Source organism: Hymenobacter cavernae (genome assembly GCF_014641455.1).
Lineage (GTDB): Bacteria > Bacteroidota > Bacteroidia > Cytophagales > Hymenobacteraceae > Hymenobacter > Hymenobacter cavernae.
This window is the reverse complement of record NZ_BMHT01000002.1, coordinates 283402-341072: the sequence shown is the minus strand read 5'-3', so window position 1 is coordinate 341072 and position 57671 is coordinate 283402. Positions and strand designations below refer to the sequence as shown.

The 57671-nt window shown below is 56.7% G+C and carries 49 protein-coding genes, 4 tRNA genes and 1 pseudogene (2 of these 54 only partly in view); 34 read left to right on the top strand and 20 right to left on the bottom strand.

Annotated features, from left to right (window positions below):
• Both glmS and IEX74_RS05910 read right to left on the bottom strand, forming a co-directional pair.
• Window positions 1-1656: the 5' portion of a glutamine--fructose-6-phosphate transaminase (isomerizing) gene (gene glmS, locus IEX74_RS05915; protein ID WP_188812060.1), read on the bottom strand. The gene continues 180 nt to the left of window position 1, outside the view; the window shows 1656 of its 1836 coding nt (coding positions 1-1656); its start codon is at window positions 1654-1656; its stop codon lies off the left edge, out of view.
• 377 nt (window positions 1657-2033) lie between these two features.
• Entirely contained in the window at window positions 2034-2846 is an 813-nt protein-coding gene (locus IEX74_RS05910) for a glycogen/starch synthase (protein ID WP_188812058.1), read from the bottom strand.
• A 118-nt stretch (window positions 2847-2964) separates the two neighbouring features.
• Here IEX74_RS05910 and panC point away from each other — a divergent pair, with 118 nt between their 5' ends.
• The 7 genes from panC to IEX74_RS05875 all read left to right on the top strand — a co-directional run bounded on the left by panC (window position 2965) and on the right by IEX74_RS05875 (window position 9101).
• Window positions 2965-3813, top strand: a complete 849-nt coding sequence (gene panC, locus IEX74_RS05905; protein ID WP_188812985.1) for a pantoate--beta-alanine ligase — start codon at window positions 2965-2967, stop codon at window positions 3811-3813.
• Window positions 3814-3909: 96 nt separating this feature from the next.
• The gene (gene panD / locus IEX74_RS05900) at window positions 3910-4257 is read left to right on the top strand and encodes an aspartate 1-decarboxylase (RefSeq protein WP_188812056.1); all 348 of its coding nucleotides are present in this window, start codon (window positions 3910-3912) and stop codon (window positions 4255-4257) included.
• A 160-nt stretch (window positions 4258-4417) separates the two neighbouring features.
• Entirely contained in the window at window positions 4418-5470 is a 1053-nt protein-coding gene (locus IEX74_RS05895; RefSeq protein WP_188812048.1) for a lysylphosphatidylglycerol synthase transmembrane domain-containing protein, read from the top strand.
• Window positions 5460-5939, top strand: a complete 480-nt coding sequence (gene rfaE2 / locus IEX74_RS05890) for a D-glycero-beta-D-manno-heptose 1-phosphate adenylyltransferase (protein ID WP_188812046.1) — start codon at window positions 5460-5462, stop codon at window positions 5937-5939. Before IEX74_RS05895 ends, rfaE2 begins: the two co-directional genes overlap by 11 nt.
• Window positions 5940-5951: 12 nt before the next feature.
• The gene (locus IEX74_RS05885; protein WP_188812044.1) at window positions 5952-6644 is read left to right on the top strand and encodes a zinc metallopeptidase; all 693 of its coding nucleotides are present in this window, start codon (window positions 5952-5954) and stop codon (window positions 6642-6644) included.
• Between the two features lie 236 nt (window positions 6645-6880).
• The gene (locus IEX74_RS05880) at window positions 6881-8020 is read left to right on the top strand and encodes an acyl-CoA dehydrogenase (protein ID WP_188812042.1); all 1140 of its coding nucleotides are present in this window, start codon (window positions 6881-6883) and stop codon (window positions 8018-8020) included.
• A 157-nt stretch (window positions 8021-8177) separates the two neighbouring features.
• Window positions 8178-9101, top strand: coding sequence for a helix-turn-helix domain-containing protein (locus tag IEX74_RS05875; RefSeq protein ID WP_188812040.1), 924 nt, complete (start codon window positions 8178-8180; stop codon window positions 9099-9101).
• A 213-nt stretch (window positions 9102-9314) separates the two neighbouring features.
• On the opposite strand, the gene IEX74_RS05870 is transcribed toward IEX74_RS05875, so the two are convergent.
• From IEX74_RS05870 to IEX74_RS05860, 3 genes are read right to left on the bottom strand one after another with little or no spacing between them, the layout of a single operon-like run.
• Window positions 9315-10082, bottom strand: a complete 768-nt coding sequence (locus IEX74_RS05870; RefSeq protein ID WP_188812038.1) for a geranylgeranylglyceryl/heptaprenylglyceryl phosphate synthase — start codon at window positions 10080-10082, stop codon at window positions 9315-9317.
• Window positions 10060-10809, bottom strand: a complete 750-nt coding sequence (locus IEX74_RS05865; RefSeq protein ID WP_188812036.1) for a hypothetical protein — start codon at window positions 10807-10809, stop codon at window positions 10060-10062. The genes IEX74_RS05870 and IEX74_RS05865 overlap by 23 nt, the downstream gene beginning before the upstream one ends.
• A gap of 8 nt (window positions 10810-10817) precedes the next feature.
• The gene (locus tag IEX74_RS05860; RefSeq protein ID WP_188812033.1) at window positions 10818-11192 is read right to left on the bottom strand and encodes a phage holin family protein; all 375 of its coding nucleotides are present in this window, start codon (window positions 11190-11192) and stop codon (window positions 10818-10820) included.
• Window positions 11193-11339: 147 nt separating this feature from the next.
• Between IEX74_RS05860 and IEX74_RS05855 the strand changes: the two genes are divergently transcribed.
• Both IEX74_RS05855 and IEX74_RS05850 read left to right on the top strand, forming a co-directional pair.
• Window positions 11340-12479 carry a J domain-containing protein gene (locus IEX74_RS05855; RefSeq protein ID WP_188812031.1) on the top strand — a complete coding sequence of 380 codons (1140 nt, stop codon included), beginning with the start codon at window positions 11340-11342 and terminating at the stop codon, window positions 12477-12479.
• Window positions 12480-12601: 122 nt separating this feature from the next.
• A complete protein-coding gene (locus tag IEX74_RS05850) occupies window positions 12602-13180 on the top strand; it encodes an HPP family protein (RefSeq protein WP_188812023.1) in 579 nt (192 codons plus the stop codon).
• 126 nt (window positions 13181-13306) lie between these two features.
• Here IEX74_RS05850 and IEX74_RS05845 read toward each other — a convergent pair.
• A tRNA-Phe gene (locus IEX74_RS05845) sits at window positions 13307-13379 on the bottom strand.
• Window positions 13380-13532: 153 nt separating this feature from the next.
• Here IEX74_RS05845 and IEX74_RS05840 point away from each other — a divergent pair.
• From IEX74_RS05840 to IEX74_RS05820, 5 genes are all read left to right on the top strand, one after another.
• Entirely contained in the window at window positions 13533-14930 is a 1398-nt protein-coding gene (locus tag IEX74_RS05840; protein WP_188812021.1) for a 4Fe-4S dicluster domain-containing protein, read from the top strand.
• Between the two features lie 126 nt (window positions 14931-15056).
• Window positions 15057-15917 (top strand): (Fe-S)-binding protein, encoded by an 861-nt coding sequence (locus IEX74_RS05835; protein WP_188812019.1) that lies wholly within the window; start codon window positions 15057-15059, stop codon window positions 15915-15917.
• Between the two features lie 145 nt (window positions 15918-16062).
• Window positions 16063-16554 carry a hypothetical protein gene (locus IEX74_RS05830; protein WP_188812018.1) on the top strand — a complete coding sequence of 164 codons (492 nt, stop codon included), beginning with the start codon at window positions 16063-16065 and terminating at the stop codon, window positions 16552-16554.
• A gap of 107 nt (window positions 16555-16661) precedes the next feature.
• Window positions 16662-18587 (top strand): CHU_0125 family OmpA-like outer membrane integrity protein, encoded by a 1926-nt coding sequence (locus IEX74_RS05825; protein ID WP_188812016.1) that lies wholly within the window; start codon window positions 16662-16664, stop codon window positions 18585-18587.
• A 342-nt stretch (window positions 18588-18929) separates the two neighbouring features.
• Window positions 18930-19790, top strand: coding sequence for a proline and serine-rich protein 1 family protein (locus tag IEX74_RS05820; RefSeq protein WP_188812015.1), 861 nt, complete (start codon window positions 18930-18932; stop codon window positions 19788-19790).
• Window positions 19791-19869: 79 nt separating this feature from the next.
• Here the strand turns inward: IEX74_RS05820 and IEX74_RS05815 are convergent, their stop codons facing one another.
• Complete coding sequence (locus IEX74_RS05815) at window positions 19870-20346, bottom strand: DUF4293 domain-containing protein (protein WP_188812013.1); 477 nt, start codon at window positions 20344-20346, stop codon at window positions 19870-19872.
• 92 nt (window positions 20347-20438) lie between these two features.
• Here IEX74_RS05815 and IEX74_RS05810 point away from each other — a divergent pair, with 92 nt between their 5' ends.
• From IEX74_RS05810 to IEX74_RS05790, 5 genes are all read left to right on the top strand, one after another.
• Window positions 20439-21641, top strand: a complete 1203-nt coding sequence (locus IEX74_RS05810) for a thiolase family protein (RefSeq protein ID WP_188812011.1) — start codon at window positions 20439-20441, stop codon at window positions 21639-21641.
• A 15-nt stretch (window positions 21642-21656) separates the two neighbouring features.
• Window positions 21657-22205 carry a GNAT family N-acetyltransferase gene (locus IEX74_RS05805; RefSeq protein WP_188812009.1) on the top strand — a complete coding sequence of 183 codons (549 nt, stop codon included), beginning with the start codon at window positions 21657-21659 and terminating at the stop codon, window positions 22203-22205.
• Between the two features lie 91 nt (window positions 22206-22296).
• Window positions 22297-23085 carry a tRNA pseudouridine(38-40) synthase TruA gene (gene truA / locus IEX74_RS05800; protein WP_188812007.1) on the top strand — a complete coding sequence of 263 codons (789 nt, stop codon included), beginning with the start codon at window positions 22297-22299 and terminating at the stop codon, window positions 23083-23085.
• 105 nt (window positions 23086-23190) lie between these two features.
• Window positions 23191-24975, top strand: a complete 1785-nt coding sequence (locus IEX74_RS05795) for an ABC transporter ATP-binding protein (protein ID WP_188812005.1) — start codon at window positions 23191-23193, stop codon at window positions 24973-24975.
• A gap of 145 nt (window positions 24976-25120) precedes the next feature.
• On the top strand, window positions 25121-25645 hold the full coding sequence (locus IEX74_RS05790; RefSeq protein WP_188812003.1) for a hypothetical protein: 525 nt from the start codon (window positions 25121-25123) through the stop codon (window positions 25643-25645).
• 83 nt (window positions 25646-25728) lie between these two features.
• On the opposite strand, the gene IEX74_RS05785 is transcribed toward IEX74_RS05790, so the two are convergent.
• The 3 genes from IEX74_RS05785 to IEX74_RS05775 form a co-directional block, all read right to left on the bottom strand.
• The gene (locus IEX74_RS05785) at window positions 25729-26454 is read right to left on the bottom strand and encodes an outer membrane beta-barrel protein (protein WP_188812001.1); all 726 of its coding nucleotides are present in this window, start codon (window positions 26452-26454) and stop codon (window positions 25729-25731) included.
• 190 nt (window positions 26455-26644) lie between these two features.
• Window positions 26645-26718: transfer RNA gene (locus IEX74_RS05780), tRNA-Pro, on the bottom strand.
• A 108-nt stretch (window positions 26719-26826) separates the two neighbouring features.
• Window positions 26827-26900 (bottom strand) — tRNA-Pro (locus IEX74_RS05775).
• A gap of 395 nt (window positions 26901-27295) precedes the next feature.
• Here IEX74_RS05775 and IEX74_RS05770 point away from each other — a divergent pair.
• Window positions 27296-27757 carry a T9SS type A sorting domain-containing protein gene (locus tag IEX74_RS05770; protein WP_229755129.1) on the top strand — a complete coding sequence of 154 codons (462 nt, stop codon included), beginning with the start codon at window positions 27296-27298 and terminating at the stop codon, window positions 27755-27757.
• An 85-nt stretch (window positions 27758-27842) separates the two neighbouring features.
• Here the strand turns inward: IEX74_RS05770 and IEX74_RS05765 are convergent, their stop codons facing one another.
• Window positions 27843-29630, bottom strand: a complete 1788-nt coding sequence (locus tag IEX74_RS05765; protein ID WP_188811998.1) for an ABC transporter ATP-binding protein — start codon at window positions 29628-29630, stop codon at window positions 27843-27845.
• Window positions 29631-29926: 296 nt separating this feature from the next.
• Here IEX74_RS05765 and IEX74_RS05760 point away from each other — a divergent pair, with 296 nt between their 5' ends.
• From IEX74_RS05760 to coaE, 8 genes are all read left to right on the top strand, one after another.
• A complete protein-coding gene (locus IEX74_RS05760; RefSeq protein WP_188811996.1) occupies window positions 29927-31018 on the top strand; it encodes a Glu/Leu/Phe/Val dehydrogenase dimerization domain-containing protein in 1092 nt (363 codons plus the stop codon).
• A gap of 113 nt (window positions 31019-31131) precedes the next feature.
• Window positions 31132-32331 (top strand): transcription antitermination factor NusB, encoded by a 1200-nt coding sequence (nusB, locus tag IEX74_RS05755; RefSeq protein WP_188811994.1) that lies wholly within the window; start codon window positions 31132-31134, stop codon window positions 32329-32331.
• 110 nt (window positions 32332-32441) lie between these two features.
• A complete protein-coding gene (locus tag IEX74_RS05750) occupies window positions 32442-32753 on the top strand; it encodes a YtxH domain-containing protein (protein ID WP_188811992.1) in 312 nt (103 codons plus the stop codon).
• Window positions 32754-32914: 161 nt separating this feature from the next.
• Window positions 32915-33916: an isocitrate/isopropylmalate dehydrogenase family protein gene (locus tag IEX74_RS05745; RefSeq protein ID WP_188811990.1), complete on the top strand. Its 1002-nt coding sequence runs from the start codon at window positions 32915-32917 to the stop codon at window positions 33914-33916.
• Window positions 33917-34100: 184 nt separating this feature from the next.
• On the top strand, window positions 34101-34622 hold the full coding sequence (locus tag IEX74_RS05740; protein WP_188811988.1) for a DUF1573 domain-containing protein: 522 nt from the start codon (window positions 34101-34103) through the stop codon (window positions 34620-34622).
• A gap of 134 nt (window positions 34623-34756) precedes the next feature.
• Window positions 34757-35083 (top strand): preprotein translocase subunit YajC, encoded by a 327-nt coding sequence (yajC, locus tag IEX74_RS05735; RefSeq protein WP_188811986.1) that lies wholly within the window; start codon window positions 34757-34759, stop codon window positions 35081-35083.
• 12 nt (window positions 35084-35095) lie between these two features.
• Entirely contained in the window at window positions 35096-36070 is a 975-nt protein-coding gene (locus IEX74_RS05730) for a YbbR-like domain-containing protein (protein WP_188811984.1), read from the top strand.
• A complete protein-coding gene (gene coaE, locus IEX74_RS05725; RefSeq protein WP_188811983.1) occupies window positions 36067-36660 on the top strand; it encodes a dephospho-CoA kinase in 594 nt (197 codons plus the stop codon). The genes IEX74_RS05730 and coaE overlap by 4 nt, the downstream gene beginning before the upstream one ends.
• Before the next feature lie 42 nt (window positions 36661-36702).
• On the opposite strand, the gene IEX74_RS05720 is transcribed toward coaE, so the two are convergent.
• The 3 genes from IEX74_RS05720 to IEX74_RS05710 form a co-directional block, all read right to left on the bottom strand.
• Complete coding sequence (locus IEX74_RS05720; protein WP_188811981.1) at window positions 36703-37872, bottom strand: hypothetical protein; 1170 nt, start codon at window positions 37870-37872, stop codon at window positions 36703-36705.
• An 82-nt stretch (window positions 37873-37954) separates the two neighbouring features.
• A complete protein-coding gene (locus IEX74_RS05715; protein ID WP_188811977.1) occupies window positions 37955-39577 on the bottom strand; it encodes a glycosyltransferase family 39 protein in 1623 nt (540 codons plus the stop codon).
• A gap of 247 nt (window positions 39578-39824) precedes the next feature.
• A complete protein-coding gene (locus IEX74_RS05710) occupies window positions 39825-41468 on the bottom strand; it encodes a hypothetical protein (protein ID WP_188811975.1) in 1644 nt (547 codons plus the stop codon).
• 120 nt (window positions 41469-41588) lie between these two features.
• Here IEX74_RS05710 and IEX74_RS05705 point away from each other — a divergent pair, with 120 nt between their 5' ends.
• Window positions 41589-42866 carry a TgpA N-terminal domain-containing protein gene (locus IEX74_RS05705; RefSeq protein WP_188811972.1) on the top strand — a complete coding sequence of 426 codons (1278 nt, stop codon included), beginning with the start codon at window positions 41589-41591 and terminating at the stop codon, window positions 42864-42866.
• 173 nt (window positions 42867-43039) lie between these two features.
• Here the strand turns inward: IEX74_RS05705 and IEX74_RS05700 are convergent, their stop codons facing one another.
• Window positions 43040-44470: an RtcB family protein gene (locus IEX74_RS05700; RefSeq protein ID WP_188811970.1), complete on the bottom strand. Its 1431-nt coding sequence runs from the start codon at window positions 44468-44470 to the stop codon at window positions 43040-43042.
• A 161-nt stretch (window positions 44471-44631) separates the two neighbouring features.
• Between IEX74_RS05700 and IEX74_RS05695 the strand changes: the two genes are divergently transcribed.
• Complete coding sequence (locus IEX74_RS05695; protein WP_188811968.1) at window positions 44632-45954, top strand: MFS transporter; 1323 nt, start codon at window positions 44632-44634, stop codon at window positions 45952-45954.
• Window positions 45955-46146: 192 nt separating this feature from the next.
• Window positions 46147-46335 (top strand): hypothetical protein, encoded by a 189-nt coding sequence (locus IEX74_RS05690; protein WP_188811966.1) that lies wholly within the window; start codon window positions 46147-46149, stop codon window positions 46333-46335.
• A gap of 267 nt (window positions 46336-46602) precedes the next feature.
• Here the strand turns inward: IEX74_RS05690 and IEX74_RS05685 are convergent.
• Together IEX74_RS05685 and IEX74_RS05680 are read right to left on the bottom strand one after the other, a co-directional pair.
• A pseudogene (locus IEX74_RS05685) lies at window positions 46603-47160 on the bottom strand (type I restriction endonuclease subunit R, EcoR124 family); the annotation flags it as partial.
• A gap of 206 nt (window positions 47161-47366) precedes the next feature.
• A tRNA-Val gene (locus IEX74_RS05680) sits at window positions 47367-47441 on the bottom strand.
• Window positions 47442-47624: 183 nt separating this feature from the next.
• Here IEX74_RS05680 and IEX74_RS05675 point away from each other — a divergent pair.
• Window positions 47625-50159 carry an AsmA family protein gene (locus tag IEX74_RS05675; RefSeq protein ID WP_188811962.1) on the top strand — a complete coding sequence of 845 codons (2535 nt, stop codon included), beginning with the start codon at window positions 47625-47627 and terminating at the stop codon, window positions 50157-50159.
• Window positions 50160-50519: 360 nt separating this feature from the next.
• Complete coding sequence (locus IEX74_RS23335) at window positions 50520-51404, top strand: TerB family tellurite resistance protein (RefSeq protein ID WP_188811960.1); 885 nt, start codon at window positions 50520-50522, stop codon at window positions 51402-51404.
• Window positions 51405-51479: 75 nt separating this feature from the next.
• Here IEX74_RS23335 and thrC read toward each other — a convergent pair whose 3' ends face one another.
• From thrC to thrA, 3 genes are all read right to left on the bottom strand, one after another.
• The gene (thrC, locus tag IEX74_RS05665; RefSeq protein WP_188811958.1) at window positions 51480-52778 is read right to left on the bottom strand and encodes a threonine synthase; all 1299 of its coding nucleotides are present in this window, start codon (window positions 52776-52778) and stop codon (window positions 51480-51482) included.
• A gap of 117 nt (window positions 52779-52895) precedes the next feature.
• Window positions 52896-53837: a homoserine kinase gene (locus IEX74_RS05660; protein WP_188811956.1), complete on the bottom strand. Its 942-nt coding sequence runs from the start codon at window positions 53835-53837 to the stop codon at window positions 52896-52898.
• A gap of 192 nt (window positions 53838-54029) precedes the next feature.
• Window positions 54030-56474: a bifunctional aspartate kinase/homoserine dehydrogenase I gene (thrA, locus tag IEX74_RS05655; RefSeq protein WP_188811954.1), complete on the bottom strand. Its 2445-nt coding sequence runs from the start codon at window positions 56472-56474 to the stop codon at window positions 54030-54032.
• Between the two features lie 217 nt (window positions 56475-56691).
• Here thrA and prfA point away from each other — a divergent pair, with 217 nt between their 5' ends.
• Window positions 56692-57671 carry the 5' portion of a peptide chain release factor 1 gene (gene prfA / locus IEX74_RS05650; protein WP_188811952.1) on the top strand. Its footprint extends 91 nt past the window's final position, so 980 of the gene's 1071 nt are visible here — the first part of the coding sequence; it begins with the start codon at window positions 56692-56694; its stop codon lies off the right edge, out of view.

Sequence of the window (57671 nt, the reverse complement as noted above, 5' to 3'; positions counted from 1 at the left end):
TTCCGTAATAACGGCGATAATGCGGCCCTTGCGGGCTTTCACCTCCTGAATGTTGGAAACGACCTTCTCGTAGGAACTGTCCTTGGTGGCGATAACCACAACCGGCATGTTCTCGTCGATCAGGGCGATAGGGCCATGCTTCATCTCGGCGGCCGGGTAGCCTTCCGCGTGGATATAGCTGATTTCCTTGAGCTTCAGCGCGCCCTCCAAAGCTACCGGGAAGTTGTAGCCGCGACCTAGGTACAGGAAATTCGGTACATCTTTGAAGATTTCGGCAATCTGCTCAATCTCCGTGTTTAGCGACAGCGCCTGCTCTACTTTCGCCGGAATGTTGCTCAGCTCCACCATCAGCTCGCGCAACTTGGTTTCGGAAAGCGTGCCGCGCTTGTGACCCACAATCATGGCCAGCAAGGTGAGCACCGTTACCTGGGCCGTGAAGGCTTTGGTAGAAGCCACCCCGATTTCCGGGCCAGCGTGGGTGTACGCACCGGCATCTGTAGCGCGGGCAATACTGGAACCCACCACGTTGCAGATACCAAAGATCGTAGCGCCTTTGCTCTTGGCTAGCTCGATAGCTGCCAGCGTATCAGCAGTTTCACCCGACTGCGAAATAGCAATAACGATGTCGCGCTCGGTGATGATGGGGTTGCGGTAACGGAATTCCGACGCATATTCCACTTCCACCGGAATACGGGCCAGGTCTTCCAGCAAGTATTCGGCTACTAGGCCCGCGTGCCACGAAGTGCCGCAAGCCACGATGATAATGCGCTGAGCATTGACGAACTTCTGTTCGTAGGCGCGAATGCCGCCCATGTTCAGGTGGCCGGCTTCCATCTCCAAACGGCCTCGCATTGAGTCCAGAATGGATTTGGGCTGCTCGAAGATCTCCTTCAACATGAAGTGCTCGTAGCCACCTTTCTCGATGCTGTCCAGCTCTAACTCCAGCTTCTGAATATACGGGGTCTGGTGGATGTCTTCCTTGGTGCGGATATCGAGCTTGCCGTCGCGGATAACCGCAATTTCGTGGTCGTTTACGTAAACAACCTCGTTGGTGTACTCGATGATCGGAGTGGCATCGGAAGCCAGGAAAAACTCATCCTGCCCGATACCAATCACCAGCGGCGAGCCTTTGCGGGCGGCAATCAGCTGGTTGGGCTCGTCGCGGCTAAGCACCACAATGGCGTAAGCACCAACTACTTCGTGCAAAGCTAGCCGCACGGCTTCTTCCAGCGAGCAGTGGTTTTGCTGCTGAATCTCCTCAATCAGATTCACGAACACTTCTGTGTCCGTATCCGAATGAAACTCGTGGCCTTGCTGCTGCAAGTGCGTTTTCAGGGCCGCGTAGTTTTCAATGATGCCGTTGTGAATAATGGCAATCCGCTCGGAGGTCGAGTAGTGCGGGTGGGCGTTCGTGTCGTTTGGCTCACCGTGTGTCGCCCAGCGGGTGTGGCCCATGCCCACCGTGGCGTGGGTGTTCTTTTCAGCAATAAATGCTTCCAGCTCCTTTACCTTGCCCTTCTTCTTATATACGCTCAGCGTGCCATTAAGCAGCGCAATACCGGCTGAGTCGTAGCCACGATATTCGAGGCGGTGTAATCCTTTGATAATAATAGGACAGGCTTCACGGTGCCCGATGTAAGCGACAATTCCGCACATGCTATGTCAGAAAAGAAGAGGTGATAAAAAGGGGGAAAGGACCTGCCGGTCTCAAAGGCCGTGCCGCAATAATACGGTGCCAATGCTCATCATAACGCAGACGAATATACGACAAATCTTCCGGCGCTAATGTTCCGGAGAAAGCGGGGAGCCGTGAAACTCAGGATAATACGTTGAGCTGCCTCTAATAGAGTTACATAACGAAGTTATATATAAAGCTGTGCTGTTGTAGCCTCACTCAATCACAAGACTGTGCTTACCGACTATTACCGCCCAAAAAGCTAGCTTGCTTTATACCCGCTGTAAATAAAAACTCCGTAGCCGACCGTTGGAACAGTACGACTACGGAGAATAGGTAATATCGGGGGTAAGCTAGGTTAGCTAGCTAGCTCGTTATAGAGGTCGTAGTAGGAAGTGAGCGGGTTTTGGTCGGCGCCAACCTGCGCGAACCGGCATTTCTGCGAGTACTCAGCGAACAGTGCGCTCAGATTGTCGCTGAAGTCTTCGTCCGACTTCTGCACCGAGTCGGCGTACTCCATGCCTACTTTGATGAAGCCATCGAAGTCAGCCGACTTCAAGGCGGCTAGCATTTCATCATCAATATCGAGCATTTTAGCCTTCTCGATGATGTCGCCGTCAAACTTATGCTTGAACTCGTTGTTGTAGACCGTGAAAACGGATTTGGCGTCCTTGAAGATGGGGTCCTTCTTGTAGGTCGTCTTCAGGTACATCGGAATCAGGCCGGTCATCCAGTCGTTGCAGTGAACGATGTCGGGTGCCCAACCTAACTTTTTCACGGTTTCCAGCACGCCTTTGCAGAAGAAGATAGCACGCTCGTCGTTGTCGGCGTGAAACTTATCGTTCTTGTCAACCAGCACCGACTTGCGGTGGAAATAATCTTCGTTATCGATAAAATACACCTGTAATTTCGCGTTCGGAATCGAGGCTACTTTAATGATGAGCGGCTTTTCTTCCTCTCCCACGGCGATATTGATGCCCGATAACCGTACTACTTCATGCAGGCGATTCTTGCGCTCGTTAATGATACCGAAACGGGGTACGAAAATGCGGATCTCCATCCCCATCTCCTGCATCCCCTGCGGCAACATCCGCAGAAACTCCGCTACCTTGGTGGTCTGCAAAAAAGGATTGATTTCCGTGGCAGCATAGAGTATTCGCAGCTTGGACATAATGGGTAGTTTCGTGTGGTTGAGAAAGGACAACACTTTGGGTGCACAAAATTAAACAAATTTGAGGGAAATTTCAACTAAACCCATTTGGCCTTCTGTGTCAACCACTACTTTACCCATGCAGATCCTGCAATCTGCCACTGCCTTGCAAGCCCAAACGGAAGCTTGGCGCCAGCAAGGTTTACGCATCGGACTGGTGCCCACGATGGGGGCGCTGCACGAAGGCCACTTGCAACTCGTGCGCGCCGCCGCGCAGGAAAACGATGTAGTCGTCACCAGTGTCTTCGTAAATCCAACGCAATTCAATAATGCTGAAGACTTTCGATTGTATCCGCGCTTGCCCGAGGCCGATGCCGCACTGCTAGGGCCGGCCGGTTGCACGGCCTTGTTTTTGCCGGGCGTCGAGCAGATGTACCCGGCGCCCACGCGGCTACGGTTCGACTTCGGCCCCCTGGAGCAGGTGATGGAGGGCGCTTTTCGGCCCGGCCACTTCAGCGGTGTGGCTACAGTCGTGAGTAAGTTGTTTCACTTGGCGCGGCCGCACCGGGCCTATTTCGGGCAAAAAGACTTGCAGCAGGTGACCATCGTTCGGCAGATGGTGGCCGATCTGTCGTTTGATCTGGAGGTAATTTCTTTCCCAACGGTGCGCGAGGCTGATGGCTTGGCCATGTCGTCGCGCAACCGCCGCCTCACGCCCACCGACCGGACCCATGCGCCGCGCCTTTATCAGGCCTTGCAGCTAGCCGCCGAGCAGCTGCGCGCGGGCCAGTCGCCCGCTGCTGCCCGGCAGGCCGCCATTGACTACCTAGGTCAGGAGCCGGCCATTAAGCTGGAGTACCTGGAAATATCGGATGCTCAAACCTTGCAGCCCGCCCCCGAGCAACCAGCACCGGGGCAGCCCTTGGCTATCTGTTTGGCTGCCAGCCTCGGTGATGTGCGCCTGATTGATAACGAAGTGGTGAGTTGATGACATAGTGATGTGGCGAGTGACTCACTATATCATCATGTCGCCAACTCACCACTTCGTATCTTTGTCAGCTTTATTTTCAGCTGCTTTTCAATCATGCATATTGAAGTTCTTAAGTCTAAGATTCACCGGGTTAAAGTCACGCAAGCCGAGCTGCACTACGTAGGCAGTATCACCATCGACGAAGACCTACTCGACGCAGCCAACATGGTTGAGAATGAGAAGGTAACGATTGTGAACGTGAACAACGGTGAGCGTTTCGAAACCTACACCATTCGCGGAGAGCGGGGCTCGGGCATGATCTGCCTGAACGGACCCGCTGCGCGCAAAGTAGCCGTCGGCGACATCGTCATTATCTTCTCCTATGGCTTCGTTGACTTCGCCGAGGCGCGGGCGCACAAGCCCACGCTCGTCTTCCCCGATCAGCACAACCGTCTGACCTAGAGAAGCATCCGTAAGCAAGGCGCTTATAAAGAGTAGTGCTTTCTTGCTTTCTTACTATCCTACCTTTCTTTATGTAATATTAAGCCGCAGAACCTAGCCTCACGGGCTAGGTTCTGCTGTTGGCTTTCTACCTGATTAGTAACCAAGCAACCTGCCGTTAATGAAACAGCTTGTTACCATTCTTAAATATGCGTTGCTGCTCTCCGTATCGGGGCTGCTCATGTGGTACGCGGTGCAGGGGCAAGACCTAGGTTTGATCGGGCAGAGCCTGCGGGAAGCCAACTATTCGTGGCTGATTGTTACGATGTTGCTATCGGCAATGGGTTACTTCAGCCGGGCCTACCGCTGGAAGATGCAGATCGATCCGACGGGCTACAAACCTTCTTATTGGGATGTGTACCACGCCATGATGGTGGGTTACCTAGCCAATATGGTGCTGCCGCGCATGGGAGAGGTTATCCGGTGCTCGGTGTTGCAGCGCACCAGCCAGGTGCCCGTGCAGGTGTCGTTGGGCACGGTTGTTACTGAGCGGGTTATCGACGTGATGGTGCTGCTTGGGTTGCTCGGTGCTACGTTGCTGCTCGACTTCAAAACCTTCTGGACCTTCGTGACCGATAAGATTCTAGGCGGGCGCTACGATGAGCTGGCGCGCAATCCGACGCCCTTGCTGGTGGCAGGCCTGATTACGCTGGTGCTGCTGGCTGGCCTGCTATACACGCTGTTCCGGAACCTGGAACGGCTGCGGCAAAACGCCTTGTTCAATAAAGGTGTCGTCTTTGTGAAAGGCCTGCTGGCGGGCGTATTCAGCGTGCTGAAGCTGGAAAACAAAGGCTTGTTCCTGTTCCATACATTCTTCACCTGGGCGGTGTACTACCTGATGGACTACCTGGCTTTTGCCTGCTTTCCAGCCACTTACAACCTAGGTATGCGGGCCGGCCTGGCGGTTCTCACCTTCGGGGCGTTCGGTATGGCTGCGCCGGTTGCGGGTGGCATTGGCCCGTTCCACGTCATGGTACAGGGCATTCTGCTGGCGTATGGCGTTAGCAAGGATGCCGGCATTGCCTACGCGCTGGTGGTGCACGGCTCCCAAACGCTGCTGGTCGTGCTGATGGGCGGTATCAGCTTCGCCGTGAGCATGATTAAATCGGGGCGCTCGGCGCGAGCCTTAGCTGCTGCTCCTCTCACCGTAGCTTCGCCCATCGATGTGGAGTAAAGACAAGATTTTCAGCCGCTCCGATATTGGTTCGGTCGCCGCTGAGTGGCGCGCTCAGGGACGCCGCGTGGTGTTCACCAATGGCTGCTTCGACCTGCTGCACCTAGGTCATGTGGACTACCTGGAAAAAGCCCGGCACCTGGGCGATGCGCTGGTAGTTGGGTTGAATACCGACGTTTCGGTAAGCTGCCTCAAGCCCGGCCGGCCGCTCCAGGATGAAACCGCCCGCGCCCGCATCCTAGCTTCGCTGCTGTTCGTGGATGCGGTGGTGCTGTTCGGGGAGCCCACGCCGCTGGAGCTGATTAGGCAGGTGCGGCCCGACATTCTGGTGAAGGGCGACGATTACGCAATCAGCGGAATTGTAGGCCACGAATTTGTGTTAGAGAACGGTGGACAGGTTCTGACCGTACCGTTGGTAGCGGGCTACAGTACCACCCGCATCGTGGAGCGCATCCGCGAACAACTCTAAACTCTCTCTTCCATGTCTGGCTTTCCGATTTTTCCTTTTCTGATTCTGATGATGGTCGTGAGCTGGTTGATCCAGTGGCGATTAAAGAGCAAAATGGCGCAGTACGCGCAGGTTGGTTTGCAAGCGGGCCTTTCCGGCCGCCAGATTGCCGAACTGATGCTGGCCGACCACGGCATCACCGACGTGCGGGTTATCTCCACGGAAGGTCGCCTGACCGACCACTACAACCCAGCCGATAAAACCGTGAACCTCAGCGAAGCCGTGTACGAAGAGCGGAGCGCCGCCGCCGCCGCTATTGCCGCCCACGAGTGCGGCCACGCCGTGCAGCACGCCACCGCCTACAGCATGTTGCAGTTCCGCTCGGCAATGGTGCCGGCCCTGAGTGCTGTATCGCGCTTTATGCCGTTCGTACTGATGGCTGGCGTACTGATGATTCGCACGACCGTGCTGCCCCTAGGTATTGGTATTGCGCTGTTTGCTCTCACCACGCTGTTCAGCTTTGTCACGCTTCCGGTTGAGTTTGATGCCAGCCGTCGAGCCCTGGCCTGGATTGATCGTCGGGGCATCGTAACCACGCAGGAGCACGCTATGGCGAAAGATGCGCTGTGGTGGGCCGCCATGACCTACGTAGTTGCTGCGCTGTCGTCGTTGGCTACGCTGCTCTACTACGTGAGCATCTTTATGGGCGGCCGCGACCGTCGCTAACCTAGGTTCTCTGCTCAAATGCTTCGGCCGCTTTGCTCAACGCGAAGCGGCCGTTGTTTTTGAATTCTTCAAGAATGTCTTAGGCCTAGCAGGACCTAGGTTTGGTTGGATAAAAGTATGCATGCCGAAGAAAAATACGGGCAATTGCTCTAACCTGCGGAATCTCCAATTATTTTTGATGGACAGCAGCACCACCACACAACAGGCTGTTGTTTTACCCACCCAACGTACCCGTTATGGATTTTCAACTCACAGAAGAGCAGCTCGCCGTGCAGGCTGCCGCCCGCGACTTTGCTCAGAGCGAGCTTTGGGCCGGTGTAATTGAGCGCGACGAGCACCAAAAATTCCCGACCGAGCAGATCAAGAAGATGGGCGAGCTAGGTTTCCTGGGCATGATGGTGAGCCCGGAATACGGCGGCAGCGGCCTCGATACGGTGTCGTACGTGCTGGCTATGGAGGAAATCTCCAAGGTTGATGCTTCCTGCTCCGTTATCATGTCGGTGAACAACTCGCTCGTTTGCTGGGGCTTGGAGAAATACGGCACCGAAGAACAGAAGCAGAAGTACCTGACGCGCCTGGCAACTGGCGAAATCATTGGCGCTTTCTGCCTCTCCGAGCCGGAAGCCGGCTCCGACGCCACCATGCAGCGGACCACCGCCGAAGACAAAGGCGACCATTATCTGCTGAACGGCACCAAGAACTGGATAACCAACGGCAGCTCGGCTTCCGTGTATCTGGTCATTGCCCAAACCAATCCGGAATTGAAATCTCGCGGCATCAATGCGCTGATCGTGGAGAAGGACACGCCGGGTTTTGCCATCGGGCCGAAGGAAAACAAGCTAGGTATTCGCGGCTCCGACACACACTCGCTCATGTTTACGGACGTGAAAGTGCCTAAGGAAAATCGTATTGGCGCCGATGGTTTCGGGTTCAAGTTTGCCATGCAGGTGCTGGCCGGCGGCCGCATTGGTATTGCGGCGCAGGCCCTAGGTATTGCCTCCGGCGCGCTGGAGCTTTCGCTGAAATATGCTCAGCAGCGGAAAGCTTTTGGGGTGGAAATAGCTAAACATCAGGCTATTCAGTTTAAGCTGGCGGATATGGCCACCAACATCGACGCCGCACGCCTTTTGTGCCTGAAAGCCGCCAACGATAAAGACCAGCACCTAGACTATGGCAAGTCGGGCGCGATGGCGAAGCTGTTTTCTTCGAAAGTTGCAATGGACACCGCTGTAGAAGCCGTGCAGATTCATGGTGGCTATGGTTTTGTCAAAGATTACCACGTCGAGCGCCTGATGCGCGACGCAAAAATTACCCAGATTTACGAAGGCACTTCTGAGATTCAGAAAATTGTAATCTCGCGGGAATTGCTGAAGTAGCGTTTAACCTGTTTCAAATTCAGAATATTTGCACTAAACCCAGCCGAAAAACGGCTGGGTTTTCGTTTTTGTGAATTTTTATATCTTATTTTGCATTGTCTAAACCAGACACCACCCCGAACCCGTTATATTCCATCATACCAGCCACACTCCGAATATGGAAGATTATAATAAAGTCATAGAGTCGCTCGGCGTGCGCTACATCAAGGCGAAGAACCTGGTGTTGCAGCAGCCCTTCACGGTGCGCAACTACTATGATGTTGGTAACAACCTCATTTTGTTGCACAAAGGCCGTGTTTCCTTTGGTGAAGAAGAGCAGGTAGTCGAAGAAGGAGAGATGCTGTTCATCCCCGGCGGTCGTGCTACGAAGGTAAGCTATGGCAACATTAGTAATAAGAGTATCACGAACGACGATCTGATTAGCAATAAGGATAAGTTCTTTCACTCCAACACTGACCTAGATCTGATCGGCGACGCCGAAGAAAGCCACAGCCACGTAAGCTTCGAGGCCAAGGTATTCGACTCCGTCAACTTCTTCGCCTCGCTCGACGTACCAGCGTTCCTAATTACCGGCAACTCGAAGCTAGCTAACCTGGTCATTAAAGTTGTGGAGGAAAGCCTCCAGGATCTACCAGGCCGCGAGCGTCTCATCACGATCTATACTGAGAACATCGTAGTAGAGATCGTGCGCTACATCTTGAAGAACAAGATGTTTGTGGAGCAACTGGCTACCAACAGCACGTACTTCAAAGACCCACGTCTCATCGACCTGTTCAACTACATCAAGGAGAACATCGGTGGCGACCTGTCCAACAAGGTGCTTTCGAGCGTTGCCAACGTATCGGAAGACTATGTAGGTCAGTACTTCAAGATGCTCACCGGTATCAACCCGCAGGACTACATTGAATACCAGCGGATGGAACGCGCCGTATTCCTGCTGCGCACGACCAAGAAGAGCATCCGCGACATCGGCAAAGAGGTAGGCTACAAAGACACCGCGTATTTCTGCCGTCGCTTCAAAATGATGTTCGGCATTCCGGCCGGCAAGATGCGCCGCCGCGAATCGGCCATGAACATCTAGGTAGCTGTTTCTGAACCACGGATTCGACGGATTGTTTGGATCCCACGGATTTCGTGGGCCTTGAATTTCGATAGAGAAGAGACAACATTTACTGTAAAAAGCAGAGAGGCCTCCCATCCGGGAGGCCTCTCTGCTTGTGTATGCCTGCGAAACCTAGGTTGTCAATCGTCCACAAAACCCACGGAATCCGAAAAACTCGCAGGAATCTGTGGTTCAGACGGCTTTCAGCACCGTATTAAAGGTGTGGACAACCTTGGATACCTCACCCAGGAATTCCGGTGCCTTCTCGATCTGATTGCCAATCACGATAACATCGGCGCCGGCCGCCAGGGCGGCTTGGGCTTTCTCGGTGGTGTTGATGCCGCCGCCAACCAGCAGCGGGACTTCTACGGCCTGGCGTACGGCCCGGATCATGGCCGGCGACACGGGGTACATGGCGCCGCTGCCGCCATCCAGGTACATCAGGCGCAGACCTAGCTGCTCGCCGGCCATGGCAGTGCAGGCCGCAATGCTAGGTTTGTCGTAGGGCAGCGGCGTCGTGTTGCTCATGTAGCTAGCCGTCGTCTGGCGGCCCGTATCGACGAGCATGTAGCCAGTGGGCAGAATCTCCAGGTTGCTGGCGCGTAGCAGCGGCGCGGTGATGACGTGCTGACCGATCAGAAAATCGGGGTTGCGACCCGAAATCAGCGACAAAAGCAGGATACCATCGGCCTGGGTATCGAGGTGCAGGCTGTGGCTTGGGAAAAGCAGCACTGGAATAGCGCTACGGCTTTTGATAAAACGAATGAGCGACGCCTGGTGCGAACTCGTCACCAGGCTGCCGCCCATCAGAAAGTAATCAACAGAATGTATTTCAGTTAGCTCCAACAAACGCTGGCAGCCCGCCTCGTCCAAGTGGTCGGGGTCGAGCAGTACCGCCAGAGATTTCTGGCCGCGTGTCCGGCGTTTGCTAAGGGCTTCATAGAGGCTGGTGAGGCGCATCCGCGTCGTCGTGGAAGGTAAATTCGATGTCTTTCGTCTCGGGTTCCGCAGTTGCGTGCGGCGCCGAAGACGCAAGGTCGGAATTTTTAACCACAGGCATATATTCTCCTACTTTCTTCGCCACGTACGCCATCAGCACGGCCGTCACCTGCGCCATCAGCAGCTTGCCGGTATCCGACTCCAGGAAGGAGTGGAACGTGGAGGTTAGGAAGGAAGGCGAATCATCCTCTTCGGGCGCAGGCCGACTCTTTTTATTGAACGAGGAAGAGGGCAGACGACGCGCATCGTCGTAGGGTAGCGGCGGAAATGGATCTAAGTCGGTGTGGTACACATCCGGGGCTAGGTGGGCGCGCTCGTGCGGCTGCGCGGAGTAGCCACGGTAAGCTGCACTGCCTGAGCCAAAGCCAAAATCGTCGGCCAGCGACGTGTCGGCTTCGGTGTAGTGGTGCAAGTTCCGGTTCTTCTTGGCTCGGGATTTTGCTTTCAGCCGATGAATGGTCGATTCCTCCTCTTCATCGTGCTTGGAAGACTTTCTGCTGCGGAAGATCTTGGAAATTAGCCAAACGCCACCCGCAATACCAGCCCCAATCAGTACTTTTTTGCCTACTTCCTGTGTTTTCTCCTTAATGTGGTCTACGTCGCCGAGTAAAGCACGCTCGTACTCCAGCTTCTGACGCTCCAAAAATTCCTTCTGGTCTTCAAACAAGGGGTTCGTTAGCTCTGCCATACGCTATATTATGCTTGACGCTTATCAGATTTGTAGATGGTGTTATTCAGCAGCTTATCGGCCAGGCTCTGGAAGATTTTCTTGTCTACGCCCACCAGGAAGATGATCAGCAGCACGAGGTAGAAGCCAGCCACCACGCCGAAGCCCCAGTAGGTGCTATCGAGGGCAGCATTGAGGGCCAGGCCGGCAAAGATGCTCAGAAAGATGAGGAACATCAGCCCGATCAGGCCCATCATGACGCCGTGTACGGTGCCTACAAAGGCAGTTTTGGCTTTTTCCTGGGCCTCAAGGCGCACCAAGTCGATGCGGGTGTCGAGGTAGCCCATCAGGTTCCCCATCAGGCTGTCATTGCGGGGCGTTTTGGAAGCGTCGTCGTTAGCCATACGGCGTAGAAAGAAAGGTCAGAAATAATGTTACGGATCGGGACCCGAAAAGAACGTTTTGTGGTTCTTTTCGGGTTGCCCCTTCCATACGGAAAAGGCGACATTATGTCTGAAAAATGAGTTATATTTACCCTATACCGCCGTATTTTGAGCCAGAATCATTATCAGGTGCTAGGGGTGGCAACCACCGCTACAGCACGCGAAATAAAATTAGCCTATAAACGTCTGGCCGTGCGGTATCACCCGGATAAGCACGGCGGGAGCACGCAGTTTGAGGAGGAGTTCAAGCGCGTAAGCGTCGCCTACCAGGTGCTGGGTGACCCCGGAAAGCGCGCCGTTTACGATTATCAACTGCAAGTAGCTGCTCGCCGGGCCGAAGAGGCGCGACGGCAGCAGCAATACCGCCCGCAGTCGCAGCACGTGTATGGCGTGCCGATGCCGCCACCTGCGCCGCTTCGCACCCGGCGCCCCGCCGGGTCGGCCGAACGGCACTACCGCACCATTCCGAAGCAGAAACCTAGGTTCACGCGGCGCGACTATGTGCTCACGTTCGGCATATTCGGCCTGTTGCTCTTGTTTATGCTGTCGGTGAAGGTGACCATGGACCATATCACCGCGGTGACCAACTATGAGGACGGCTTGCAGGCCTACGTGCACCGCAACTGGGGCACGGCGCACGGATTCTTCACGGAAGCGCTGCACTTCAAACCTAGCTATGCGGCTGCGTTACAGCGCCGGGGCGAAATCGAGCAGTTCGTTTACCAGAACTACCGCGCCGCCCGCACCGACTACCGCGCCGCTCTCGCCAGCACCGAAAGTCACATCAACGCGCAACTGTGGTTCCGGCTTGGCCAGTGCCACGGCAATCTAAACCAGCCTGATTCGGCGGTGCAGTGCCTAAGCCAGGCTCTCGCGCTGGATTCCTTGCTGAGCGGTGCCAGGCTGGCGCGGGGCGAAGCGCGGCTGTTTGGCCTCAACCAGTTTGAAGCGGGTATTCAGGACTTCTCGGCGGGTTTGCGGCAGCGCGCAAAGGCAAAGCAAGAGCTGTCGTTGAAGTATTTGACGTATCGAGGGCTAGCTTACTACAAGCTCGGCGACTACCCGGCGGCCCGCAATGATTATCAGCAAGTATTGCTTCAGGACCCGGATAATGGGCAGATTCATTTTCTGCTAGGTCGCTTGGCGCAGCAGGAGGGAAACGCCTCGGCGGCCTGTGCATTTTTTCGCCAAGCCGTGCAGCTAGGTTACAGCTACGCAGCCGAGGCTCAGAAAGGCGTGTGCCCGTAGGGGCGTTACCGATCAACGAGAAGTTTGGGTCGCCACGCTTTGGCCTGCTCGCAGCCGCGTGAAACGCTATTGGCTACTTTTGCTGTTCGACTTCAGAACAGCCGCTTCTTTTTCTTTTGACTATGCGAACCAGACTGCGTCGACACGCGCGGCGGATCAAGGTAGTTATCTACCAGGAAACCTTATTCAATTACAAAGAGCACTTCTGGACGTTTGTAGGCGCCTTCGTGGGCATTGGCCTGATTGGCTTACTGAACCGCTACCAGCTGCCCGACGTGGATGCGCCGCTGCTCATCGGCTCATTCGGGGCCTCATCAGTCCTGATTTATGGCGTCATCAACAGTCCGTTGGCGCAACCGCGCAATCTGGTGGGTGGGCACGTACTCAGTGCCTTTATCGGCGTGACTGTGTACCGGCTGCTCCCGCAGGAGCTATGGCTGACGGCCGCGCTGGCCGTATCCCTTGCCATTGTCGGGATGCAAATCACCAAAACGCTGCACCCACCCGGCGGGGCCACGGCGCTCATTGCCGTCATCGGCTCGCCCCAGCTGAAGGCCCTAGGTTATTGGTACGTGCTGGTGCCGGTGCTATCGGGCGTCCTGATTTTGCTGCTGATAGCACTGCTGTTCAACAATATTACCTCCACTCGCCACTATCCCGCCAATAAGAACTGGTATCGCTTCTGGCAGCGCAAGTATTAGCTGTGGGCGCGCTGTGGCCTTCTGCTGTGGCGTGATAATCAAGCGGCAAGTACCAGTAAACGCGTACGAAGATGCGCGCCGGTAAAAAGAAAAGCCCACTTTGTAGTTTACAAAGTGGGCTTTCTGTGGTAACGGTTGGAATCGAACCAACGACACCAGCATTTTCAGTGCTGTGCTCTACCAACTGAGCTACGTTACCATTTTCCCTGCCTAATTGGCTTTGGGAGTGGCAAAAGTAGTAAACCAAAACTAACCTGCAACATTTACGGTAAAAAAATCTTTCTGTCGAAACCTGTGAATTTGTTAGGCATAACGAGTATTTTTCGGCCATTCCCAACCTAGCTCCACTCCCGTGACGATCCAAAACCTTATTTTTCTGCTAGTTGCCATAGCAGGCATTGGCCTGTTCGTGTGGCAGGTTCGCAAGATTCGCGCGAATATTTTGGTCGGGCGCGACCGAGAAATGAGCGGCCACGTCGGCGAGCGACTCAATAAAATGCTGCTCGTGGCCTTCGGTCAGCAGAAAATGTTCAAGCGTATCACCCCGGCGCTGCTGCACTTGGTGGTGTACGTGGGCTTTCTGGTCATCAACGTTGAGGTCATCGAAATCATGATTGATGGCATCTTTGGCACGCACCGGGTGCTGCAATTCCTGGGACCGGTGTACAGCGCGCTGATGGCCACCAACGAAGTGCTGGGGGCCTTGGTGATTGTAGCGGTAATCGCCTTTTGGTGGCGCCGCAACCGCAGCCAGCCGGTGCGCCGCTTCACCGGCCCCGAGCTGCGGGCTTGGCCGAAGCTGGATGCGAACATCATCCTCTACATCGAAGTGGTGCTCATGCTGGCGTTGTTCACGATGAACACCGCCGACCTGAAGTTGCACCAGCTTCGCGGGGCCGACATGCCGGGCACGTTCCCGATTAGCTCGCTGCTGACAGGCTTGTTTCCGAGCAATATGCAGGCTTTAGAAGTGCTGGAGCGTATAGGCTGGTGGGCGCACATTGTGGGTATCCTATTGTTCCTAAATTACTTGCCTTCCTCGAAGCACTTCCACATTATCATCTCTTTCCCGAACGTGTATTACTCGCGGCTGGTACCGCAGGGGCAGTTTTCGAACGTGGACAGCATCACGCACGAGGTGAAGGCCATGCTGGACCCTAGCTATCAGGTGCCCGCGCCGCCCGTTGGGCCGGATGGTTCCGCGGCAGCGCCAACGCCATTCGGAGCGAAGGACGTGAACGACCTAGCCTGGACTAACCTGCTGAACGCCTACTCCTGTACCGAGTGCGGACGCTGTACGTCGGTGTGCCCGGCCAATATCACGGGCAAGCTACTGTCGCCGCGCAAGATCATCATGGACACGCGCGACCGGGTGGAGGAGAAGTACAACTCGCCGCTAATTTTTCAACCTAACCTCTACGGCGCCGAAGCCAAGCACGAAACCCAAGAGCACCTCGACAAAGAAAACCACACGCTGCTGCGCGGCTACGTGACGCCCGAAGAACTCTGGGCCTGCACCACCTGCAACGCCTGCGTGGAAGCTTGCCCGGTGAATATCAACCCCTTGGAAAGCATCATCGAGATGCGGCGCTTCCTGGTATTGGAAGAGTCGGCCGCGCCAAACTCGCTCAACGTGATGTTCTCCAACATCGAAAACAACGGCGCGCCGTGGGCTTTCTCACCTTCCGATCGGTTTAATTGGGCCGACGATCTGTACATGGCGGAAAAGGAGACAGCAGCTAAAAGCTAGGTGCTGAAAAGCGCTTTTTTCTGCTGTTGCTGGTCTTCTAAATGCTGCCTATTCCCACCTCTGACTTCTAGCTTCTAAAATATTATGGCTGAGCCAACTGCCAAACGTCAAGTTACCGTTCCTATTATGGCTGACCTCGCCACGCGCGGTGAGACGCCCGAAATCCTGTTTTGGGTAGGCTGCGCTGGTGCTTTCGATGACCGCTACAAGCGCGTAACGCGTGCTTTCGTGCGCATTCTGGAGCACGTTGGCGTCAATTACGCCGTGCTGGGCATGGAGGAAACCTGCACCGGTGACCCGGCCAAGCGCGCCGGCAACGAGTTCCTGTTTCAAATGCAGGCTATGCAGAACATCACGACGTTCGATGGCTACGGCATCAAGAAAATCGTGACGGCCTGCCCGCATTGCTTCAACACGATTAAGAATGAATACCCCGCCCTGGGTGGTAACTACGAAGTCATTCACCATAGCACCTTCTTGCAACAGCTTATCAATGAGGGCAAAGTAGGTGTTGCCGGCGGTGGCGAGTTCAAGGGCCGGCGCATTACCTTCCACGATTCCTGCTACCTAGGTCGGGCCAACAACATCTACGAGGCGCCCCGCGACGTGCTGGCTGTGCTGGATGCGGACCTGGTGGAAATGAAGCGCTGCAAAACCAACGGCTTGTGCTGCGGCGCCGGCGGCGCTCAGATGTGGAAAGAGCCGGAACCCGGCAAGAAGGACGTCAACGTTGAGCGCACCGAAGAAGCTCTGGCAACACTCGATGGCAACGCCGCCGCGCTCGACAGCCTCTACGGCGTAGAAAGCGGCAACGAAGGCGCCACGCCGGCGCCGAAAACCAACGCGCAGAACAGCATTATTGCCGTGAGCTGCCCCTTCTGCATGACCATGATGAGCGACGGGGTGAAGAACAAGGAGCGCGAAAACAACGTGCAGGTGTTTGACCTGGCGGAATTGATTGCTACGGCCGAGGGTCTGAATGCCTAAGCAGACCTAGGTATCAAACAAACAAAACAGCCCCGGCGGAACTTCCGTTGGGGCTGTTTATTTTGTAGAAAATAAGTTAGTTGGTTTTGAAGTTATAATTGAAACTAAGACCTCAGGCTCCCAAGTCCCCAAGACCCGATCATTCATGTTTGTTCCTTTCGACCAGCTGCCGGCCCACGCCCGCATCTGGATATACCAAGCTAATCGTCCGCTCACGAGCGAGGAGCTAGCTGCTGTAGCGCCCGCTCTCATGCAATTTGCCGAAGAGTGGACCAGCCACGGCCGTTCCTTGGCCGCATCGGCGGCTTTCCTGCACCACCAGTTTCTTGTGATTGGGCTGGATGAGGCCGTTGCTGATGCCAGCGGCTGCTCCATCGATGCTTCCGTGCGCTTTGTGCGGGCGCTGGAACAAGCCCTGAACGTGACGCTGCTGGAAAAGTCGCAGCTGGCTTTTCTGGTCGATGGCAAAGTGCAGCTGCTGGATCGTCGGCAGTTGAAGGCTGCGGTGGCAGAAGGCCGTTTGCGACCCGAAACTCCGTACTTCGACAACACCGTCGTGCAGCATCAGCAGCTAGGTGCCGAGTGGCCCGCGCCGGCGGCTTCTACCTGGCTGGCGCGATACTTTGCAGGCGTATAAATCGTTAGCTCTTCGGCCACAATCCTATTTAATCTTAGTATAATTGCTAGGCGTGGGGGTGGCAATGGCAGAGCGCTATTCCAACATCAATTCCACTTCATCTACGAATGAGGAATCTTCTAATCATCGGGTTCACAGCGGGTTCGGCGCTGCTGTTAGGCGGCTGCGCTACTTCAGGCGGCGTGAGCAAAGCCGACAAACGGTTTGCCCGCGGCGAATACGAAACAGCCATTGCACTGTATAAAGCGCAAGTGGCTCACGGCAAGAACGCCCCAATGGCAAATTACCGGATTGGCGAATCGTACCGGCTTTCCAACCGCGTCGAGCAGGCCGAGCCGTTCTACAAAGCTGCTCTGGATGGCAAGCTCAAGAGCGCCGACCTAGGTTTTCGCTACGCCGAGTCGCTGAAAGCGGGCGGTAAGTTTGAAGAAGCCGCCACCCAATTCGACACCTACGCTCATTCCGGCACCAACCGCACGCTGGCGGCCCGTGCCGAGCTGGAAGCCAAGAACGCTCGCCTGAGCCCCGCAGTGGTGGCGATGCGTACCAACAGCGAAGTGATGCCGCTCGATCAGGTGAACTCTGAATCCGCGGATTTCAGCGCTACGATGATGCCCGAAACGAAGGAGCTGGTGTTTGCTTCCGGCCGCGAAGGCAAGAAGTACCTCGGTAATGGCGACGGCTTCAATGATCTGTACGCCATCAAGTTCGACGATACGGATAAGATGACCGGCGGCACTGTGCGCAAGCTGGAGCCCATCTTCAACAGCACCGACAAGCACGAAGCCAGCGCCACCTACACGCCCGACGGCAAGATGATGGTGTTTGCGCGCTCGAATAATGGCTCGAAAAAAGGCTACCTGAGTGTCGATCTGTGGGCTTCGTACTACAAAAACAACGCGTGGAGCGAGCCCGAAATTCTGCGCGTGGTGAACAGCAGCACCGCCGATGAGTTCTCGCCGGTGTTCGCGCCGGATGGTCAGACACTGTATTTCGCTTCGTCGCGCAAAGGCGGGCAGGGCGGCACCGACATCTACAAAGCCACGATGGGCGCCAACGGCCGCTTCTCGCCGCCCGAAAACCTAGGTGAGGACATCAACACGCCCGGCAACGAGAACTTCCCGGCCGTGGCGCCGGATGGCACGCTGTACTTCTCCTCCGACGGCCACCCCGGTCTGGGCAAGCTCGACATCTTTATGGTGGACAAAGGCAAGGTGAAGAACTTAGGTGCTCCCATCAACAGCAACGGCGACGACTTCGCGGCTTATTTCACGGGCAAAGACACGGGCATATTTGCCTCCAACCGCGCCGGTGGCAAAGGTAGCGACGATCTGTATCGGTTCCACAAAAAGCAGCTCAAGCTGGTGACCTTCTACCTTGATGGCACCTTGGTAGAGCGCGACGACAAGACCGGCCAAACCGCGCCAGTGGCCAGCGAAACCGTGACCATCACCGGCCGCAACGGGCAAAAGCAGGATATCACGACCGGCCCCGACGGTAAGTTTACTGCCAAGCTAGACACCGCCTCTGCTTACTCGCTCATCGCCGACCGGCCCGGCTACTTCGCGGCGCGCAACTCGGTGACTACCGTGGGCCGCACGCCGAAGCAGGAGGAGCTGCCGAATGACCAGAATGACATTCGTCTGCCTGTGACCTTGACCCTGACCAAGATCGTGAAGAACAAGGCCATTGTGGTGGAAAACATCTTCTACGACTACGACAAGGCCAATATCCGTTCCGATGCGGCCGTGGAGCTGGATAAGCTGGTCGAAACGCTCAATGATAACCCTGGCATCACCATCGAGCTAAGCTCCCACACCGACTCGCGCGGTAAGGATGCTTACAACCAAACTCTGTCGCAGCGCCGTGCCCAATCGGCCGTGGATTACATCATCTCGAAAGGCATCGACAAGAGCCGCATCACGGCCAAAGGCTACGGCGAAAGTCAGCCCGTCGTGAAGAACGCCAAAACCGAGGCCGAGTACCAGCGTAACCGTCGCACCGAGTTCAAGGTGACGAAGATTACGGAATAGCTAGGTTTCTCTTATCTGCAAAAAGCCCCTGCCTGGATGAAACCTGGGTAGGGGCTTTTTGCTGCACGATGGTACAAGATTTTGTCACTCATATAGTGTTCAACTATCACCTTTTAGCATAGAACAGACATCCTAGGATGATCATAGGCAATAGCTGCTCCTGCTGTTCCGTTGCCTAAGTTGCCAGCGAGGTTTATCCCTTGCGAAGCCTACTAATTGAGTACTCAATAATTAATAGACATATAACCAAGAGGTTAGCCTAGGTGCGGAATATGGCACAATACTTGGTTTTATTGTAACTTGAGTAAGTAAAGCTCAGCTCCGCCCGTTTTTGCTACCGCTATGAAAAAGATTCTGCTCCTGTGCCTTAGCTCACTGATGCTGTTAAGCTTTCGCGGTATAGCAGCACCAGCCAATGTGAACTTCGCTTCTGAGCGAGGATTGCTGTTCCATCTGGTGTTCGACGGGCGGCCCTTGTTGCGTACGCAAGCTAGCCAGGTACATATTGATCGGCTCACGCCGGGCTTTCACTGGGCCGAATTTCGGATTCCGACGGCTTATGGAGGCGCCGTAAACTACCGGACGCGGCTATACCTGGACCCAGGCGTGGAAACAAGCTTCGTGCTGCTGGCGCGTAGCGGCTACCCACCCGTGCTGCGCAAAGTGGCGGCGGTGCCAATCCGGTCGCGGGGCGTTTATTCGCCGGGCACGCCGGGCTATCCGGGCGGCTACAATCCTGACTACGGCCCCGACCCAAATGGCAGCGGAAGCAACAATGGCGACTACAACGACGGCGGCTACAGCGGCCCTGCCAACCCGATTCCGGGTCCAAACGGTCCGGACCCCAACTACCCGACGTATCCCCCCGTACCCGAGCCAGCGCCTTACCCCAACGGGAATAGCAGCTACCGCGTGATGTCGGCGGCAGATGTGGATGGCTTAGTGCAGTTTTTAAAGAACAAGTCGTTTGATGACAACAAGTTGCCGGTTATCAAACAGGCGCTGGGCGAGTCGCTGATCCAATCGGCCAACCTAGCCCGCCTGATGCGTACGCTGAGCTTTGAAAGCAACCGCCTCGACCTGGCCAAGTACGGCTACGGCCGCGTGGTCGACCGCCAAAACTTCTACCGCGTATACGATGCCTTCGATTATTCCATGAGCAGCCGCGAATTGCAGGAGTATATCAGCCGGCAGCGCAATTAGTTGATTGAGTATTAGTTCTAAAAAATAAAAAAGGCTCCTGCACTAAACAGGAGCCTTTTCTGTTGAAGTGTGTTGGTGCTTACCGAAGCCGGTCCATAGAGCGCACGAGTTGCTCGTCGCGCCGAATGAAGCGATTGGCTAGTAGGTTCAGCATCAGAGCCAGCGTGGGCAGGTAAAAGCCTGCTTCGAAGGTTCCAATGAGCTTGATGTTAAGCATCTGTTCGCCAACGCCTGAGTAGTAGTAGCTTGCGCCGATGTTGGCCACGATCAATAACAAATTGACCATACCTAGCTTTAGCTGCGTGAAGCGGCTGCGATACTGGAAAATCTCGAACAGGGCCACGGCGGCCGAAAGCGCCGCCAGAGCAGCAATCGGCCAGGTGCTTACCGTGGCCGGAGCCTGGGAGCCAGGATTCACGAAAGCTAGCTTGGTAGCATGCAATACTAGCTCCTGACCGGTGAGCGGGTCGGTCTTCCCCCAGATCGGCACGAAAATTACGCTCGCCATGGCAAGCGCCAGCAACAGTAAAAAAACGCTTTGGATTCTTTGTATCATCTTTGTGCTTTGTCGGTTCAAACTGCTGGTCCTAGCTTAGCTAGGGCGGCAAAAGTAGCCAACAACGACCGGAAAAACCGCATTTCAACTCGATGTCAACTGCTTATATTGTAGACGCTGTCCGTACTCCCATCGGCAAATTTGGGGGTGCCCTTAGCAGCGTCCGCCCTGATGATTTAGCCGCGCACGTTTTGCGCGAGCTGCTACGCCGCAATCCTAGCCTGGAGAAGACGGCCATAGAAGATGTAATTATGGGTGCCGCCAACCAGGCCGGCGAAGACAACCGCAACGTAGCCCGCATGGCGGCGCTGCTGGCTGGCTTGCCTATCAGCGTGCCCGGCGTCACCATCAACCGCCTTTGCGGCTCTGGTTTGCAAAGCATTATGGATGCCGCCCGCGCCATCAAAAGCGGCGAAGGTGAGGCCTACCTCGCCGGCGGCTCCGAGAGCATGACCCGTGCCCCGTTCGTGATGGCGAAGTCGGCTACAGCGTTTGCCCGCGACTTCACCGCCCACGACACGACCCTAGGTTGGCGCTTCGTGAACCCGAAGCTGTCGAAGATGCACTACCCGTACGCAATGGGTGAAACCGCCGAAAACGTGGCTCGCAAGTACAACATCAGCCGCGAAGAACAGGATCAATTTGCTTTTGATTCGCAGCGTAAGTACCATAAGGCCAACGAAAAAGGACGTTTCCGCAAGGAGATTGTGCCCGTGTTTATTCCGGACCCGAAAGGCGACCGGCCCTTGTTCGACACCGACGAGCCACCGCGCTTGTCATCGCTGGAAAAGCTAGCTACCCTGAAGCCCGCCTTCGATCCGCAGAATGGCAGCGTGACGGCCGGCAACTCGGCGGGCATCAACGATGGTGCGGCGGCGGCTTTGGTGGTGAGCGAAGAAAGCCTACAGCGTTACGAGCTCAAGCCAATGGCGCGGGTAGTAGCCTCGGCCGTCGTAGGTGTCGATCCGGCCTATATGGGCCTAGGCCCGATTCCGGCGACGCAGAAGGTATTGCAGCGCGCAGGCCTGACCATCAACGACATGGACCTGATCGAGCTGAATGAAGCCTTTGCCGTGCAGTGCATCGTGTGCATGCGCGAGCTAGGTCTGGACCCCGAGAAGGTGAACGTGAACGGCGGCTCCATTGCCATCGGGCACCCGCTGGGCAGCTCCGGCGCCCGCATTTCGGCCACGCTGCTGCACGAGATGCAACGCCGTGAGAATGTGCGCTATGGCTTGGCTACGATGTGCGTCGGCGTGGGTCAGGGCGTAGCCGTGATTTACGAGAAAGTCTAACCTCATACCTAGCTTATGTCTGATTCGCGGCTGCGTCCTACGCTGGTGTTACCGATAGCAGGAGCGCGGCTGCGGCCCTGGCAGCTAACAGATGCGGCGGCCCTAACCGCTTGTGCCAACGACGAAGGTGTCGCGCAGAATCTGCGCGACACCTTTCCGTTTCCGTACCATATGGAGGATGCGCGCTGGTACCTGGAGTTTGTCGCCACGACCAACTCGCCCGACCTTCACTTGGCCATCGAGGTAGATGGTGCGGCGGGTGGCGGGATAAGTATCATTTTCAAAAACGACGTGGAGCGCCGCAGCGCCGAAATTGGCTACTGGCTAGGTCGGCGCTACTGGGGCCGCGGCATCATGACCGCTGCCGCGCAAGCCCTGACGGACTACACATTCGCCCACTTCGACGTGTGCCGACTGTTTGCGGGTGTTTTTGCCCACAACACCGCGTCGGCACGCGTACTGGAAAAATGCGGCTACGAGCTGGAAGGCCGGCTGCGCAAAAGCATCACCAAAAAAGGGCAGACCATTGATAGTCTGCTGTACGCAATTGTTAATGAACAGTGAGCAATGAACAATGAGCAATAGGCAAGGAAACTACCAGCCATTCGCTTTTTCATTGCTCACTGTTCATTGCTAATTGTTCATTGATAGTCTCATGCGTTATTTTTTACACCTAGCTTACGACGGCACCAACTACCACGGCTGGCAGGTACAACCCCAGGCCATTACGGTGCAGCAGGAGCTGAATCGTTGTTTGTCGCAGGTGTTGCGCCAGCCCATCAGCACCCTAGGTAGCGGCCGGACGGACACGGGCGTGCACGCCAGCCACCAGGTAGCGCACTTCACCGCCGACATACCCGAGACGCTGGACCTAGGTACGGTGCTCTACCGCCTGAATCGAGCCTTGCCCTCCGACATTGCCGCTCTGGCCTTGCACCCCGTTCACGACAAAGCCAACGCCCGCTTCGACGCCAACGCCCGCACCTACGAGTACCATGTGCGCCTCGTGCCCAATCCGTTTCGGGTGGCGCACAGCATCTACCTCGATCGGGCACCCGATGTAGCAGCCATGAACGAAGCGGCGGCGCTGCTGCTCGGCTCGCGCGACTTCACGAGCTTTTCGAAAGTGAAAGGCGCTGAAACGCACTATGTATGTGTCTGTTATGAAGCCGGTTGGCATCACACGCCCGGCGGCTTGGTATTTCGTATTCGGGCCAATCGGTTTGTGCGCGGCATGGTGCGGCTGGTGGTCGGCACGCTGCTGAGCGTGGGGCGCGGCAAGCTGACCGTGGCCGAGTTCGGCGAAATCCTGGCTTCGCAAAGCCGCATAGCAGCCAGCGGTGCCGCGCCGGCTACGGGGCTGTTTCTGAGTCGGGTAGAGTACCCCGCGGAGCTGGTGCCGGATGGCCTGTTGCCGCTCGGAATGCCGTATCTTGCAGGCTAGCTTTTCCAAGTATCCGCGCTTGCGCAGAATGGTAAAGGCCATTTGCAACCTTGTGTTAGCTAGGTTAGTTACTTCCTATAGTCTTTCCCCTTAGTACCTCGCCCTGTGGAGCAATCAACCACCGCTACCAAAACCGGTAACATTTTCGACTGGCAGGTGCTGAGCCGCCTGCTGAGTTACATAAAGCCTTACCGGCGCATCTTTTACTTCCTGATTTTCCTGACGGTCGCCACAGCCGTACTCGGCACCATCCGCCCGTTCCTGATTCAGCGCATGGTCGATGTGAGCATTGAGCAGGGCGACCTGGTGGGCCTGAACAAGATGTTTAGCCTGCTGATGATCTTGCTGGTGGCGCACACGCTGGTGAGCTATCTGCAAACCTATTACGGCGGGTGGCTAGGTCAGTACATCGTGCGCGACATTCGGGTGAATCTGTACAGACACATTCTGGATCTGCGGCTTAAGTTTTTCGACCGCACACCCATCGGCGTGCTCGTGACCCGTAACATCTCCGACGTCGAAACGCTTTCCGACGTGTTCAGCGAAGGTTTGGCCGCTATGATTGGCGACATTCTGCAGCTGGTGTTCATCATGGCCTTCATGTTCTACATCGATTGGCGCTTAACCTTGGTGAGCTTGTCGGTGATTCCGCCGCTGGTGTTCAGCACCTACGTGTTCAAGGAGAAGGTCAAGAAATCGTTTCAGGAAGTGCGCACGGCTGTTGCTAGCCTCAACGCCTTCGTGCAGGAGCACCTCACGGGCATGAACGTAGTGCAGATCTTCAACAACGAAGAGCGTGAGCACGCCAAATTCAAGGTAATCAACCAAGAGCATACCCGCGCCAACATCCGCTCGGTGCTTTACTATTCGGTTTATTATCCAGTAGCCGAAGTGCTAGGTGCCATCGGCATTGGCCTGCTGGTGTGGTACGCCGCGCAAGGGCAGATTGAGGGCACGATTTCGAAAGGCGCCCTGATTGCCTTTATCATGTACAACGGCTTGTTTTTCCGCCCGATCCGCCAGATTGCCGACCGTTTCAACACGCTACAGCTAGGTTTGGTCAGCACCGAGCGCCTGCTACGCCTGCTCGACAGCAAAGAGCTGATTGCCGACAACGGCACCTACGCCCCCGCCGACATTCGCGGCGACGTGAAGTTCGACCACGTCTGGTTTGCCTACAACGACGAGGAGTACGTGCTGAAAGACATCAGCTTCGAAGCTAACGCGGGCCAAACGGTGGCTTTTGTGGGCGCTACCGGCGCGGGCAAAACCAGCATCATCAACCTGCTCAGCCGCTTCTACGAAATCAACAAAGGCACCATCACCGTCGATGGCCACGACTTGCGCGAGTACGACCTGAAGGAGCTGCGCCGTCACATCGGCATTGTGTTGCAGGATGTGTTCCTGTTCGCGGGCAGTATTGCCGACAATATCACCCTAGGTAGCAAAGACATCACGGAGGAGCAGATCTGGGAAGCCGCCGAGCTAGTAGGCGCTAAGCGCTTTATCGAGCGGCTGCCCGGCGGCTTGCACTACCAGGTGATGGAGCGCGGCGCCACGCTTTCCGTCGGTCAGCGGCAGCTCATTTCATTCGTGCGGGCGATGGTGTACAAGCCCCGCATCATCATTCTGGATGAAGCCACATCGTCGGTCGACTCTGAGACGGAAGAGCTGATTCAGGAGGCCATTGAGAAGTTGATGGAAGGCCGCACGTCGCTGGTCATTGCCCACCGCCTGAGCACCATCCAGAAAGCCGACCGCATCATCGTCCTCGACCGCGGCGAAATCAAGGAAAGCGCCACCCACGACGAACTGCTGCGCCTGGGTGGTTTCTACGCCCAGCTTTACCAGATGCAGTACAAAGACGTGCTCAGCACGCCGATGGAGTAGGGTTTTAGTAGTGAGTACTGAGTATTGAGTAGGTAGACAAGGATGGAATGGATGGTACTCGCATTCGATGATGAAGAAACTGCTAGCATCATTGCAACAACCTAGGTACTCAATACGCACGTCTCAGTACTTAATACCCATAAAAATGACCCGCTGGATTTTCCTGATTATTCTGTTCTTAACCGCTGCCGGCGTAGCAGTTTATGGCTACCTAGGTGGCTTTCGTAAGCCTGAAATTGCGGTAGTCAATACCCCTAAGCCGATCTTTCTGCTAGGTCATTACTATAAAGGCTCGGTGCGTGATGAAGGCTTTGGGCCTTTGTTCCGGCAGGCACAGCAGCTCCGCGCCAGCGGCACCGTGCGCGGTGAGCTGGCCAACATCTATTACAACGACCCTTCCAAAACCCGCGACACGGTGGAAGCCTTCATTGGCCTCATCGTAGCGGATACGACAAGCCAGAAAGTGCCGGCTGATTACCGCTACCGCACGTTTGCGGCCGGGCAGCGCGTCATTCAGGCGCGCACTACGGCCAGCTACCTGATAGCGCCCAATATGCTTTACCCTGCTATAGAAGAAACCGCCAAACAGCAGAAGCTCAAGCTGCGGCAGGTGTACCTGGAGCAATTTGCGGAAGAAGGCCCGTCAGAAGTACTGGCCGTGATTGAGTAAAGACAGAATACTAACAAACAGGAAAGCCGCGCGGATACAGCTACCCGCGCGGCTTTCCTGTTTTATGCTACCGGTGTAAATGCCTAACTTTTTCCTAGGTAGAAAGAAGCACCTACTGTTAAATATTGAATACTAAGGTTAGTTGTAAAAGAGCTGTAACTCCTATTAATACTAATATAATCAGGTCTTGTACTACGTTCTTCGCTCTTACCCCTTTGGTATCCTAGGCTACCCAAAGTGAGTTCCAAACCAAGCTTGTTCGTTGGAAAGTATACAAATCCTGGATTGATTGAAATATAGCCACCGTTTGAGGTCGTTGTAGAAGGGTAGTAGTTAGGATAGTCACTGCTATATTTTTGTGTACCGCGCTGATACCCAGTATTCAATTGGCCATACAAGCCGAACTTTTCTCCGAGCATCTTGTAATAACGCACAAAAGGCCCAACGCTGAAACTTGTGTTCGTATTTTTATTAGTATAGGCGTAAGGACTTGGCGTAATGGCGCCGGTATAATCAACATAAGAGTTGTTCTGCTTTGTTGAAGCGATAGTTGCGCTTAGTCCTATTGCTAGATGATTTGCTACAAAGAACCCGGCTTGCGGAGTGAAGTTCAACTGATTGTATTTGTTCTTTGTGTTCATGTTTGGGTAAACTCCAGCAGGGTTGTTTAATGGAGATTCTTTGGAATCATTGCTTTGATAATTTACTTGCCCACTGAGTAATACCTTACCTGCTTCTGTTTGGGCCTGCGCCATACCTGCTGTTGCACCTAGCAGCAACGTACTCAAAACTAATTTTTGCGTGTTCATAAAAGCTGTGGGATGAGATGAGCAATAAAGTGAGCTCAAAACGCACCATAAATAGCTTTATTTGAAGATAACAGAATAAAGATTGTACATAGTTGAGGCTGAGCACTAAAGGATTTCTGATGTGCCTCGGAAAGCAGAAAAGCCCGCTGAACCTAGGTTCAGCGGGCTTTTCATGTTGATGCCAATAAAGTCGGGGTGGCAGGATTCGAACCTACGGCCTCGTCGTCCCGAACGACGCGCGCTACCGGGCTGCGCTACACCCCGAATACATTGTGCGGCCTGGGCGCAACGGGCATTCAGGTAAATTTCTTTCGGCCGAAAAAAGCCTCCGGACCTAGGTCCAGAGGCTTCTTAGAGCCGGAAGCTCTTCCGTCGGAGTGGCAGGATTCGAACCTACGACCTCCAGCACCCCATGCTGGCGCGATACCAGGCTACGCTACACCCCGATAGAATTGAGGCACAAATGTAAAAGAAAATACGCGTTCTGTGCAATCAGAGTTGAGATAAATATTTTAACAGAGTAGTAAAAAGCATTAATACTGCTGATTAGCAATGCCCTGGCCTAGGTAGATAACCCCAAAGCTAGCTACGGCACGGCGCTTGCACGCTTGCGGCAGCCAACCTCGAAAACCCCACAAAATATCAGCCACCTAGCGGTCGTATTAAGCCGGCTAAAGGATCTGGCTTATTGGAATTAGCCAACAAATTATAAAGCTTATCCATTGATAAATAAGCCAATATATTTTTGACCAATGATAAAATACAGAAAGTATGATGAGCGTTATCTATTTTTACACTTCTATTTAGTTTACTGACTTTACCTCATCTGTTAAGAACGCGTATGAAAACGATTATGCTGTTGTTAGGTCTGATAACAACTTGTTTATGGGTTCAGCCTGTGAAGGCACAGACGAAGCCAGCCACTGCCAAACCGGCCGCCGCTAAAACAGCAACGCCCACCACTGCCAAACCCGCCGAAACGGTAGTTGCTGAAGCAACTAAGCCGGCCGAAGCGCCCGCGCTCATCACCGACAAAATGGAAACGCCCAAACCCTCGTCGGATGCGCTGAAGATTAGCCTGGATACCAACCCCATCACTAAGCGCCTATCGGTGAAAACGGATGCTTCGGGGCCGACTCGCGTGGAAATCAACGATGTAGATGGCCGCCCGGTGCTCACCCGCGACCTGATTACCGGCAACCGAACCGCCGTACTTGATGTGAGCCTCCTGCCTACTGGTCAGTACATTGTGCAGTGCACCTCCGGCACGCGCAAAGGCTCTAAGCGCCTGATGCTGAATTAATAACAGCAAGCAGTATTATCCAACAGAAAGCCCGCCCGACTTCGATGAGTCGGGCGGGCTTTCTGTTTTTAAAGACCTAGGTTGCCTAGACCGCGTCTTCGCTCTGGAGCTGACGCTCATACAGGGCGCGGTACAAGCCGTCTTCTTGGCGCATCAGTACCTCGTGCGGGCCGTGCTGCACAATCACACCATCGTCAACCACCAGTATCTCATCCGCCAGCTTCACCGACGACACGCGGTGCGAGATAATTAGGCTGGTACGGTTAGCCATGATGCGCTGAAGGCTGTTCAGAATGGCATTCTCGGTGTTGGTATCGACGGCCGAAAGCGAATCGTCCAAGATCAGGATTTTGGGCTCTTTCACCAGAGCGCGAGCAATGCTGACGCGCTGCTTCTGACCGCCCGAGAGCGTAATGCCCCGCTCACCTAGCTTTGTGTCAAAGCCTTCGGGGAACAGAACGATGTTGTCGTACACATTGGCATCCTTAGCGGCCTGCTGCATCTTTTCCTCGCTCGGCTGGTCGAGGCCAAAGTTGATGTTGTTGCGGATGCTATCGGAGAACAGGAATACGTCTTGCGGCACGTAGCCAATCTGGGCGCGCAGGGAGTTCAGGCTGAAGTCGCGCACGTCTACGCCATCTATTCGAATGGTGCCCGCTGTTGTATCATACAGGCGGCACAGCAGGGCGGCAATGGTGCTCTTGCCCGAGCCCGTGTTGCCGATAACGGCTAGGGTCTGACCCGGTCGAACACGGAACGACACGTCTTTAAGTGCCTGAATACCAGTGTCGGGATACGTGAATGACACATTCTCGAACACAATAGCGCCTTTGATTTCCTGCTGAATATTCTGCCGCGATACGATGTCCGTCTTTTGGTTCATGAATTCGTTGATGCGGGCCTGCGAGGCCTCCGCACGCTGCACGAGGCTGCTCGTCCAACCTAGGGCGGTGACGGGCCAGGTGAGCAGGTTCACGTAAATCAGGAACTCAGCAATGCTGCCCGTCGTGATGGTGCCGCGGATAACTTCCTGGCCGCCAACCCAAACCGTAACGATGGTGCTGATTCCTACCAAAAACAAGATAAGCGGGAAAAACAGCGAGTTGACGAAGTTCAGGCTCAAGGATTTCTCCTTGTAGTTGTCGCTGGCCGTTACGAAGTTTTGGTGCGAATCTTCTTCGCGCACAAAGGACTTCAGCACCCGAATGCCCGAAAATGCTTCCTGCACGAACGTGGTCATGTCGGCCAGGGAGCGTTGAATCTCGTCGGACTTGCGCTCGATCAGATTGTTGACGTAGAAGATGCTCACCGACAAAATCGGCAAAGGCAGCAGGGTGTAGATCGTCAGCTTCACGTTCACCATCAGCATAAGCGGCACGATGAGCACGAACAGCACCACGAGTTGCAGGAAGTACATGATGGCCGGCCCGATGTACATGCGCACGCGCCCTACGTCTTCGGAGATGCGCGACATCAGGTCGCCGGTGTTGTGGCGGCGGTAGAAACTCAGCGGCAGCGACTGGTAGTGCTGGAAGATTTCGTTCTTCTGATCATTCTCAATCAGGCGCGACATGACAATCAGCGTCTGGCGCATGAAGAACAGAAACACGCCCCGCAAGAGCGCCATTATTACGATGAGGGTGCCGTAGAGCAGCACATTGCGGCCAAAGAGCTGATAGACGCTGCTTTGCGCCTGCGTGCCGGCGAAAAGATGATACAAGTCGATGCCTTCGCCCACCAAGTCGAAGGCGTAGCGCACGATCTGGGCCGGGAAAATAGCAAGCAGCGTGGATAGCGCTACGAACAGCACGCCACCGAGGAAGTGCCACTTATAGCGCAGAATATACTTATTGGTAGAGGCGAGGGCACTCACAGAATTGGGCTTAAGACAAGATAAAAGACTGCTGAAGGTAACAGCGGCAACGCATCCTAGGTTAGTCGTATACCAAAGGAATCAGGAAAAATCAGGTTACTTTTGCACTCGATTTTACGGGTTGGGCACCCTGGTTGAGTCACGTATCAATGAACGACTGCGGCTGGCTACGGTTCCACCCAAGTCATTTATTGCAACGCACCAAGAGCCGCCTACCCGCAAAGATACAACAACCGCGTACCCCAACCCTTCCCCTATCCTCCCACCCATTTTTCCACCCTTTCAACTTTCCACCCATGGTTGAAATTCAAGAAGCGACCGATACGTCGGTCTTCGGTCAAATTGCTGAGCATCAGCACGAGCAAGTGGTTTTCTGCCACGACCACGAAACGGGGCTCCGTGCCATTATCGGCATCCACAACACCGTGCTAGGTCCGGCCCTAGGCGGCACCCGCATGTGGCACTACGCTTCCGAAACGGAAGCCTTGCACGATGTGCTGCGCCTTTCGCGGGGCATGACGTACAAAGCGGCCATTTCGGGCCTGAACCTAGGTGGCGGCAAAGCCGTCATCATCGGCGATGCGCGCACCCAGAAGACCGAGGCGCTGCTGCGCAAGTTTGGTCGCTTCGTGAAGAACCTGAATGGCAAGTACATCACAGCCGAAGATGTGAACATGACCACCAAGGACATGGAGTACATCCGGATGGAGACGAGCCACGTAGCCGGCCTGCCCGAAAGCAGCGGCGGCAGCGGCGACCCATCGCCCGTTACGGCCTACGGCGTGTACATGGGCATGAAGGCAGCCGTGAAGAAAGCATATGGCTCGGATAGCCTGGCTGGCAAGCGCGTAGCGCTGCAAGGCGTGGGCCACGTGGGTCTGTACCTGCTGGAACACCTCACGAAAGAAGGCGCTCAGGTTGTGCTGACTGACTACTACGAGGACCGCGCGCTGGATGCGGCGAACCGCTTTGGGGCCAAAATGGTTGGTCTGGATGACATCTACGACCAGGACGTGGACATCTACTCGCCGTGCGCCCTAGGTGCCACCATCAACGACAACACCATTGGCCGCCTGAAATGCCAGGTCATTGCGGGCAGCGCCAACAACCAGCTCGAAAACGAAAACGTGCACGGCCCGGCCCTAGTGGAGCGCGGTATCGTGTACGCCCCCGATTTTTTGATCAACGCCGGCGGCCTGATCAATGTATACACGGAAGTAATTGGCTCTAACCGCCAGAGTGCCCTAACCCAAACCGAAAAGATTTACGACTTCACCCGGCAAGTGCTCGACAAAGCCGAGCAGGAGGGAAGTCACCCCCAAGCAGCTGCCATCCGGCAGGCCAAGGAGCGCATTGCGTCCCTTGGTAAGGTCAAATCAACATACTAGCGGTGAGATGGTGAAATAGTGAAATGGTGAGTTTGTCGTTCCGCTGGCGCGGGTAGCGCAAACAGAGCATCAACTTACCATTTCACCATCTCACCATCTCACTATTTCAGAACATGCTCAACCGTCGCACGCTTCGCATTAAGGTCATGCAGGCCCTGTACGCCTACCATCAGGCTGTCGGGTCCGATTATTCATTGGCTAATGACCGCATTGCGGATGCCTTCGCGCCCGATCTAAATTCTCCCGAACCGCAGGACCGCAAATTGTTGCAGGGGCAGCGGAAGATGGCGGAGGTTATCTTCAAAGAGTGGCACAAAACCGGCGAGGAACCGGAAAAACTGGACGATACGGACGTGAACGACGCCGTAGCCGACGCCATTAAGTACTACCAAAAGCAGGTAGCCAAAGATGGTACCTTCTTTGGCGGACAAATGGTAACGGCCGCGGAAAGCATTCACGATCAGTACATTCACTTGCTCAACTTGCCCGAGGCGTTGCTCCAGGTGATTGAGGAAGAGAAGAACCGGGAGTCGCGCCGGTTTACTCCCTCCAAGGAAGCGCCGCTCAATACGACGCGCCTGGAAGAGAACCTAGCTTTGCAGAAGCTTATCAGCAACAAGCAGCTCCAGGATCTGACCATTCGCCGCTCGCTGCGGTGGCACAGCGAAGAAGAGATGGATGCGCTGCGTACGGCCTGGCGCTCGGAAATCAAGCCGGATGCGGAGTTCCAGAGCTACCTGGCCACGCCACCTAGCTCCGACGAAGCCGCCCGCTACACCGAAGACCAGGAGATGCTGAAGAATCTTTACAAGAACTTCATCTTCAAGGGCGAATCTTTGCCGGCACAGCTGGAGAATGACGACCTGAACTGGGAAGAAAACCGGCCTATCGTGAAGAACCTCGTCATCAAGACGGTGAAGATGCTCGATGAGGCTGCCGACGAAAACCTGGAGCTTATGTCGCTATCAGCCAACTGGAAGGACGACAAGGAGTTTGCTGAAACGCTTTACAAACAGACGCTCGCCGACGACGCCAAGTACGAAAAACTCATTGCCGAATCGGTGCAGAACTGGGACGTGGAGCGCGTGGCGCTCATCGACAAGATCATCCTGAAAATGGCCTTGTGCGAGATGCACCTGTTTCGCGGTATTCCGGTGAAAGTGACCATCAACGAATACATCGAAATCAGCAAGCTCTACAGCACCCCAAAGAGCAAGCAATTCGTGAACGGTATTCTCGACAAGCTAGCTCAGGACCTAACGGCGAGCGGCGCCATCCGCAAGTCGGGGCGTGGTCTGCTGGATAACCAGTAGAAGCTAGGTTGGTGGCGCGTTTCGACGTGCTTCGTACCTAATCTCTGCGGCACTCGTTATATTTCTCCCGTCATTGTACTCTCTCCCTCAAAATATTCACTTCTAAAAGTATGGGTAGCAAAACCATTACCGGCATTTTATGCTTTGCTGGCGGCGCTCTTACCGGAGTTGCCCTCGGCATTCTGTATGCCCCCGAAAAAGGCCGCGAAACTCGCAGCTGGCTGAGCTATCAGCTGGAGCGTTATCGCGAAGTACTGGCCGATCTGACTGAAAGTTTGGTAACCAGCCGCGTTGATGCCGGTCCTATGTCGGCCAAATCGGAAGGTCAAAAAGTGATTCGTGAGGCCAAAGACAAAGCCGAACAGCTGCTCGGCGACGTCGACCAACTCATCAACCAGATTAACTCCCGCCGAGCCTTATAGTGTGCTGATGAGTTGATGTGCCGGCGCGCTGATTTAGATAATAGATTGATTTTTTGACAAGTAGAGAAAAGAACCGTTTTACATTGTTAATCAGTTAGTAATCTAGTAGCGCACGGGTACATCAGCACACCAGCCAATCAACTCATCAGCATATCAACAGAATGCATACCATCACGCTCATTCCCGGCGACGGCATCGGACCGGAAATAACCAAGGCCGTCACGGATATTTTTGCTGCCGCCCAGGTGCCGGTGCAGTGGGAAGAACAGAACGCCGGCCAAACCACGTTCGACCAATCGGGGGAGCTGCTGCCACAGGCGCTGCTCGATTCGCTGGAGCGCAATAAGGTTGGTCTGAAAGGCCCGCTGACGACGCCCGTGGGCAAAGGCTTCCGCAGCATCAACATCACGCTGCGTCAGAAATTCGACCTGTACCAGAACGTGCGGCCCGCCAACACGACGGAGGGCATTGCCAGCCGTTATTCGGGCATTGATCTGGTGCTGTTCCGGGAAAACACGGAAGGCTTGTATTCGGGGCTGGAAATGTTTGATGAGCGGCTAGGTATTGCGGATTCCATTGCGCGTGTTACGCTCGATGGCTGCCGCAAGATCTGTCGGGCGGCGTTTGCCTACGCCGCCAAGCACGGCCGCAAGAAGGTGACCCTGGCGCACAAAGCCAACATCCTGAAGCTCGCCGGCTCGATGATGATCAACGCCTGCCGCGCCGCCGCGGAAGAGTATCCGGAGATTATCTTCGAAGACAAGATCATTGATAACATGTGCATGCAGCTGGTGAATAAGCCTGAGCAGTTTGATGTTATCGTGACGACCAATCTCTTCGGCGATATTCTTTCTGACCTGTGTGCTGGTCTGGTTGGGGGCCTGGGTGTAGTAGCCGGCGCCAACATCGGCGACGAAACTGCCATTTTTGAAGCCGTGCACGGCTCGGCGCCCGATATTGCCGGGCAAGGCAAAGCCAACCCCACGGCCATGTTGCGCTCGGGCCTGATGATGCTGCATCATCTGGGCGAACACGCCCACGCCGACCGCATTGAGCAAGCTCTGAACGCTACGCTGAAGCAGAAAGACAAATGCACTGGCGACCTAGGTGGCAAAGCCTCGACGAGCGAGTTTGCGCAGAATGTGATTGATAATCTGGCCTAACGCTGGAATTGCTGTAGCGCGAAGCCTGCGCTTCGCGTATCGTTGAACGACTAAAGCTAGGTTTGTAGCAACGGTTTCGTTCAACAATACGCGAAGCACAGGCTTCGCGCTACATCTTGATAGACCTAGGTTTTTTAACCGTAACTTTACCCTTAAGTCAGCCATTAACTGACTTTCCTGCTGTATGAAACGCACTTTTTTTCCTGCTTTTTTCCTAGCCGGCGCACTGTTGGTAAGCGCTTGCAATCAGGATAAGCCTGCCGAAGTAGGCACTGAAGGCATGAACGCTGCCGCTACGGCCGCCAACGATGCCGCCGCCAACCCAACCGTAGACAACCCCAACGTAGCCAGCGAAACGGAAGCCCCGAACCCGAACGCGCCGGTGATGACCTTCACCGAAACCGAATACAACTTCGGCGACATTAAGCCCGGCGACGTGGTGAAGCACACCTTCAACTTCACCAACTCGGGGAAGTCGCCGCTGCTCATTGAGAATGCCACGGCTTCGTGCGGCTGCACCACGCCCAACTGGACGAAAGATCCAATTGCGCCCGGCGCTAAAGGCACCATCGAGGTGCAGTTTGATAGCCACGGCAAATCGGGCCTGCAAAACAAGCAGGTGGCTATTCGGGCTAACACCCAACCTAGCATCACGCAAATAGCCATCCGCGCCAACATTCTGCCGGAAGGCGAGGCGGCAAAGTAGTGAGTTGGTGAGGTGGTGAACTGGTGAGCTTGACGTTCTGCTAGCGCAGGAAAGACATCTAACTCACCAGTTCACCACCTCACCACCTCACCACCTCACCACCTCACCATTTTACGCTCTTACCATTCACCAAAATGTTCCTTACTCTTCTTTTGCAGGTCTCGGGCGAAGGCATTACGCAGCTAATCTTTCCGATTGCTATTGCCTTGGTCGTGTATTTCTTCATGATCCGGCCGCAACAGCGGCGCTCGAATGAGACCAAGAAGTTTCGCGAGTCGATTACGAAAGGCGCTTCCGTCGTAACGATTGGTGGGCTACATGGCAAAGTGGTTGACCTCAGTGATGAGTCCGTTATCATTGAAGTAGATAAAGGCGTGCGCCTGCGCTTCGACCGCACCGCTATTGCCCGCGAAGCCGTTACCAAAACCAGTACTGTCGCCCCGACTTCTACCAATTCCTAATTTGCTGCTAGTGTGCCATTTGTTCGTCCTGCCCGTTTGCTGCGCTGGTTTACCAGCCCATTTTATGGGCAGGAGAGGAGCTATTGGCGGGCTGTAGCGGCTTGTTTTCTGGCGGCCTCTACCTTCTGGCTGCTGAATGCCCTGAATAAAACCTACACCACGCGCATTACCTATCCTGTGGTGTGGCAGTACGACGCCCGCCGTTACGTACCGCTAAGCCCCCTACCAACGGAAGTGGCCGTGAACGTAACTGGCCGCGGCTGGAAGCTGCTGCGCAAAAACCTGATGATCGATGTGAAGCCTGCGGAGGTGCGCCTGGGACGCTTACCCGCTACGCGCTTCGTGACCGGCACTGCGCTGCGCCCAGCCCTGCAGGCGTCGATGGAAGGGTTGCAGTTCAACTACATTCTGACCGATACGCTGTGGGTGCAGTTTGATTTGCGCGTACAACGGCGCCTACCACTGGCACTTAGCCCAGCGGCTAACGGCTCGGCGTTGCCCTATGCGGCTAGGTTTACGCCCGAAAGCGTACTGTTTGAAGGACCAGCCAGCACCGTCGACCGGCTGAGCAATCCGTATCCGGTGCATTTGCCCCAGGCGCCGGCCGGCAGCAGCAACGGCGACATTAGTGTGCCTATCGGGGGGCCGGCGCTGGTGCGGGCCAACGTGGAAGCCGTGCGGGTGCGCTTGCAGCCCCGGCCGCTCATTACGCAGGTAGTAGCAGTAGTACCGGAGTTGCACGACTTTCCAGCTGACAGCCAGTTTACTTTTGCTTTGGCTCCTAGTGTCGTGCAAGTGCAGGTGCAGTGCTTCCCCGAAGATACGGCCCGCCTCGACCTAGGTCAGTTGCATGTGCTGTTGCAGTATCAGCCGTTCACTGGACCTAGCATTCGGATGCAGCCGATTGTGTCGCAGGTGCCGGCTTTTGCGCGTGGCGTGAGTTCGCTGACGCACAGCGTTCGGGTTTCTAAGATTCCTAAGCCATGATTCGGGTGGGTATCACCGGCGGTATTGGATCGGGCAAGAGTGTCGTTTGCCGGCTGTTCCGCGTGCTAGGAGTACCCGTTTACGATTCCGATCTTCGGGCAAAGTGGGTGATGGCGCACGACCTAGCTCTGCGTGCGGAGCTGCTCACGGCTTTTGGCCCCGAAACTTTCGACGAAGCTGGCCAACTCAACCGCACGTATCTAGCTCGCACTGCCTTCTCCGATCCGGCGCAGCTAGCCCGGCTGAATGCGCTGGTGCACCCCCATGTAGGCCGCGACTTCGAAAACTGGGCCGAAGAGCAGCGCCAGGCGGGCCACGCGTATATCTTGAAGGAAGCCGCTTTGCTTTACGAGTCAGGTGCTTACCAGCAGCTCAACCGCATCATTACGGTTTTTGCACCGCTAGCACTTCGCCAAGCCCGCGTACTCCGTCGCGACCCGCACCGCACCGCCGACGACATTCTGAACATCATTGGCAAGCAGATGAGCGAAGAGGAGAAAATGAGCCGCGCCGACTACGTCATCTACAACGACGACGAACACTTACTCATCCCGCAGGTGTTAGCGTTGCATGGTGAGATGGTGAACTAGTGAGATGGTGACAAAAGCTCATCACCTCACTAGTTCACCATCTCACCGAATAACCGGGCAACGCTCGAAAGGCTTGGTTTCGTCGAAGAGCTTGCGGTAGGTGGCGTGGGTCTTGTAGATGCGGGCACCGATGGAGCGAATCAGCACCAGCATGCGCGGGTTGAAGTCGCCGATCCAGTTCATTTCGATATCGGTGTAGCCGGCCCGCATGAACTCCTGCTGCGCGTGCACCAGCATCGCCGACTCCACGCCTTGCCCTTGATAATCAGGCACGACGCCGAAAATTACGCCGAACATCTTCTTGGGCTGTTGCCGCTGAAATTTCCATTGCTCCCACAGGAAGCGCAGCTTGCCGGCTAGGTTGAGCCTAGGTCCTACGTGCTTGAAAATCTGGTTCAGCTCGGGCAAGCTCACGAAGAAAGCTACCGGCTCATCGTTGTGGTAGGCAAACCACAGCAGGCGCGGGTCCAGCACGGGCTTCATCTGCTTCACCAGCTTCCGGGCTTTGTCCAGCGGCATGGCCGTCACCCCGGAGTGGTTGGCCCAGGCTAGGTTATACACGCGGTGGAAGTCGTAGGTCATCTGCTCGACGCTGCGGCCCACGGAGTGCGCAAACCGAAAGCTAGGGTCCTGCGCGTAGCGCTCGGCAGCCCGCTCGAAGCTAGCATGAAGCGGAGCCGCCACTTCCCGGTGGCAGGTGTACTGCTTGAAGTAGATCTGAAAGCCGTACTGCTCAAATAGTTGCTGATAGTACGGCGCGTGGTAGAACATGCCGTAGTTGGGCTCCGTGAAGCCCGCAATCAGCAGCCCCCAGTACCGGTCCCGCTCGCCGAAGTTGATGGGGCCATCCATGGCGGTCATGCCGCGGGCGGCGAGCCAGGTCCGGCAGGCGTCAAACAGCTGATTGGCCGCCGCCTGGTCGTTGATGCACTCAAAAAAGCCCATTCCCCCCACTACAAGCGTAGGATCCGTTTGCGGCGTCGCCTGGTTGATGAAGGCTGCTACCCGACCAATCGGCTCGTTTCGCGCATCGGTCAGAATCCAGCGAATAGCTTCACCGTGCGCGAAATTGGGGTTGCGCTTGGGGTCAAATACCGCTTCTATTTCGTCATCGATCGGCGAAATCCACTGCGGATGTTCCTGATAAAGCCGAGCAGCCAGGTCGCGGAAGAGGCGGGCCTTGTGCGTGTCGGTTACTTCTACTAATGGCATCTGCTAAGATTGGGCAGGCGAGACAAAGCAATTACTGTCACAAAGAACAGCACTCTCGAACAAAGCTGCGCCGTAAAAAGATTTAATCGACTTGACTTAGGGCAGGTGTTCGGCGAAAAATCGACAAAATCTTGATGCCATCTGCCGTAATGGAGTATACTTCCTGGCCTATACTGTCGTGATACGACTGCGGATGCCAACGGTAGCCCGTGAGAAAGTATTGGTGCTGACTAGTTTTGAGTGGCACGTACTGAATCCGTTGCCTCTGCTCTGTTTTCAGTATCAATACGTTATTATCAATAGGATCGGCGTTGGGGGAACTGATCAACACGCGAGCATTAGGTTCATGCTGTAAGATCCATTCGAGCCCTTGCCGGTAAGCCAGACCCCAGTAGTCACGCTCGAAGTAGCGCTGGGCCGTGGCAGCGGGCAGAAAGCTAAAATAAACCTGCTGAAAAGGGTGCATCTGCACCATCCGGATTGCGGTGTGCGCTACTTCCAGCGCCGCCACCAAGGCCGCCACTAGCGCCACGCGCCGCCACGCAAGATGCTGCTGGCTAGCCCGATAAATTGCCTGCACGCCGCGCAAACCGAGCAGCAGCATTGCCGGATAAATAAAATACAGGTGGCGCCACCCGTCGTAGAGCACCGAGTTCAGCACGACGACCATCAAAATAGGCCCGATCAGCCAGCCGATGAACAGCAGATCAAGCCGATTTTCACGTACGGCAAGCGAACCTAGGCCGCCCCGGATTATCGTCCGCAGCCAAGCGCCTACTCCGGCCAGGCCCGCGAAGGTGTAAGGTAATGGCGTGGTAATCAGCACCCAGACGGGCGCGTAGTGCCAGGGCAGGTTGTCGGCCGGCACAAGCTGACCCAGGTAGAAGTTGGTCATCTGCCACGGGTAATGGCTCAGGCGCTCAAACGCCTCCAGGAAGTTGGAAAAGGGTGCTTCCCACAAGTAAGGCCAGGCTATAATTGTAGCCGCCGCTGCTGCGCCCAGGTAAAGCAAGCCAAAGCCTAGCCACTTGCACCGAGGTACTTCCGTGCGTGGCCGAAACGCTGCTTCCAGCACCAGCATACCAAGCGTGAAAGGAATCAGGAGCAGGCCTAGGATACGCACATCCGTTGCCAGGCCCGTAATCAGGCCCTGAGCCAGCGCCTGCGCTAGCGTTGGCCGGCGGATAAGTCGAACTAAGGTGTAAATGCCTAGGGTGAAGAGACTTAGAAAAACGATGTCCTTGCCGTTGTAAAAGCTTTCCGCAAAAAAGCGCGGCGACAGAACCAGCGCCGCGGCACCTAGCAAGCCAAGGCGCCAATCCTGAAATCGGCTGCGCCCCAAGCGGTACAAGCTCCAAACGCCCAGTAGGAAAGAACTGAAAACCAGCAAGTGACGCGTGAGCAGGTACGCCCGCGGACTGTCAGAGGTGAAAAGGCGGCTGACGACCGGTACCACAATCTCGAAAGCGGGCCCGTGGTCACGGTCAGGGGAAGAAGCTAGGTCCTGTACTTTCCGGCCGGAGTTGGCGGCGGCAGGGTAGAGGCGTTTGGTGATGTACTTGATGTTGACCACGCCGTAATAATGTTCCACCGATTCATCCCACGACACGCCGTAGTCGCGATAGAGCAGTAGCCCCAGCGCTAGCAACAAGCTGAAGAAGGTAATAACTGCTAAGCTGGAAGTTCGTAGAGCGGCGCTGGGCACAGGTAACTTAATGATTAGAATTGTTCAATAGTGAATTATAATATTACAAACTGCCGTGGGCTTAACAATATTGTTAGCCAGATTTAACAGGACGTTAACTTTATCGGTTGTTCAGCTTTCTTGGGGCTGTGCCTGAAGGAATATTTCTGCCTGACCAGCCCTCATACTGAGTTGGCTGAAGCACGACAAGAATGCCATGTCTCCCACTGGTCGGAGTGACGTTCTGGGTGCTACAAAGGAAGCGGTCCTAATCAGGCCGCCGGAACACGGAGAGAATCTTATTGCCATTCACCTGAATCTGGTAGATCTCGCGGCCGTAGCTAGGTGGGTAAGGCGCAGGGTGCCAGCGGTATACCGTCATGAAGTACTTGGCTTGCTTGGGGGAAGGCACTACTTCCACACGGGCGCGCTCGGCGGGCGGCAGCAGCAAGCGGCTATTGAGCAGCACAATCGTGCGGGTGCGCAGATCAGTGCCGACCGTAATGTGGGGGCTGGCATCCTGCCGCAGAATCCAGGCCATACCCTGCCAGCCGGAAAGCCCCCAGTAGTCGCGCTCAAACAACTGGTGGGCCACAGTACCCGGCAGAAAGCTGAAGTACATATTCTGGTACGGATGGTCGCGCACCATCCGGTAAAGCGGATGCAACAGACCTAAGATCAGCAACATACCCGCCGGAACTCGCAGCAGACGGCGGGTGGAGGCGGTGGCGCGCTGCCAGCCAGCCTGCGCCGCCTGCACGCCGCGTAACGCCAGCAGCAGCCAGGCCGGATATACAAAGTAGAGATGGCGCCAGCCGTCATACAGCACCGATTGCAGCACGATGATGGCCAGCACCGGCCCCAGCAGCCAGGCCATAAACAGCGCATCGTGGCGGCCTTCGGTGGTACTCAGCCACTTAAGCGGGGCTTTTAGCGCATCGCGCAGCAACGCCCTGATGCCGATACCGGCCAGCGCCGAGTACAGCACCGGCGTGGTGACGAGGAGCCAGACCGGCACATAGTGCCACGGCAGGTGCAGTATTGAAATCTGCTGACCTAGGTACAGCGTCGATGACTCGTAGGTGTAGCGGCTGAAGTGCAGAAAGGCCGCAGCAAAGTGGCTGAGCGGGTTCTCCCACAGGTAAGGCCAGCCAAGGACAATGAACAGGGCCGACAAGGGCAAGTAAAGCAGCGCAGCAAGGGCAAAGCCGCGGCGGCGCAAAGGCCGGAAGCTAGCTTCCAGAAACAGGAAACCTAGGGTAAGCGCCGGCAGAATGATGCCCATCGAGCGCACATCGACGGCGGCGGCGGTAGCGGCGGCGTGCAGCAGGGCGCGTTGCCACGTTGGGCGCCGCAGCAAAAGCAACAGCGTGTAGATGGCCAGCGTGAAGAACGACAGGAACACCAGGTCCTTGTAGTTGTAAAACGCTTCGGCGAAAAAGCGCGGCGATGCCACCAACGCTGCCGCTCCCAGCAAACCTAGCTTCCAGCTTGCAAAGCGCCACGTGGCCAGCCGGTAGAAGACGTAAGCGCCCGCCACGAACGTGAAAAACGTGACCAGGTGCCGCATGAAGTAGATTTCACGCGTGTCGTTGACGCCGGCCACGCGCTCCAGCAGCACCAGCGGCAGTTGGAAGAACACGCCATGATCCAGGTCTTCGTTCTGGCTCATGTCGGGGATGGTGGCAAAGTTTTCCTCGCGCTTGGCTAGCTCCGGGGCCAGGTGCAGCGCCACGTACTTGGCGTTGATGATGCCGTTGAGCCGGTCAATCTGCTCGTCCCACGGCACGCCGTAGTCGCGGTGGAGCAGCACGCCCACCAGCGCGAGTAACCCAAAAAACGCGCCCACCACCCAGGGGCGCCACCGGTCAGACCTAGGTTTCCTGTACTTCGTGTTCCTCACAATCTTCATTTGCCCAAACGCTGGCGAAAGCTACGGCCATCCGTTTTACCTTGCTGTGCCGGACATTTTTTACTCCCGATTTCCGGCCGCAACCCCGCAATTATAGAGCCGTCAACGACAATTCGCGCCGTGCTAAAAACTATTCCTCGCTTCGTCTGGCCCGTGGTACTGGCGCTGGCGGCGCTCAAGCTCGTGCTGCTTATTCACCTGAACCCCGGCCTGGAGTGGAACTACGATGAGCGCCGCAATGGCCGCATTGCCGACAACTACCTGGCTGGGCGCGGCTACGTCAGCTTCGACGCGAAGCGGCAGCAGCTGCGCCCCGATTCCTTTCACGCCAGCTTTCCGGTGTTTGTGTACGTGGCCTGGCAGAACGCCGGCTTGCCCAAGCACCGCTTCACGCTGCTGGTGTTTGCGCTTACAGTGGGGACCTATCTGCTGGGTGCTTTGTATGTGCAGCGCACCCTGGCCTACTACGGCGTGGGGCCGCCGCTGGCGTGGGCGGGCGCGGGTTTGTGGGCCGTGTACCCGTCGGTGGTGTACTACGTGGGGGCTTATTTCTGGTACGAAAACCTGGCTTTGCCGCTGCTGATCGTGGTCGTATATAAGCTGTTGCGGCTGTCTGGCGGCCGGCCGCTGCGCTTGATCGATGCTCTGCTAATCGTTGGGGCCGTTCCTCTTTCGTGCCTCTTGCGGGGCTACCTGCTGGCCGTGTATGGGCTCTTGTTCGCGGCCTGGCTGCTGCTGAGCCGGCGGGCCGAACCTAGGGTGCGCCGCGCGGCGTGGAGGCTGGGTTTGCTCACGCTAGGCGTGGTTGTGTTAGCGCACCTGCCGATTCTGCAAAAGAATCATCAGCTCTTCGGGGCGTACACGCTCAGCAACCAGGCCGGGTTTGAGCTGCTGCAAGGGCATAATTCCACCACCGAAGGCCGCTTCATGTACGATTGGGACGAGCCCAAAGGCAGCTTCGACCAGTTTGTGCGAGCCAATATCCCGGGCCTCGACAGCCTGAACCAGTACCAGGAAAGTCAGGCGCGGGCGCGCCTGGCCTGGCGCTGGGTTCGTACGCACCCCGGCGCGGAGCTGCAACTCTGGCTGCGCAAAACAGCGCTGTTCTTCTCCCCCGAAAACTTCATTTCCGACGGACCACCTACTGGCTATCATCCCATAACGGCCGTAGTGCACCTGACTTTTCTGCTGGCTATCGTGCTCACCCTCATGCGCTACCGGGGTTTGCGCTTCCAGCGCCGCGACCTGTTGCTGCTGCTGCCCCTGGTCGTCGTGTGGCTGCTGAGTCTGGTGTTCTTTGTTGGTTTCCGCTGGCGCTACTTCGCCGAGCCCGCCATGCTGATGTTTCCGCTGATTATGTGGCAACGACTGCGGCGGAGTGAATGGGTGAGTAACTGAGTAAAAATACTCTGTCATCCTGAGGAACGAAGGGCCTCCCTCACTTCATCGACAAACCTAGCTAAACGCAAAAAGCTCCTAACTGACCTCATCGGTTGATTAAGAGCTTTTCGCTTTTAGGGGAGCTGTACGCTTAGGAGAGGAAGGTCCTTCGTTCCTCAGGATGACAACGATTATTCCCCGCCGTATTTGCTGTAGCCGCCACCGCCGGCGTCCATGCGCACGATGCGGGGCTGAAACGAGCCGAGCACGTCGACGAGGTCTTGCTGGTGGGCCATTACCTGATGAATGTCTTTGTACGCCATCGGGGCTTCATCGAGGCCGCCGCCGATCAGCTCTACGCCCTGGTCGCGCAGCAGGCGGCGCAGCTCGCCCTCGGTCACGCTCTGCTTGGCCTGGGTGCGCGACATGCGCCGCCCTGCCCCGTGCGAGGCCGATTGAATGGAGTCCCGCTCGCCGCGCCCGCGCACGATAAAGCCCGGCGCCGTCATCGAGCCGGGAATAATGCCGAGCACGCCTTTGCCGGCCGGCGTGGCGCCCTTGCGGTGCACAATGGCTTCGCGCCCATCAGCCAGCGTTTCTTTCCAGGCAAAATTGTGGTGGTTTTCCACCTTCGCCACCGCCTTCTCGCCCAGGGCGTTGCTCAGCCGCCGGTGAATGTCGCGGTGACAGGCCGAGGCGTAGTCGCCGGCCAGGTTCATAGCGCGCCAGTATTCCTGCCCTTCCTGGGTGTCGAGGCCGAGCCAGGCCAGGTAGCGGGCTTCCGGCGGCAGCGGGCACTTGCTCATGGCAACCTTGGTGTAGTGCTGCGCAATAGCGGCCCCAAGCCCCCGCGAGCCGCTGTGCGACAACAAACCTAGGTATTGCCCAATGGGCAAGTCCAGGTCGTTGTTTTCGGCGGTGATGTCGACCAGGCCCCACTCCACGAAGTGGTTGCCAGAACCCGACGAGCCCATTTGGTTGATGGCCGCCTCGCGCTTGCTCCGCACAATGCCGATTTCTCTGAACTCCGGCCGTTCCAGCACCGGATCATCGGTGGGGTTCTTGAACACTTCCTTGCCGCCAAAGCGGGTGTTGTTGTGCAGCATCTTCTTCAGCTCCTGGTGGTGCTGCTCCAGGTAGTGCGGGGGTAAGTCGAAGACCGACAGGGCCATGCGGCAGCCAATGTCCATGCCCACGCCGTACGGAATGACGGCATTATCAACGGCTAGCACGCCCCCGATGGGCAGGCCGTAGCCCTGGTGCGCGTCGGGCATCAGGGCGCCGTCGAGCGTGACGGGCAGCTTCATGGCCGTGTCCATCTGCTTGCGGGCGCCGTCCTCGATGAAGGCCTCGCCGTAGCGGCGGTAGTCTTTGATTTCGGGGTTGAGGCGCACGTCGCGGCTGGGGCTGGGCACAAACTGCTTGGCCAGCTCGCGCCACAGCGAGTCGCGCAGGTAGGCGTAGGGGTCTTCCTTTATTTTCTGGAGCAAAGCCAAAGCGCTGCCCTTGTCAAGGTTTTTCAGTTGCCGATCTTCCAGAATGTCCAGCGCCATACCGATGGCCGGGCCTTCGGGGTAGCCGATTTTGCGCAGGTCGTTGCCGCGCAGCTTGTTCGTTGCCATAGCAGGAGAGAGGTGGATGGTGCCTGTTGTAGCGCGAATCGGGGAACCTAGGTTATGGCTGAGCTTTGCGACACCCCCGCGAATCCGGGCCGGGCAACCTAGGTTTCTGATTTTCTTTTTCTGCGTAAGCCGACGTGTATCTTGCCGCCAAAGCGCCTGCTATGCCTTCTTCTACGCCTGTTCATGCTGCGCCGCGCACCACGGCTTCCCGGCTCAAATCCATCGTCAGCGGCTCCATCGGCAACCTGGTCGAGTGGTACGACTGGTACGTGTACTCGGCTTTTGCCCTGTACTTTGCGCCGGCCTTTTTTCCGAAAGGCAACCAAACGGCGCAGCTGCTCAACTCGGCCGCCATCTTCGCCGTGGGCTTTCTGATGCGGCCACTCGGCGGATGGCTCCTAGGGCTTTACGCCGACCGCCACGGCCGCAAAGCCGCCCTGCTGCTCTCGGTGCTGATGATGTGCGGCGGCTCGCTGCTCATTGCCCTGCTGCCGCCGTACGCCCGCATTGGGGTGTTTGCTCCCGCGCTGCTGGTGGTGGCCCGCTTGCTCCAAGGCCTGAGCGTGGGCGGCGAGTACGGCACCTCGGCCACCTACCTGAGCGAAATGGCGGGCCAGCAGCACCGGGGCTTTTTCTCCAGCTTTCAATATGTCACCCTCATTGCCGGTCAGCTGCTGGCGCTGCTGGTGCAGCTAGGTTTGCAGCAAAGCCTCACGTCCGAAGAGCTGCACGCCTGGGGCTGGCGCGTGCCATTCGTGATTGGCGCCTGCGCCGCCATCATCGCGCTGTATTTGCGCCAGCACATGGAAGAGACGGATGCCTTTGTGCAGCAGGAAGAAACGACACCCGCCCCGACCCGCGAAGCGCAACCCGGCAAGCTGCGAATCCTGCTGCAATACCCGCGCGAGGTGCTCACCGTCATCGGCCTGACCCTGGGCGGCACCATCGTGTTCTACACCTTCACCACCTACGCGCAGAAGTTTCTGGTGAATACGGCGGGCTTCACCAAAGACCAAGCAACCCTGATTTCCTTCGGGGCGCTGGCCGTGGCCATGCTGCTACAGCCGCTGGTGGGCGCGCTGTCCGACCGCACCGGGCGCCGGCCGGTGCTGCTCTTTTTTGGCGTGAGCGCCACGCTCGGTACCGTGCCCCTGATGCACCTGCTCGGGCAGACGCACGGTACCTGGCAGGCGTTCGGCTTGCTGGTAATTGCCATGATCATTATGAGCGGCTACACGGCCATCAACGCGGTAGTGAAAGCGGAGCTGTTCCCCACGGAGATTCGCGCCCTGGGCGTCGGGCTGCCGTACGCCCTGACGGTAGCGGTTTTCGGGGGCTCGGCCGAATACCTGGCTTTGCTGGCAAAGGAGCAGGGCGTCGAATCCTGGTTCTACTGGTACGTGACGGTCTGCGCGGCCATTTCGCTGGTCGTGTACCTGCGCATGCCCGATACCAAGCACACCTCACGGATGCGCCACGACTAACCTGGGTTTCGGGCTGTTAGCTGGTAGCTTTTTTTGAAGAACAAGAGCTACCAGCTAACAGCTCACCCTCCGGCGCCCCGCCTGAACAATAATCAAAAAGAGGAAATTTTCTGTTTTATATATGATAATATAAATTATTATATTTACGCTTGTTAATAAAGTACAACGCCAACCTGTTCCTATCCACCTGTTATGCATCCGCACACGCTACCCATTAGCAACAACACGCCTGCCGCGCAGGATTCGCCCCTGAAACTAACCGACCCGACGCCGCACTTGCAGCGCTGGCAGCGCAGCGAAGCCCGCCGCCGCAGCGCCCAGGCGTGGCTGCAACGCACGCTGGCGCTCGATGCGCAGGAGTGGCAGGGACTGGCAGAGTAAGCAGAAGGAAGATTGTGAGGGCACGCTTTATCAGCACGTCATTTCGACCAGCGGGAGAAATCTCGCGTGCTTGCCGCCAGAACCATGTAGAGACGCAACACTCTGCGTCTGGTAGTTGAACAATCGGAAACAACTTACCTAGATAAACAACATCAGCAACCAGGAGACGCAAAGTGTTGCGTCTCTACACCGGACAACGAAGCACGCGAGATTTCTCCCGCTGGTCGAAATGACGGTGCGGCAGCGTAATGACGTTCCAGAGCTAACCTAGGGTCGGGCGCCCATGCCGTTGATGAACGTATCGACGTAGCCCAGCAGCCGGTTTACCACCCGCTCGTACACGGTTTTGCGCTCCAGAATCCTGGGTTTCACTTCCACCATATCAATCACGTCGGTGCTCAGGGGCTTGCGCTCCGTGAACAGGTAGGTGCTGAGTAGCGCCTGAAGCTTTTCCGGGTCGAGTTGCTCTTCCCGCCGGATGGTTTCCAGGGCGTTTTGCTGCTCCTGGGCCCAGTAGTCCTCGAAAGCCTGGGGCACGGTGTCGGGGTCGGGGAGGTGGGGCAGGTTTTCGGTGATGAACTTCTGGATCAGCTCGCGCTTGCTGCGGAGCGTGGCCTCGCTGGTGAGCATGTCTAGGATGGCTTTCTGCTGCTGCTCGTCGGGCGGGGCGCCGTTCAGCTTGGCCAGCAGCCCCAGAATGTAGGCCACGTTGATTTCGTCGCGGTGAATCAGCTCCAGCTCGAAGTCCACGTCGTTCAGAATGGATTCCTTTCCCTTGGTGGTGCCGGGGCGCACTTTGTCGTAGAGGTCGAGGTACTTGCTCTTGTCGTCCTCGAATTACATCTTATCAAGAAGCAGCCTCAATTTGAAAAAGTAGGTTGAGAAGCTTCATGTCAGACTAACAATCTGGTTGAGTCCTTTGCTGTAAAAAGCTGTGACACTTAATTACAGTCGTTAGCTAGGTTTTGGTAGTTTAAACCAAAAACAAAACAGGCACTCAGTATTGCTACTAAGTGCCTGTTAATCAGTCGTGGGAGATGTAGGGTTCGAACCTACGACCCTCTGCTTGTAAGGCAGATGCTCTGAACCAGCTGAGCTAATCTCCCGTTGCTGACCGGGCTTGTGTCCCGATTGCGAGTGCAAATATGGGGGGTCTTTTCGATTCCGCAAAAAAAACTGCGACCTTCGGTAAAGATTTTTGTGGGTTGAAGGAGGTGAAAATCTCCAACCGTTTCATTACCAGATTTTTTCGTTTGCGGAGTCGCTTAAAATTTTTTTTCAAAACCGTAGTGCTGGTCCTGCTTTTGGTGGTCGGCGGCGTGTTTTTAGGCGTGTGGCTGGGAAAAGACCGCATCATCGGGCTCTTTGTCGAGGAGGTGAACCACTACCTGCGCACGCCGGTGCGGGTCAGCAAAATCGACTTGTCGCTGCTCGACCAGTTTCCTCGGGTCTCGATTACGTTGCGCGACGTGGTGGTGTCGGGCTCGCTGCCGCAGGATACAGTGCCGCTGGCGCGGGCGCGCAAGCTGTACTTTGCCTTCGATGTGTGGGATATGGTGGCAGGCCACTACCGCGTCCGGACCGTGAGCCTGGTCGATGGGCAGGTGCAGGTGCGCCTCGACGCCCAGGGCAAGCCCAACTACGACGTCATCAAGACCGGCGACGAGGCCTCGGAGGCCGGCGATGAGGGCGACGACAAGCCGTTTGCGTTTGCCCTGGAGAATATTCGGGTGCGGCGCGTAGCCGTGGAATACGCCGACCTAGGTCGGCGGCAGCGCATCACCACGCAGGTGCCCGACCTGCGCGCTACGCTTAGCCTGGCCAACAACCAGGTGGCTATTCAGGCCACGGGCACCACGCAGGTGAAAGCCATTCGGCTGGATCAGGACGAGTACGTGCGCGATAAACAACTGAAGCTGAACACCAGGATGGTCGTTGATCGGGCGCGGCGGGTGCTCACCATCCGGCCCTCCGAGCTTCAGATCGGGCCGGCGGCGTACGGCGTGGCCGGCACCGTTGACTACAGCGGGGCGACGAGCCTCGACCTGCGCTTCGATGGGCACCATACCGATGTGCAGTCGGTGGTAGCGCTGCTGCCGCCCCGCATGGCCCAGCGCTTCAGCGTGTACCGGAGCCGGGGCGAGGTGTACTTCCGTGGCTCGGTGCGCGGGCTGATGACCTCGCACCACGACCCTAGGGTGGAGGTAAACTTCGGCTGCCGCGACGCCGCCTTTTACCATGCCCGCTACGCCGAAGGCGCGGAGCACGTCTTTCTGACCGGCTCCTTCGACAACGGGAGCGAACATTCCTTCCGCACCTCCACGCTGACGCTGGCCCAGGCGCGCGGCACGCTGCAAGGCCGGCCCTTCAGCGGCGACCTGCGCTACCAGAACTTCACCGACCCCAGTATCCGGGTGAAGCTGCAAGCTGACCTCGACGTGGGCCGCTTGCTGCGCTTCTACCCCGTAGCGGCCGTGCGCGGCGGGAGCGGCCAGGCAAAGCTAGCTTTTGAGTTTGCCGGCAACCTCCGCCAGTTTCGGGCGCAGCCGGCCGCGGCGGCGGTGCAGTCGGCGGGCGAGCTGACGCTGCAAAACGTGCGGCTACAGGTGCGCGACATTGCCCAGCCGTTCTCTAACCTGAACGGCACCTTCCGCCTGCAACATAACGACGTGACGGTGCCCCTGCTCACCGGCCAGCTCGGGCGCTCCGATTTTCAGGTAAAAGGCCTGGGGAAGAATGCCCTGGGCTGGCTGCTAGTGCGCGGGCAGCCACTGGTGGCCAAAGCCGATTTCACGTCGTCGCTGCTCGATTTCGACCAGCTGCTGCGCGTGCATACGCCAGCGGCCGGCACCCGGCGCGGCCGCAAAACGGTGGTGCAAGCCAGCCCGTACGAGTTTACCGTGTCGCCCACCCTGTCGCTCGACCTGAACACGCGGGTGCGACGCGTCCGGTTCCGGCGCTTCCGTGGGCATGATCTGCGTGGCATTATTCGGGTGCACAACCAGGTGGTTTCGTCGCCGAACCTAGGTATTGCGGCTATTACCGGCTCGGCTACCGTGCGCGGCTACGTGGATGCGCGTCAGCCTAAGCTGCTGAAAGTGAGCACGACAGTGGGTTGTTCGCAGCTGCCGCTGGATAGCTTGTTTTACGTGTTCGAAGACTTCGGCCAGAAGTTTATCACGGCCCGGCACCTGCGCGGCTCGCTGACGGCTTCCGCCGAATCGGACATCTACTTGGATCGCCAGCTAACGCCTCTGACGGATCGGCTGGAGGCGGAAATCCGGGCGACGGTGCGCAACGGGGAGCTGAACAACTTTCAGCCGCTCCAGAAGCTTTCGATGATAGCCAGCCGGGAAAAGCTGCGCCACCTGCGCTTCGCCGAGCTGACCAACAACTTCTACATCCAGAGCCGGACGGTGTACTTGCCCGAGATGGAAGTGCGCTCCAACGTGCGGGCGGCCTCGGTGCTGCGCGTCACGGGCACGCACACCTTCGATCAGGTGATGGATTACCATATTTCTATTCCGCTGCTGCCGGGGCTGTTGCGGCGCAGCAGCGGCGCTCCGGTCGGACCTAGCTTGCTGCTCGCCATCCAGGGCACCGAAGATGACTTTCGGGTCAGCTACGACCGGGCACGGGTGCAGGCCAACCGCGCCAATGCCGCGGCCGCCAGCCGTCCGTTGCAGAATGCGGCGGCTAATCGCCCCGCTGGCCCGCTCGCTCCGGCACCCACAAACCCGACGGAGCCGCGTAAACTTTTTGAGGTGAAAAAGCCGGAGAAAAAAACGACGCAGCCGCAAACCGGCGAGTATTTCAACTTTTAGAGTGGGTTCGGGCTTTCGGTTGAGTTGTGCGGAGCTTCTAAAAGCTAGGTTCTACCAATGTGTCGCCCCGCTGGGGCTCGCGCAACCTAGGTTCTGAGAAGCTGTTTGAGTTAGCACGAACGAGGTAGAGCCACAACTATTGCGTCCTACCTCAAGCAGGGCTGTTTTTTAGACAGGAGACATTAGACAGGAGACATGAGAAGGGCAGATCCTTATGTCAGAACAATTCTCATGTCTAACGTCTCCTGTCTAACATTTAACATCTAACATCTCACGTCCCACTACCTCGGTAATCAACGTTTCCAACTTTTTCCCGTTAAGGAGTTCGGTTTTATCTCCCATCTCCAACCACTCCTAGCTATGAATGAGACACAAGTTCTTCAGAACTATTCCGAACCCGAAAAGACTGCTTACCTGAGCGTTATCGCCAGCCTGGCTTCCGCTGACCGTCAGGCTTCGCAGGCCGAAGTGGAGTTTTTGCAGCAACTATCCCAGGCGGCTGGCCTCTCGGCCGGAGCGACGCAGCAGGTAATTGCCGCCGCCCAGGATTCGACCAACCAGAGCGTGCAGCATAACCTCGACATGCTGCGCGGCAGCGACCTGCGTTTCTCGCTGATAACTGACCTGATCAGCTTTGCCCGCGCCGACGGAGCGTACTCCAACGACGAAGAGGCGATGGTAAATAAGATTGCCAGCTACCTGGGTATCAACCAACAGCAGCAGCAAACGCTGGAAACGGTAGTTGACCAGGCGGCGCAAGTGCCCCACGATGCCAATGATCCGGCCAAGCAAGGCTTTCTGAGCGGCATCACCGATAAGCTCAGCAGCGTCGGCATCCCGAAAGGCGCCCTGATGACTGGCCTGCTCGGCATTGCGGCCCCCATGATTCTGTCCCGCGTGATGAGCGGCGGCCGCAGCAGCGGCATGGGCGGCTTTGGCGGCGGCGGCACCATGGGCGGTCTGCTGGGCGGCGCAATGGGTGGCGGCAGCGGTATGGGTGGCCTGCTCGGCGGCCTGCTCGGCGGTGGTTTGCTCAGTGGCGTGCTCGGTGGCGGCCAATCGTCTTATCCGCAGCAAGGCACGCACGTGGGCAGCGGCGGCCTGGGTTCGCTCACCTCGATTCTGGGTGGCCTGGGCGGAGTGCCTAACTCTGCGCCCCGTAGCGCAGGCGGCGGTGGACTCGGTGGCTTGCTTGGCGGCAGTGGCATGGGCGGCCTGCTCGGCGGCTTGTTTGGCGGCCGCTAGGCTGCGCTCTAATCACTAAAGAAAGCCCGGCTGGAAGTTCCAGCCGGGCTTTCTGCTTTTAGGCTAACCTAGCTTTTACGCCGAAGCCAACAGGTATTCTTTCAACTGGGCAAAATCCGGCGCCATCCGGATGCTGCGCTTTTCCCGGTTCAGGAGCACCTCAACGGCCGATGGCAGCGCAATTTTTTCCTGGGTAATGGGTTCTACCGTGTCGTAAAACTTGACTGGGTGCGCCGTTTCCAGAAAAAAGCCTGTGTCGCCGGGGTGTTGACCTAGGTAGTCTTCCAGGGCATGATACGCCACCGCGCCATGCGGATCGAGCAGGTACTGCTGCTCATTTTTCACGCGCCGGATGGTGTCGGCCGTCGTTTCATCGGTGACGGTGTAGCCGGTGATGGTGTTTTTAATGTGCTCGTAATCAAGCTTGAATAGCTCCTGGATGCGCACGAAGTTGCTAGGGTTGCCCACATCCATGGCGTTAGAAATGGTGGGCACGGCCAGCTTCGGCTCAAATTCGCCGTTGAGCAAATACGCCGGCACCGCGTCGTTGATGTTGCAGGCCGCCACAAAGTGCTTGATCGGCAAGCCCGACTCGTAGGCGAGCAGGCCGGCACCTAGGTTGCCGAAGTTGCCGCTGGGCACGGCTACTACCGGCGGCTCGTCGCCCTGCCACTGCTGCCAGGCGTAGCAAAAGTAAAACTGCTGCGGCAGCCACCGCGCCACGTTGATGGAGTTAGCCGAGGTGAGCGCCCGCCGCTGCGTAAGCTCCTGATCCACAAAGGCCTGCTTTACCAGCTGCTGACAATCATCAAACGTCCCCTGAACTTCCAGCGCCGTGATGTTCTGACCTAGGGTCGTGAGCTGTAGTTCCTGAATCGAGCTAACCTTGCCGGCCGGGTAGAGAATCACCACCTCCACGCCTTCCACGCCAAGAAAGCCGCTGGCTACGGCGCCGCCCGTGTCGCCGGAAGTGGCAACCAGCACCGTTATGTTGCCTTCACGCTGTTGGGAGAAGTAGCCCAGGCACCGGCTCATGAAGCGCGCGCCTACGTCTTTAAAAGCCAGGGTCGGCCCGTGAAACAGCTCCAGCGTGCTGATGCGGTTGGTGATGGAAACCAGCGGAAAGTCAAAGTCTACCGTTTCGGCGCAGATTTGATGGAGCGCTTCCGCCGGAATCGTATCGCCCACGTACGGCCGAATCACCTCAAAAGCTAGGTCAGCTTTGTTCTTATGTTTCAGCTCCCGCAGAAAATCGGGCGAGAACTTCGGGATGCTTTCCGGGAAGTAGAGTCCCATGTCGGGCGCTTGCCCGGCAATCGTCGCTTGCCGGAAGTCGACGGCTGGCGCCTGCTTCTTAAGGCTGTAATACAGCATGATAGAAGGGTTGTAGCGCGAAGCTCCAGCTTCGCGTATCGTTGAACGATACTCGTTGAACTATCCCCGGCGCAAGTCGTTCAACGAGGCGCGAAGCTGGAGCTTCGCGCTACTCAATTACTCGGCTACCACGCGCACCCCTTCCGGGTTGATGGTGGTGACGTAGGTGTGAAAATCAATACCCAGGCGTGTGTAGGTCTCATCCATGCCAGCTTCCACTTGCCGGGCCGTAGCTTCATCCTGGCTAAGCATGAAGATAGACGGTCCCGAACCTGAAATGCCGCCACCCAGGGCACCAGCGCGCCTAGCTTCCAGCTTCACGTCAGCGAAACCGGGAATGAGAATGCTGCGCACTGGCTCGATGATAACGTCTTCCAACGAGCGGCCAATCAGCGCATAATCACTTTTCAGCAGGCCGGCTACCAAGCCGCCCACGTTGCCCCACTGCCGGATAGCATCCTTCAGAAGCACCTGCTTCTTGAGAATGTCGCGGGCGTCGGAGGTGCGCACTTCGATCTGTGGGTGCACTACCGTCACCCAGAGCGGTGGTGCAGCCAAGGGCACAATATCCAGCGGCTGCGTAGACCGGATAAGCGTCACGCCTCCATAGATACAAGGCGCAATGTTGTCGGCGTGCTGCACGCCGGAAGCCACTTCCTCCCCGAACATGGCAAAGCGCACCAGCTCCGCTGGCGAGTAACGGTTGCCTAGTAAATGGTTAGCGCCTACCACCGCACCCGCCGCACTGGCTGCACTCGACCCGATGCCGCTGCCTGGCATAATGGACTTGGCAATTTCCACTTCAAACCCGACTACATCCGGCGTGTCGCGCAGCAGGGCCAGCAATGCGCCGCCTGCCACGTTGCGCTCGGCTTGTGTGGGCAGGTTGTAGTCGTCTTTGTTGATGATGGTAACGCCGGGCTTGTCAGACAAGCGCATCCGCATCGTGTCGTAGGGCTCGTGTAGAGCAAAGCCGAGTACATCGAAGCCGCACACGACGTTGGCTACCGTTGCGGGTGCCAACACCGTTATCTGGCCGGAGGAAGTAGTTGAGGACATGGAAGTTGCTGATTTGGCTCACGTGCGCCTCACCTCTAGCCCCTCTCCGAAAAGGAGAGGGAACTAGCGCTAGATCTAGGTTCTCATCCGTTAGAGAGCTAGCTCTAAAATCTAAAGCTAGTTCCCCTCTCCTTTTCGGAGAGGGGCTAGGGGTGAGGCGCACCGTTAAACAGCTAAGGAGAGAGGCTGCTATTAAATCCGGGAGGCGCGCATGACGTCGGCAAATACGCCGGCGGCCGTGACGTCGGCGCCCGCGCCGGCACCTTTCACTACCAGCGGTTGCTCGGGGTAGCGGTTGGTGTAGAAGAGCACCACGTTGTCTTTGCCTTGCAGCTTGTAGAAGTCGCTGTCGGGACCGACGTGCTGAAGGCCGACCGAAGCCTTGCCATCAGCGTAGCGCGCCACAAACTTGAGCTTCTTGCCTTCGGCCGTTGCATCGTCGTAGAGGCGGCGGAAGTGCGGCTCGTGCACGGCCAATTGCTCGTAGAAGGCGGGCACATCGCCCTCCATGCACGAAGCCGGCAGGAAGCTTTCGTTGGTAATGTCGTCCATTTCCATCACCTGTCCGGCTTCGCGAGCCAGAATCAGGATCTTGCGCGCCACGTCGGTGCCACCTAGGTCGAGGCGGGGATCGGGCTCGGTGTAGCCTTCTTGCTGGGCCCGGCGCACGACTTCGGCAAACGGCACGGTGCCGTCGTAGTTGTTGAACACAAAGTTGAGCGTACCCGACAGCACCGCCTCGATGCGGTGCACCACGTCGCCGCTACGCAGCAGGTCGTTCAGCGTACCGATAACGGGTAAGCCAGCACCTACGTTGGTTTCGAATAAGAAGGCTGCGTTGTAGCCCCGGGCCAGCGCTTTCAGGTTGGCATACGAAGCATAAGGAGAGGAGCATGCCACCTTGTTACACGCCACCACCGACACGCTTTTCTCCAGCACCGATGCGTACGTTTTGGCTACGTCGGCACTGGCCGTTACATCCACGAAGATGCTGTTGCGTAGGTTCTTGGTTCGCACCATTTCCACAAACGCATCGAGCTGCATCGGCTCGCCGTCAGCCAGGGTTTCCGACCAGGTAGCTAGGTTTAATCCTTCATCGCTGGCTGCGAACGTTTTGCTGTTCGCAATGGCCACTACCCGCACCTGCAAGCGCAGCTTTTCCAGCAAATAAGCTTCCTGTTGGGCAAGCTGCTCCAGCAGCTTACTGCCCACATTGCCAATGCCGACAATGAACAGGTTAACCTGCTTATAAGCCGTTTCAAAAAAGGCTTCGTGCAGCACGTTGATGGCTTTGCGCACGTCACTGGCCCGGATGACCGTCGAGATATTACGCTCCGACGAGCCCTGGGCAATAGCTCTGATATTCACGCCGTTGGTGCCAAGGGCGGCAAATTTCCGGCCGCTGATGCCGGGGTGGTTCTTCATGTTTTCGCCCACTACCGCCACAATAGCTAGGTCGCGCTCCAACTGCACGGGCTCTAGCTTGTGCACGGCAATTTCGGGCGCAAACTCAGTATTTGCCGCATTCTGCGCGCGCTCAGCATCGAGGGCGCTGATAGCCACCGAAATTGAATGCTCGGAGGAGCTTTGCGTAATCAGCACCACGTTGATCTGCTCCCGCGATAGGGCTTCAAACAACCGCTTTGAGAAGCCCGGCACACCTACCATGCCGCTGCCTTCCAGGCTCAGCAAAGCTAGGTTGCCCATGCTTGAAATGCCGCGCACCACGTTTTGGCTCGGGGGCGGCGTTACTTCTACCAACGTGCCGTAGTCGTCGGGCGCAAATGTGTTCTTGATCCAGAGCGGAATACCGCGGTGCATCACCGGATGAATGGTGGGCGGGTACAGCACCTTCGCGCCGAAGTGCGAAAGCTCCATGGCCTCCTGGTAGGAAATGTGCGGAATAGACCGGGCCGTCGATACCAGGCGCGGGTCGGCCGTCATCATGCCACTCACGTCGGTCCAGATTTCCAGTGAGCTAGCATTCAAGGCTGCCGCGAACAGGGCGGCGCTGTAGTCGGAGCCGCCCCGACCTAGGGTTGTGGTGGTGCCGGCGCCATCGGAGGCAATAAAGCCCGGCACCACGTACAGGGGTTGTGGCGAGGCGGCCACAAAATCAGCAATCTGGGTGTAAGTGGTAGCTAGGTCGACCTCCGCGAAGCCGAAGCGGCTGTTGGTGCGAATCAGCTCGCAGCTGTTTTTCCATTGGTGCGGAATACCTAGGGCCTGCAAACGGGCCGCTACCAGCGACGACGACACAAACTCGCCGAAGCTCATAATGCGGTCGAGGGTGCGGGTAGAAAGCTCGCCCAGCAGAAACACGCCGTCGCAGATGCCTTCCAACTCGTTGCACTTCTTCTTGACCAAACTGAGCGCCGCGCTTTGGTTGGCCACCGGAATCAGGGCTTTGGCTGTTTCGAGGTGGCGTTCCTCGATCTGGCGGAGCTTGTCTTTGTAGGATTCCTGCCCGGCGGCAGCTAGGGTACCAGCCTCAATGAGGGCGTCGGTAATGCCGCCAAGGGCGGAGACTACTACTACGGTGGTGTCTTTCTGGGCTGCGGCTACTACTACCCGTACTACTTTGTTGATATTCTCTGCGTTGGCTACCGATGTGCCCCCGAATTTTAAAACCTGCATACAAACGCGGTTGGTGAACTAAGGATGAAAAGCAGCAGAAGTGTATTTCAGCACTTTCTGGCGGGGTGGGCCGGATTGCGGCACCATATTAGGGCATTTTTGAACAAATCCGGTACTCCAAGGGCAGAAAACCAGCGAACTACCGGGAACGGGAGACGCTGGCAGTCGTGTTAGAATCTGTACCTTTGCATTCTAAATACAATTCTCTGAAGGCACTATGCTAGATAAACTGGAGGCCATTCGCCAGCGCTACGAAGACGTAAACGAACAGCTCATGCAGCCCGAGGCAATGAGCGACATGAAGCGCTACAAGGCCCTCAATAAAGAGTTTAAAGACCTCGGCAAGATCGTAGCCGAGTATCGCAACTATCAGCAGGTACTCTCCAATATCGAGGGTGCCCGTGAAGTCATTGCTACGGAAAAAGATGAAGACTTCCGCGAGATGGCGAAGGCTGAGCTCGACGAGCTGGTGCCGGAGCAGGAGCGGTTGGAAGCAGTGATTAAAGACTTACTCATCCCAAAAGACCCCAACGATTCCAAGGACGTCATCATGGAAATCCGGGCTGGAGCTGGCGGCGACGAAGCGGCTATTTTCGCCGGCGACTTGCAGCGCATGTACATGCGCTACGCTGAAAAGCATGGTCTGCGTATGGACCTGATTGACGCTACGGAAGGTACTTCGGGCGGCTATAAGGAAATTGTGCTGTCGCTGAAGGGTGAAGATGTATATGGCAAGCTGAAGTTTGAGTCGGGCGTACACCGCGTGCAGCGCGTGCCGGCCACTGAAACCCAAGGCCGCATTCACACCTCGGTAGCCTCTATCGTGGTGATGCCGGAAGCGGAGGAGCTAGATATCCAGCTGGATATGAATGACATCCGCAAGGACCTGTTCATGTCATCGGGCCCCGGTGGTCAGTCCGTAAACACGACGTATTCGGCCGTGCGCCTCACGCACATCCCGACTGGTCTGGTGGCCCAGTGCCAGGACCAGAAGTCGCAGCTCAAGAACTTCGACAAGGCGTTGCAGGTACTCCGCTCGCGCATCTACGAGATTGAGCTGGCGAAGAAGAACGAAGCCGAAGGTGCCCAGCGCAAGAGCATGATCGGCGGCGGCGACCGTTCAGATAAAATCCGTACCTACAACTACCCGCAAGGCCGCGTTACCGACCACCGCATCGGCCTAACAGTGTACAACTT

Excerpts from the sequence above, each read along its gene's own strand:
- truA (WP_188812007.1), top strand. The coding sequence starts at position 22,297 with ATGCGTTATTTTTTACACCTAGCTTACGACGGCACCAACTACCACGGC.
- IEX74_RS05825 (WP_188812016.1), top strand. The coding sequence starts at position 16,662 with ATGAGGAATCTTCTAATCATCGGGTTCACAGCGGGTTCGGCGCTGCTG.
- IEX74_RS05805 (WP_188812009.1), top strand. The coding sequence starts at position 21,657 with ATGTCTGATTCGCGGCTGCGTCCTACGCTGGTGTTACCGATAGCAGGA.
- IEX74_RS05885 (WP_188812044.1), top strand. The coding sequence starts at position 5,952 with ATGTCTGGCTTTCCGATTTTTCCTTTTCTGATTCTGATGATGGTCGTG.
- coaE (WP_188811983.1), top strand. The coding sequence starts at position 36,067 with ATGATTCGGGTGGGTATCACCGGCGGTATTGGATCGGGCAAGAGTGTC.
- IEX74_RS05785 (WP_188812001.1), bottom strand. The coding sequence starts at position 26,454 with ATGAACACGCAAAAATTAGTTTTGAGTACGTTGCTGCTAGGTGCAACA.
- IEX74_RS05810 (WP_188812011.1), top strand. The coding sequence starts at position 20,439 with ATGTCAACTGCTTATATTGTAGACGCTGTCCGTACTCCCATCGGCAAA.
- IEX74_RS05865 (WP_188812036.1), bottom strand. The coding sequence starts at position 10,809 with ATGGCAGAGCTAACGAACCCCTTGTTTGAAGACCAGAAGGAATTTTTG.
- IEX74_RS05790 (WP_188812003.1), top strand. The coding sequence starts at position 25,121 with ATGACCCGCTGGATTTTCCTGATTATTCTGTTCTTAACCGCTGCCGGC.
- IEX74_RS05750 (WP_188811992.1), top strand. The coding sequence starts at position 32,442 with ATGGGTAGCAAAACCATTACCGGCATTTTATGCTTTGCTGGCGGCGCT.
- IEX74_RS05690 (WP_188811966.1), top strand. The coding sequence starts at position 46,147 with ATGCATCCGCACACGCTACCCATTAGCAACAACACGCCTGCCGCGCAG.
- IEX74_RS23335 (WP_188811960.1), top strand. The coding sequence starts at position 50,520 with ATGAATGAGACACAAGTTCTTCAGAACTATTCCGAACCCGAAAAGACT.
- IEX74_RS05720 (WP_188811981.1), bottom strand. The coding sequence starts at position 37,872 with ATGCCATTAGTAGAAGTAACCGACACGCACAAGGCCCGCCTCTTCCGC.
- IEX74_RS05910 (WP_188812058.1), bottom strand. The coding sequence starts at position 2,846 with ATGTCCAAGCTGCGAATACTCTATGCTGCCACGGAAATCAATCCTTTT.
- thrA (WP_188811954.1), bottom strand. The coding sequence starts at position 56,474 with ATGCAGGTTTTAAAATTCGGGGGCACATCGGTAGCCAACGCAGAGAAT.
- IEX74_RS05880 (WP_188812042.1), top strand. The coding sequence starts at position 6,881 with ATGGATTTTCAACTCACAGAAGAGCAGCTCGCCGTGCAGGCTGCCGCC.
- yajC (WP_188811986.1), top strand. The coding sequence starts at position 34,757 with ATGTTCCTTACTCTTCTTTTGCAGGTCTCGGGCGAAGGCATTACGCAG.
- thrC (WP_188811958.1), bottom strand. The coding sequence starts at position 52,778 with ATGCTGTATTACAGCCTTAAGAAGCAGGCGCCAGCCGTCGACTTCCGG.
- IEX74_RS05700 (WP_188811970.1), bottom strand. The coding sequence starts at position 44,470 with ATGGCAACGAACAAGCTGCGCGGCAACGACCTGCGCAAAATCGGCTAC.
- nusB (WP_188811994.1), top strand. The coding sequence starts at position 31,132 with ATGCTCAACCGTCGCACGCTTCGCATTAAGGTCATGCAGGCCCTGTAC.
- IEX74_RS05835 (WP_188812019.1), top strand. The coding sequence starts at position 15,057 with ATGGCTGACCTCGCCACGCGCGGTGAGACGCCCGAAATCCTGTTTTGG.
- IEX74_RS05745 (WP_188811990.1), top strand. The coding sequence starts at position 32,915 with ATGCATACCATCACGCTCATTCCCGGCGACGGCATCGGACCGGAAATA.
- IEX74_RS05895 (WP_188812048.1), top strand. The coding sequence starts at position 4,418 with ATGAAACAGCTTGTTACCATTCTTAAATATGCGTTGCTGCTCTCCGTA.
- IEX74_RS05710 (WP_188811975.1), bottom strand. The coding sequence starts at position 41,468 with ATGAAGATTGTGAGGAACACGAAGTACAGGAAACCTAGGTCTGACCGG.
- IEX74_RS05870 (WP_188812038.1), bottom strand. The coding sequence starts at position 10,082 with ATGCGCCTCACCAGCCTCTATGAAGCCCTTAGCAAACGCCGGACACGC.
- panD (WP_188812056.1), top strand. The coding sequence starts at position 3,910 with ATGCATATTGAAGTTCTTAAGTCTAAGATTCACCGGGTTAAAGTCACG.
- IEX74_RS05820 (WP_188812015.1), top strand. The coding sequence starts at position 18,930 with ATGAAAAAGATTCTGCTCCTGTGCCTTAGCTCACTGATGCTGTTAAGC.
- IEX74_RS05830 (WP_188812018.1), top strand. The coding sequence starts at position 16,063 with ATGTTTGTTCCTTTCGACCAGCTGCCGGCCCACGCCCGCATCTGGATA.
- IEX74_RS05815 (WP_188812013.1), bottom strand. The coding sequence starts at position 20,346 with ATGATACAAAGAATCCAAAGCGTTTTTTTACTGTTGCTGGCGCTTGCC.
- IEX74_RS05740 (WP_188811988.1), top strand. The coding sequence starts at position 34,101 with ATGAAACGCACTTTTTTTCCTGCTTTTTTCCTAGCCGGCGCACTGTTG.
- rfaE2 (WP_188812046.1), top strand. The coding sequence starts at position 5,460 with ATGTGGAGTAAAGACAAGATTTTCAGCCGCTCCGATATTGGTTCGGTC.
- IEX74_RS05770 (WP_229755129.1), top strand. The coding sequence starts at position 27,296 with ATGAAAACGATTATGCTGTTGTTAGGTCTGATAACAACTTGTTTATGG.
- IEX74_RS05695 (WP_188811968.1), top strand. The coding sequence starts at position 44,632 with ATGCCTTCTTCTACGCCTGTTCATGCTGCGCCGCGCACCACGGCTTCC.
- IEX74_RS05860 (WP_188812033.1), bottom strand. The coding sequence starts at position 11,192 with ATGGCTAACGACGACGCTTCCAAAACGCCCCGCAATGACAGCCTGATG.
- IEX74_RS05875 (WP_188812040.1), top strand. The coding sequence starts at position 8,178 with ATGGAAGATTATAATAAAGTCATAGAGTCGCTCGGCGTGCGCTACATC.
- panC (WP_188812985.1), top strand. The coding sequence starts at position 2,965 with ATGCAGATCCTGCAATCTGCCACTGCCTTGCAAGCCCAAACGGAAGCT.
- IEX74_RS05850 (WP_188812023.1), top strand. The coding sequence starts at position 12,602 with ATGCGAACCAGACTGCGTCGACACGCGCGGCGGATCAAGGTAGTTATC.
- IEX74_RS05660 (WP_188811956.1), bottom strand. The coding sequence starts at position 53,837 with ATGTCCTCAACTACTTCCTCCGGCCAGATAACGGTGTTGGCACCCGCA.
- IEX74_RS05760 (WP_188811996.1), top strand. The coding sequence starts at position 29,927 with ATGGTTGAAATTCAAGAAGCGACCGATACGTCGGTCTTCGGTCAAATT.